This window comes from Sunxiuqinia dokdonensis, assembly GCF_001270965.1.
Classification (GTDB): domain Bacteria; phylum Bacteroidota; class Bacteroidia; order Bacteroidales; family Prolixibacteraceae; genus Sunxiuqinia; species Sunxiuqinia dokdonensis.
Genome location: NZ_LGIA01000205.1, coordinates 1 through 57,671, shown reverse-complemented (window position 1 = coordinate 57,671; position 57,671 = coordinate 1). Strand labels below are relative to the sequence as shown.

Below are 57,671 nucleotides of genomic sequence, written 5' to 3'. Positions count from 1 at the left end.
ATCTTGTCCTCGCATGCTACAAAAAGCAAGGAGAACAACCCAATGATAAATCCTATATTTTTTATTCTATTTTTCATACCTGTCAATTTATTAGTAACCATAATCGTTTGTCAATTGCCCGTTACTGGCATCCAGGAATACTTGCCAGATTGGCCAGTACTGATATTCGTTGGGGTTTCGTGCATAAATTGATTCAATTTTGGTGTCTTCCAGTTCAGCCGGTGCCACCCATGTTTCGTTAAACTCGTACTCTGCTGATTTATCTTCAGTTTCACCCCGGTTTAATCCGTAGATCACCAGCGATTCACCATCTTCAGCATAACTGTAATAAAGAGTTGTTGGGACATCGGCATAGTCTCCCGTCTGGGCACGCAGATCGTACATTTTGGCTTTTGATTCATCCAATTTGTCTTTCAGTAGATTCCAGCGAATCAAAGCTTCTTTGCGGAGCATTTCACCTGTAAACTCAAATTTGTGTTCCTCCACAATCGCGTCAAACATGGCTTCTTTGGTGGTCAAAGCATTGACATAAGCATCAACCTTGGTGGCCCACTCACTGGCAGGAAAGGCCCGCTGACGAATCATTTTTAGGTAGGGAGCTGCGGCTGTCGGCCCTTGCAATTCGTTGGCTGCTTCGGCTGCCATCAGGACAATCTCCGCATAGCGCATGTATAATTTATTGACACCGTCGTCGTTGGTTGAAGTCACATAACGATCCATCCATTCGTAACGATATTTACCAAACTGCCAGGTGTCTAACTCCAAAAGCTGCTGCTGGGCAAATCCATCCGTGTTGGCTGTTCCCCACTCATAAGGCACACACGTTACATCGCGGCGGGTATCAGCTAGATCATAGTCGTAAAACAAGTTCGGTACTGGTCCTGCCTGTCCCCCGCGGGCTTGTCCGGTGTGTTGATCAACACTACGATGGCGGATACCAAAGGTAAACACCACGCGGCCACGTCCGTCGGCAAAAGGAATTTCCCAAAGGGTTTCGCCACCAGCTGCAATAATATCCCGGTTATTCTTCTTAAATACTGTTTCAAACATCGGCTCCAGCCTGGCTGAGCCGCTGTTGATCACGTCAACACATTCCTGAAGAGCCAGAGCATACATTTCATTTGAAGCCAGATCCGGATCATTACTCTTCCGAATCCCGTCCGGACGCTGAGAAAATCCACCAGCAGCCAATGCAATGCGGGCACGCAAACCTTTTACAAAGGCTTTATTGACGCGTTCCACCGTACTGGTAGCATTGTTTGTGTTTGGCCAGGGCACCAAGGTAGCGGCTTCTTCCAAATCAACAAGCAGCTGCTTGTAAATCGTATCACGATCTGATTTGGGCAGGTAAAGTGTTTCGGTTGAAATTGGATCGAAGCGGGCAACCACGTCGCCCCATGCTTTGACCAGGTCGGAATAATAAACCGCCCGCAAAGTCAGGGCTTCACCCAGCAAATAACCCAGTTCCGTTCCGGGTTCCGGATTTCCATAGGTCCTTAAGCCACGAATACAGATGTTAGCCCGCTCGATGCCTTCGTACATTTTAGCCCAGGCATTGTTGGTACTGTTCATATTTGAGTTGCTTGGAGCAGCATTGTAGGTTACCAAATCAGCATTGGCTCCTGTATTCTCCGAAGAGTTGTACCATTCGGCATCGGTATTCATTCCGTACCATGGGATGAAACGCCCGCGGTAGGAGTTGGTTTCTGCGAAAGGAATTTTAATCCCGTCAACTGCACCTTTCGCCAAGTCAGGAGTCGAAAAAATGACAGACTCGTCGAGCGATGATTTGGTGGGGGCATCCAGGTAGTCGTCGCTGCATGACACCGTGAGTGCCGCAACAAAGATTCCGATGATATATACTATTTTTTTCATATTCAATTCAGTTTAAAAATTAAGGTTTAAGCCGAAAACAAGTTGTCTGCTTCGTGGATAGGCTGAATAATCAACCCCGGGAGTCAGCGCTGTTTTCCTCCTTGTTGAAACTTCGGGATCAAATCCAGAGTAGTTGGTAAGCAACCATACGTTGTAGCCTGTGACATAAAACCTCAGGTTCTGAATGTTCATTTTTTTAGTCAAGTCCGAAGGTAAGGTATACCCCAAGGTCAGGGTGCTCAAACGTAGGAATGAACCATCTTCAACCGCCCAGTCGCTAAATACATAACGATCCATATAGGGTGACCACATGGTGGTGTTGGCATTCATGCTGGCCAAAGTCGCCGGATCGGTAACCAGTTGACCGGTTGCCTCATCAATATTGGTCCAGCGATTGCCTTCCGCCATGATGTCAATCATGTTGCGATATTGGTAGCGTGCTGTTGACGAAGTATATTCTATTTTGTTGGCATTGTAGATATCATTGCCATAACTCCAGTTAAACACGGCGGCCATATCGAAGCCATAAACGCGCCCATTGAGCGTGAAACCCCCAGTATGCAGCGGGTTGGCATCGCCAATAATCGTCCTGTCGTCGATTGTCAACATTTCATCGTCACCGGTGATATTCTTCAGTTTCATCACACCCGGCGCTGGTGTTCCAACAATGTTATTCACATTGGCCACCCCATCCTTCAAAATCCAGGTTTCGCTGGTTTCGTCATATCCTTCAAAGTCGGAAACCTCATAACGTCCGTCAGACAGGTAACCATACATTTCGCCTACCGAACCTCCTTCGGAAATCCAGAAGTCATCGCCAATTTCGGTTGAAGCCCAGGTTGTTGTTTCGCCAAAGTCTTCCATAATACCCAGCGACTTGATCTCGTTTTTATTGAATCCAATATTGAAGTTGAAGCTTAAGCCATAATCTTTCTTATCAAGAACGATGTAGTTTAATGAAAGCTCAATCCCCTTGTTTTCGGTTTCACCCATATTCCGGAACTGCGTATCGTAACCGGTTCCTGCTACCGGAAATTCAATCAGCAGGTCTTTGGTATTGTTTAAATAGGCTTCGAAGTTTCCACTCAGGCGGCTGTTGAAGAGGGCAAAGTCGAGACCAACGTTCCGGGTATACGTTGTTTCCCATTTCAAATCGGGATTGGCCATGGTTTTTGACGCTGCCCAGTAGCTGTCGAATCCATTCATCCAAGAGCTGTTTCGCGATTCGAATGATTGTGTCATCTGTCCCGAAGGAATGTTGTTGTTACCGGCGGTACCATAGCTGACACGCAATTTCAGGTCGTCCAGCCAGTTGGAAGTTAATTCCATAAAATCTTCCGAAGAAACACGCCACGCCACCGCGGCTGATGGGAAATATCCCCAGCGGTTACCGTCCGAAAACTTGCTCGAACCGTCGGCGCGGAACGTTGCCGAAACCAGGTACTTACTTTTGTAGTCGTAACTTGCACGGGCAAAACCCGACAGCAATTTGTCATCCGGACTGTAATTGTTATCGGTTGATTGCGGTGTGCCCTGGGTGGTCAATTTCAAGGCCTGACCAAAGGTAAATAGCGTTGGGAAACCATGAATCACAGAAGTAAGCTGATTGGTTTTGGTTTCGATCAACTCCTGCCCGACCAGAAGATTCAGGCTGTGGTCGTCGTCAAATAAATCGTTGAAATCATACGAAAGGGTATTCGTATTGCGGAAACGCTCCTGCTTGCGGTCGCGCAGAATTACAGCTGGCATTCCTTGATTTTCAGCAGTCGGCGTGTTGGACACATAGTAAGTTGTCAACCCGTAAAAACGATTGTCATTGTAATTATAGTTATCCAGGCCAACTTCCGACTTAAAATTCAGGTTATCGATGATATCCCATGAAAAGCTGGCCGCCATGTTGTAGTTTTTGCGAAATTGCTCACGATCGTTATCGGCAGCAGCAATTATCGGATTCACCAGGTAACTGGCAATTGATTCATCGGTTTCGCCAGTCGTTAAGCCTCCCAATGGGATTGGTGAGTAGGTGACACTGTGCTTCAGGCGCGAGTCGGCCGAAGACACTTCATTCTGCTCGTTGGCTCCACCACCGTTGACCTTGGTGTCAGAGTAACGGAAGGAATAAGCCAGTTCAACTTTATCATTCGGCTTGTGGTTCATCTTCAACGAAAGGTTATTCCGCTTGTAGTCTGAACCAACCATGATTGCTTTTTCATCAATGTGGGCGTAGTTGAACGAATAGGTCATTTTATCGCTTCCACCGCGCACACTCAGGTCGTGATTAAACACTTCACCGGTACGACCGTACACCTGTTCCTGCCAGTTGTTTCCAACTTTACCGGCATACATGTCCTTGTCCTGCCAGGCGCCGTAATACCGTTCATACGACTCCAGCTCTTCAATTCCGTTATCCAAAACGGCATATTCATATTGCCAGTTCACGTAGTCTTCCACGTCCAGAACATCGAGTTTGTTGGCAATCCGTTTGAAACCATAGTAGGCATTGTATCCGACGGTCACTTTCCCGGCCTGGCCGCTTTTGGTGGTTACTATAATTACCCCATTGGCACCACGTGATCCATAAATAGCCGTTGATGACGCATCCTTCAAAACATCGATCGATTGAATATCGGAAGGTGCAATGTCGGAAATGCTGTTGACCGGAAATCCGTCAACAATAAATAAAGGAGAGTTGTCCTGTGTGATAGAACCTCCACCACGCACGCGGATTCGCATTTCAGCGTCGGGTGAACCTTCGGTAGATAACACCTGAACACCAGCCAGTTTACCGGTAATGGCTTCGGCTGCGCTGGCTACCGGAATGGTCTGAAGGTCGTCTCCGGAAACCGAAGCGACCGAACCCGTGATATCGCGCTTCTTAATGGTGCCATAGCCAATGGCCACGACTTCATCCAATTCTCTGGTGTCCGTTTCCAGCGACACGTTGATGGTTGTCCTTCCATTCACTGCGATTTCCTGTGGCGCATAGCCAATAAAGGAAATCTGCAGGGTGGCATCCGACGGAACTGAAAGCTGAAACTCTCCATCAAAATTGGTAATGGTTCCGTTTGTTGTTCCCTTCATCACCACATTGGCTCCGGGAACAGGTTCATTTGTACTGGCATCGATCACTGTTCCATTAACCGTAACCTGTTGGGCAAACAAGCTACTGGTCACCATAAAAAAGAGACCCAAGACAAGTACTCCTACGCGAAAAGTTTTCATGCGTAGACCTCTTTGCTTTTCTTTTTTAAAGTCTGTCATACTTTTAAGATTAGGTTTGATTTATTTATTTATTCATTTCCAAACTAGCCAGAATAAAAGGTCCAACACCTTTGGGATCATTATCCCTGACTGGCTCGCTGATGTAATATTCGTAGGATCCGTCGCGGTAGGGATCACCGCCCAGCCCGGCAACCGAGCACACATCGGTCAGACTAATGGTGCCGTTTTCATTTTCCTTGATGAAGTTCTTCAGCATACCATCGTATGCTCTCTCTGCTACTGCGCGATATTGCTGATCGATGTAATTCAAACGGGTGGCTTTCAACAAAGTGTAGGTAAACATGCTGGAAACCGACGATTCCAGGTAGTTCCCCTCGCGATCGCCCTGGTCCAGTACCTGGTACCACAGGCCGGTTTCTTCATCCTGAAATTTTTTGATTCCGGCGGCTACTTCTTTTAAAATATCCATGACATCTTCCCGTCCCGGATGGTCCGAAGGGATATAGTCCAACACATCAACCAGGGCCATGGCATACCAGCCCATCGCACGCCCCCAGAAGTGTGGCGACTGTCCGGTTTCGGGATCAGACCAGCGTTGCTCGCGGCTTTCGTCCCAGGCATGGTAATTCAAGCCGGTTTCGGGGTCGTAGGTATGTTTATGAACGGTAACAAACTGGTTAACCACATCATCGAAGGCGGAAGGCTCGCCGAATGTTTTGCCAAACTCGGCATAAAACGGTGCGCCCATGTAAAGGCCATCGAGCCACATTTGGTGCGGGTAGCGTTGCTTGTGCCAAAAGCCACCTTCCGAAGTGCGCGGATGGTCGTTCAGCTGGTCACGCAACTGAAAAATGGCTTTCTTATAGCGTTCATCGCCAGTCTTTTCATACAAATCGAAGAGGAATTTCCCCGAATTGATGTTGTCAATATTGAAGTCGCTTCGTTTGTACTGCGTAACAACGCCTTCTTCATTAATAAACTGGTCGGCGTAACCCTTTGCGTACTCATAATATTTATCATCCCCTGTCGCTGCATGGATTTCCATCATGGCCATGGACACCAAACCGGGCGTATAGCTCCATTTGCCTTCGGGATTAAAATCAACGGTTGAAGCTTTTGGGAAATGAACCATTTCCGAGTCGGCCATCCGTTTGGCCATTTCAAGTCCGCTGGGAGATTCTGCTGATTCCTCAGCTTTCTTTGACGCCGTGCATTGGCTAAATACCAAGCCGATGAGCACAAAAAACAGGTAAGTTCTTTTCAATTTCATTAAGTTCATAACACAATGTTTAAATTAGGAGGCATCAACTTGTTTCGGTCAAATCAAAACATGATATTAACCAGGACGATCAATGCGACAACTAATCCAATCACAACCATCGCGATAATCCAGGAAAGTCGTTTCAAGTCTTTATGCATTTTATCCATAAGTTTCTGCCCGTAGTTTTACACCTACTAAAATAGATTGAAAACGGGAAGACGCGCGTCAGATTATTCCCAAAGAGCATTGATGCGCGTCCCAGTGGCGGGATATATTTCCCAAAACAGGGGGCTATTTTTCCCAAAAAGAACCAAAGAAATGAAGCGCAGCAAAACCAACAAACTGACTAACAAAACATTAGACAGTATTCACCCAGTGCCGACACCCTCAATTTCCATAGCAACATTGGAGAGCATTTTTCGCTATTTCCCTCCCTTGTTTTTTCAAACGGCCCCCTGCAGGCAAGCCAAACCTCTCCACAGGCAGGTCGCTCCAGACTTACTTCTGAATCTGCCTCCTGTTTGTGACCGGTATTTCGAGCAGCCCGGGCGTCCAACTCAAGCGAAATCCTGACTGAACACCAGCCGGATCAAATCCATACTTTCTGTTAGGTTTCTGTTAGGTTTCTGTTAGCTCAATAGTAGAAAGCTAGTTTAAACAAAGGAGAAACCAAGTAAAAACAGCGAGGATAAACTCAGCCAACACCGGCTTGGAAGAATTGAAACCAAACAGGACACCGCCAACAGGACAAAACATGGAACAACGGCTCTGTTTATTATAAAAATCGTATCTTGCATAGCCTGAACAACCACTAATCTAATACGGAATGAGACCACTTCTTTCTATCTGGATTTCTCCACTTGCGACATTTGAGTATTTGGCAACAAAAGATGAATCAGAAAATCGATTCACAATGAACCTCCTTGTGGCTTTAATTACAATAGGTATGGGGATTTCCCATCTCAAAAAATACCTGGGATTATTTGACGATAGCAAACTTGCGGGACTGCTAGTCGGAGTCGTCACACTCGCGCTAGCTGGAATAATCGTCATTCGGTTTGTATTGCCACTGACTTATTGGGGGGTAGGCAAAATCTTTAAGGGAGAAGCAAACAAAACTCAAATTCAGCTGGTTGTCGCTTATTCATTGATTCCCTATCTGATCTACCTGGCTATCGGGCTGATTTTAATTATTCCAGCTGTAATCACCCAGAACCTCGATCTGCTGTTCTATAGTCATCCGGTCACGTATTTTGTTGTCTGGATTCTTGCCATCAGGAATTTGACTTATGGACTATCTTATTTTAACAAGTTTTCGTATGGTTATGCACTTTTGACGGTTCTTATTACGGCTGGAATTGCCGAACTGGTGCGAATGATTTTGCTCAGTTAAGGAAATAAGTGAATCATCGGTTTGAAGCAAGCACTAAATCTATCATGATAAAAAACAATCCACTTAATCGACGAAATTTTTTGAAACATGCAGGCGTAGCCACCTCCCTGGTGGGATTGGCTGGCGGCCCACTTTCGGCAGCCGGTATGTTGTTGCCCGCGCAAACCAAGTTGCCCCGGTGGCGGGGCTTCAACCTGCTCGACTTGTTTTCGCCGGAGCCCCGCCCCGGCAATCATCAAAACAAAACCACCGAAGATGATTTTCGCTGGATGCGAGACTGGGGGTTTGATTTTGTTCGCCTGCCCATGGCTTATCCGCGTTATCTCGATATTGATTACAGTCGAAAAATTACGCCCGATGAAGTGTACAAAATTGATGAAAAGAAAGTGGAAGAAGTGGACAGGCTGGTGATGCTCGCAAACAAGTATCATTTGCATATGAGCCTCAACCTCCATCGGGCACCAGGCTACTGTGTCAATTCCGGATTTCATGAGCCCTACAATTTATGGAAAGATCAGGACGCCCAGGATGCCTTCAATTTTCACTGGAACTTTTGGGGAAACCGTTACAAGGATTTGACCAATGAGCAGGTGAGCTTTGACCTGGTGAACGAGCCCGGCATGCGCGAAGATATGAACGACCAGCACTCGAAAAGAAGCTCAGTACCGGGTGACGTTTACCGAAAAGTCGCTCTCAATGCTTCAAAGGCCATTCGCAAGGCCAATCCAAATCACCTCGTCATTGCCGATGGCAACGATACCGGCAGCTCCGTGATCCCCGAAATTGCAGACCTGGATATTGCCCAGAGTTGCCGGGGCTATTTTCCGCACTACATTTCGCATTACAAAGCGCCCTGGGCATTCAAAGACCCCGACAACCTCCCCGATCCGAAGTGGCCCGGAATGATTGACGGCCGTTATTACAGCAAAAAAGATTTGGAAGACTTTTATCAACCTTGGATTGACCTGGCCAAACAGGGCGTGGGCGTTCATTGCGGCGAATGTGGTTGCTGGATCAAAACACCACACGATGTTTTCCTGGCTTGGTTTGGCGACGTGTTGAACATTCTGACAGAAAACAACATTGGCTGGGGCCTGTGGAATTTCAGGGGCGAGTTTGGCCTGCTCGATTCGAATCGCGAAGATGTGGCCTATGAAGACTGGCACGGACACCAACTCGACCGAAAACTGCTCACGCTCCTCCAAAAACATTAAGAGAAACTAGAATGAAAATTGAGATGATTATTCTCGGAGTGGCATTATGGGCTTGTCAGCCAGCCAACTCAACCAGCGAAAACATCAAGGGAAACACTGTCATTCAGGTTGAACCTAACTGCGAAGTTGCCATTCAGTTCATCAACAATTATGTCGTGTTTTGTAATGCCAAAAATCCGAACATCGGACTGTTGGATTGGGTCAACAGCCAATCCGTTGTGACAACCGGCTTCAAGTTGGAACTGGAAAACATGCTGGTTGCAGCTGAAAAAAATGATCCGCAACTCGGACTTGGATTTGATCCGATTTTTGATGCCCAGGATTATCCGGACAAAGGATTTGAAGTCGACAAGCAGGATTCAACTTACGTCCTTGTGAAAGGAGTTGACTGGCCGGACTTTAGGCTGAGCTTAAGGTTAACTCTTGAAGATGGCAGATGGCTGGTTGATGGCGCGGGTGTGATCAACATTCCGGCAAATAAACGAGCCAAACGATAGTATCAACTTTGCCCGACACAAAAAAAGCCGCTCTCTGTTCAGAAAGCGGCTCTTGTTATATCGGTTCGTCAAGAATTACTTCTTGTAAACTTTTTTGTATCCGTAGATGGCTGAAGCGCCCAATTGCTCTTCGATACGAAGCAGTTGGTTGTATTTTGCCATACGGTCGGAGCGGCTCAATGAACCGGTTTTGATTTGACCAGAGTTGGTAGCAACAGCAATGTCAGCAATGGTTGAATCTTCTGTTTCGCCTGAACGGTGAGACGTTACAGAAGTGTAACCTGCACGGTGTGCCATTTCAATGGCGTCCAAAGTTTCAGTCAAGGTACCAATTTGGTTTACTTTAATCAGGATGGAGTTGGCAGCACCCAGTTCGATACCTTTTTTCAGGTACTCTACGTTGGTTACGAACAAGTCGTCGCCAACCAACTGGCATTTGTCACCAATCGAAGCATTCAGTTTTACCCATCCGTCCCAGTCGCCTTCATCCATTCCATCTTCGATTGAATCGATCGGGAATTTAGCTACCAATTCGGCCAGGTAAGCCGCTTGCTCTTCCGAGTTGCGCTTAGCACCATTGGCGCCTTCAAATTTGCTGTAATCGTAAACACCGTCGCTGTAGAATTCAGAAGCGGCACAGTCTAACGCAATGGAAACATCGCCTCCATCTTCAGCGCGACCTGGCTTGTAGCCCGCGTTTTTAATCGCTTCGATAATTGAGTTCAATGCATCTTCGGTTCCATCCAGTGCAGGAGCAAAACCACCTTCGTCACCAACAGCGGTGCTCAGGTTACGTTTCGACAATACTTTTTTCAGGCTGTGGAAAACTTCAGCACCCATACGCAGACCTTCGCGGAACGAAGGCGCACCAATCGGGCGAATCATGAATTCCTGGAAAGCGATCGGCGCATCAGAGTGAGATCCACCATTGATGATATTCATCATCGGAACAGGTAAAGTTTTGGCATTGGCGCCACCAATGTAACGATACAAAGGTAGGTCAAGCGCATTGGCAGCTGCTTTGGCAACCGCTAAAGAAACACCCAACATGGCATTGGCACCCAATTTCGACTTTGTTTTGGTGCCGTCAAGTTCCAGCAATTTGCGGTCGATTCCAACCTGGTCTGAAGCATCCATGCCAATAATTTCTTTGGCAATGGCATTGTTTACGTTTTCAACAGCTTTTAAAACACCTTTTCCAAGGTAACGGCCTTTGTCGCCATCACGCAGTTCAAGCGCTTCGTTTTCACCTGTTGAAGCGCCTGACGGAACTGCAGCTAAACCAATAGCTCCGCATTCCAGCGTAATTTCAACTTCTACTGTAGGATTACCGCGAGAATCCAAAATTTCTCTACCAACGACGTTATTAATTAACATGATTTATGGTTTTGATATTAAACTTATTAATGATCTTAAATTTCGATTTAAAAAAACCGTTGCAAAGATAGAAAATCCAGTCGATATTTATGTATGATTGCCCCGATGAATAACCTAAATTTAACTCCTCCATACCTCAAAAGAGTCAAGATTCACTGTTCAGCTTTATTTGGTCAATCGAAATTTACCCGCCATGAAAACAAGCAGGGATTCGCCGGGGTCTAAATCGTGAACTTTCAGAACGATTTAAATTGATTATACTTATCGCCCGGCTTGTACTCCATCACCTCGACAGGCTGAATGGTGACCAATGCTCCTTTTTTCGATTGGTCAATCAGTTCGCTCACCCGGACTGCAAATTTTTTGATATTCGGCTCCGTATCCACAATTTCCACCACCACGGGTAGGTGACTCGAAAGTGCGAAAATCTTCATGGTGTGAATGGAATGACTTGCTCCGAACGACAGTATTCCGCGAAGGACAGTCGCTCCGCCCAATCCCTGGTTGCGTGCCTCGGCCACAATTTCCTCGTATAAGGGAGACGAACCGATTTTGTCCGATTCTGAAATATAAACTTTCAGCAAACTCGCTTTCCCTTTCATTACATTGTACTTTTAAGTTTTAATTGGCATTTGAAGGAAGCAGCACTCAAGAATCCTCCTTCATTTCAAAAGTTTACGTGCTCGCTTGTTGTGCTTCAGTGCTCTAAGTTATACTAACCGCAGCCGGAACATGTTACTTCAAACACCTGAAAATGTGGAATAAAAGGATCATTAACTAACAATTTACCCAACCGGCTTGTTACCAAGTAGAACCGTATAAGATTTAGGTTTTAGACGAACCCATTTACCAAACAGCAATCCGTGATGACAAACAGAGACGACAACCAAACGCCTGACCATTTGGCCTACAGCGTAAAAAAAATACAAGCATTTGCTCAAGGCGACCAGACCAGCTTGCGTTTAATTCTGGATTCGTTTATTCAGTCAACCCGGCAAAACCTGCAAGAATTCGAAAACTTGCTTAGCGAAAGGCATAGGAATGACCTGGCCGAACTGGCCCATAAAATGCGCTCCATGTTTTTGCAACTGGACGCCACCGGGCTTGCCCAACATCTATATGAACTGGAGGAAAACCGATTGAACGACAAGCAATGGCGGGAAACAGCAGAAGTAGCTTTACGCCAGGCGAAGGAACTGGTAAAAACAATTCAAGCGGACTATCAGCTGAACAACACCCCTTGAAATAAGGATCTCGGAATTTATCATTCGTCTGAATGGTTTAGAAACGACCAACAATGATTAAACCACCTGGAATAACAATCACCGGGCGCGCACTCAGCGCCCGGGAAGGCGAGCTTACTTGTCTCGCTCAGGCAGCTGAATCTTGTAAGTTTTCAGTTTGTTGTACAGGGTTTTCCGATCAATTTTCAACAGACGGGCTGCCTGACTCTTGTTATAATTGGTGGCTTCCAGCGCCTTCAAAATCGACTCATTTTCATCCTTCTCATTGTACAAGGCGAAATGGCTGGTTTGCGAACCGGAATAAATTTCAGCAGGAATTTCATTTAAGGTGATCCATTTGCCGTGCGCTAACAAGGTGGCCCGCTTGATGACGTTTTTCATTTCGCGCAGGTTGCCCGGCCAGGAGTAATTCATGAAGACCGGCTCCAGACTTTTATCAAATCCCTGAACCGACTTGTCAAGATAACGATTGGACTGCTCTAAAAAATAGTGCGCAAAATACATGATGTCTTGCTGGCGTGCCCGAAGTGGAGGGACGTTAATCTGAAACTCATTGAGCCGGTGGTAAAGATCTTCGCGAAACTCGCCCTTATCCTGGGCGGAGAGCAAATTTTCGTTGGTTGCTGCAATGATGCGCACATCGACGGTAATTTCCCTGTTGCTTCCCACAGGTTTAATCAGCCGCTCCTGAAGCACGCGTAACAACTGAATCTGGCTGTTGTATGGCAAATTGCCGACCTCATCCAAAAACAAGGTGCCACCATTGGCGGCCTCAAAATTACCGACCTTATCGGCTATAGCTCCTGTAAATGAACCTTTTACATGACCAAAAAACTCACTCGCTACCAATTCCTTTGGAATGGCGCCGCAATCAACCGCTACAAATGGCTTGCCTGCCCGTTTACTTTTTGCGTGAATCAACTTGGCCACATATTCTTTCCCGGTTCCGCTTTCGCCGACAATCAAAACTGAAATGGGCGTTGGAGCCACCAACTGGATGTGCTGACTCATTTTTCGGGACTGGCTGCTCACTCCTTCCTGATAATCAGACTGAAGAAGCTCAGCTTTTGAAATCTGCTCCTTGGAAGAATTGTCGCTCGATGCATCCAGCGCTTCTTTAACCACATTCAGCACTTCGTCCGGACTTAGTGGCTTGGGAATGTAGTTGAAAGCGCCTTTTTTGATTGATTCAATGGCTGTACCAATGTCGGCATAGCCGGTCATCATCACAATCTGCGTTTTAGGCGACTGCTTTTTCACCCAACGAATTAACTCCATCCCGCTGATTTCGGGCATACGTAAATCGGTAAGCACCACATCATAAGCCATGCTCTGAATTAATCGTTTCGCATCGACCGGTGAAAATGCAGTCGTTACCCTGTAACTATTTTTTTCAAGCAGGGTTTTCAGCATTAAACAAAAAGTAACATCATCATCTATTATCAGAATGCTAGCCATAAAATATCTCCATACACGTTGAATGTTCGGGAACTACAATTTTTAACGGGTAATCGTTACAATTAGTATAAGCTCATCCATCAACAAAATGTTTAATAAAAAACCCCTGTCAACTAGAATTTCTTCTTTTCGACAGGGGCCAAAGACACTTACTCTCAATTAGCATCCAAGTAACAGATGATTTCCTGCTATTTTATTCAACAGGTACTTCTTCGTCACCAGCTTGATCGTCTCCTTGTTCAATTTTCAGAAACTCTCCGCTGGCATTGAAAAACACCTTAACTTTTTCATCTCCTTTGGTCAACTTAACTTTGTAACTTCCGTCAGTTCCCATATACGCTTCCGAAAGGGTGTAGTCGGCGTAGCCTTCAGAAATGGCTTGGGTAACTGCTTCGGGCAGATCCTCAACATTCATTTTTTCGTACTGAACTTCCTGCTGGGCAACGACCACGTTTTGGTTGGTATTTTCTGCCATTACTCCGGATGGTAAACTAATTCCGAGAACAATTACTGCGGCTGTCATTATCATTCCTTTTTTCATAACTCTTTCAATTTTTTTGATTCAACATTTATATTTAAAATTCTACACCCTACCAATAAGGGATAAATGTGCCAAAAAAAGACACCCCAGTCGTTTAAAAGCAATAAACCACTGATTACAAAAATCTTAAAGGCAATAAAACACAAATAAAACAAGCACAAAACCCGCTATTTCGCATGGGGATTACCCGTGTAGATGTAGAAAGTTTCTACATTATTCATCGGGGCGAATAAACGAAATGAGTCAATCCGATCTTTATTTGCCCGGTAATTTCAAAAAACGAAAATCAGGCGTAGACTAATCGTACAGCAACAATTCCGAGGTAAACCGCAAAAATGCCGAGAACCACACTCAAGCCCACATTGCCGAACAGCTGGAACAGATTGTTTTCCGACAACATGGTCAGGTTGTTATACGCGAAGGATGAGAAGGTTGTAAATCCGCCACAAAATCCGACGGTAAAAAAAATTCGCCATTCCGGGGTGAGTAAATTTCCGCGTTCCGAAAAGGCGAACACCAGTCCGATGATAAAACATCCGGCCATGTTGGCCACAAAAGTTCCCCAAGGAAAAGCGCTGTGCAGCCATCGCTCAACTGCAATCTGTGTTAGGTAGCGGGCCACACTGCCCAAAAAACCGCCGGTGCCAACAATCAGGATGGTCTTCAACATGACTTCAAATTTTTTCTGTTGAAATGAATAAGTTCCCAGCAAATTTACAATTATTGGTGACTTTTCTCCGAACAAGACCTGCTAGCTGATCGAATATTTATATTTTCGTTTTCTCCATGGCACGGCGAAGAAACAATGGAATTAACAGACAAGCGCCGATAAGCCACGTGGGGTAAATCAAACGCTATGACAAATCGAAGCTTCATTCCCGCAATATTGTTCCTGTTCTGTATGGTTATGCCGGGCGCCGCGCAGCAAATCCACAAATCGCTCAAAAATAAGGTTGAAGCCTGGAAAAATAACCCCGCCCTGCAACACGCAGGCATTGGCGTTTTTTTGCAGGACACTGAAACCGGTGAAGTGCTGGCACAAACCGATCCTCAATTAAGCCTGGTGCCGGGATCTACGCTCAAACTGATTACCACAGCCACGGCTCTTGAAATACTGGGCCCCGACTTTCGGTTCGAAACCCAGCTGGCCTATTCGGGAGAAATAAAAAACGACACACTCTTTGGCGATTTGATTATTGTTGGAGGAGGCGATCCGACTTTGGGATCCGACTATTTCAAGGAACATTACCTCGACAACCACTTTCTAAACCACTGGTTGAAAGCCCTTCATGAGAAAAACATCGTTCACATTGCCGGAAACCTGGTAACCGATGCCACGATTTTCGAAGATCAAATGATTCCGAACACCTGGATTTGGGAAGACCTTGGCAACTACTACGGAGCCGGCGCCAGTGGCTTATCGGTGTACGACAACCTGTACAAAATTCACTTTGCGTCGCCACCACAGGCTGGCCAGCCCACCCGAATCAAACATACCAGTCCTTTTATTCCCGGCTTGGAACTAGAAAATCAAGTGAAGTCATCCAATATCAACCGCGATTTGGCTTATGTGTTTGGCGCGCCAAAGTCGGACAAGCACATCATTCGCGGAACAATTCCCAAAGGGCGGAACGACTTTGTTATCAAAGCCGCAGTTCCAAATCCGCCGTTATTACTGGCTTGGGAACTAAAAAACCGGCTAACAGAAACGGGCCTGAGCGTGGCGGGCTTCATTCATGAAAAAAAAGAGCCAGACAACTTGACACTTCATCCATTGGCCCATACGGTTTCACCTAAACTAATCGATATTATCCGGGTTACCAACCACGAAAGTGTTAATCTTTTTGCCGAACACCTGCTGAAATACCTGGCATGGTTAACTCACGGCGAAGGATCGACTAAAAAAGGGCTGGATGTCATTGCCGACTTTTGGGAAAAAAGAGGCATCTCACTGGACGGCTGTTTCCTGGCTGACGGAAGCGGCTTATCGCACTTCAACGCAATCACCACCAGACAGATGGTTGAAATCCTCTATTTTATGAAGAACAGAAGCTTGCACAGTGATCTGTTCTTCACCAGTCTGCCCTACGTTCCCAACGGAACGCTCTACTTTTTTAACCCGCTTAATTTTCCCGGACAAAGTTTACGTGCCAAAAGTGGAAGTATGACCCGGGTGCGCTGCTACGCCGGTGAAATAATCACCCAAAATAACCAAGCCATTTTATTTGCCATTTTTCTGAATAATTTTTCGTGCAGCCAGACCGAAGCCATTAAACTCGTGGAAGATTTGCTGGTTGAAATAGCGAAAAAATAGGGCCACAGCTTTATTAGAAACAGAAGACATGGAAATTCTTTTTCCGGCAACTCCCAACATTTTTGCTATTTTTGTTGTTAGCATTACGAACTTGAAACAAGTCTATGTTTGAGAAGCAAATATTTCTGGAAGGTGTTGATCCATTGGAGTTTTACGGTGTAAACAACACGAAAATTGACCTGATAAAAACATTTTTCCCAAAACTAAATATTGTAAGCCGCGGCAACCAGCTGATCATCCAGGGCGATGAAGTGGAAAGTGATGCTTTTGAAAAAAAGTTCCACTTGCTGCTCGATCATTACAACCAGTTTAATGTGTTGAGCGTCGACACAATTAAACAAGTGATGAATAATGATTTTTCGCAAATCGAATCTGAGATTGAAAACTCAAAAGAGGTTTTACTCCACGGAATTAATGGCAAGCCCATTCGCGCCAAAACGCCAAACCAGCGGGTTTTGGTAGAAAAAAGCCGGACCTCGGACCTGATTTTTGCGATTGGCCCGGCCGGAACCGGAAAAACCTACACGGCCATCGCGCTGGCAGTCCGGGCGTTGAAGAACCGCGAAATCAAGCGCATCATCTTAAGCCGCCCGGCCGTTGAGGCCGGCGAACGGCTTGGCTTTTTGCCCGGCGATTTGAAGGAAAAAATTGACCCGTACCTGCAGCCGCTCTACGATGCCCTGCAGGACATGATTCCGGCCAAAAAGCTGGAAGAATTTATGAAAGACGGCATCATTCAGATTGCCCCGCTGGCTTTTATGCGCGGACGAACCCTTAGCGATGCCTTTGTCATTCTGGACGAAGCTCAAAACACCACCCTCAACCAGCTGAAGATGTTCCTGACCCGTATGGGGATGAATGCCAAATTCATCATCACTGGCGATGAAACCCAGATTGACCTGCCGTCCGTCCATCAGTCCGGTCTGGTTCAGGCCAAAAAAATTCTGAAAAACATCAAGGACATTTCCTTTGTTTATTTCGATGCCAACGACATTGTTCGTCATCGACTGGTGCGTGATATTGTAAACGCCTACGACGCCTATTACAAAAAAGAATTAGCCAAAAAAGAAGCACTCAAAAAAGATAAAAACGACAGAAAATGACAAAAGCACTGACAAGAACCGATTTTAATTTTCCGAAGCAAAAAGATGTCTATCATGGAAAAGTGAGGGATGTTTACAACATTAACGATGAGTATTTAGTAATGGTCGTTTCTGACCGCATCTCCGCATTTGACGTGGTTCTGCCCGAGGGAATCCCTTACAAGGGACAAGTATTAAACCAGATTGCCGCTAAATTTTTAGACGCGACAGCTGACATTGTTCCCAACTGGAAAATTGCAACGCCTGACCCCAACGTCACGGTTGGTCACCATTGCGAGCCATTTAAAGTTGAAATGGTAATTCGTGGCTACCTGACCGGACATGCGTGGCGCGAGTACCGCGACGGAAAGCGCAGTATCTGTGGTGTTCCGATGCCCGACGGCATGGTGGAAAACCAAAAATTTGAGCAACCACTGTTGACACCAACCACCAAAGCCGACGAAGGCCACGACGAAGATATTTCGCGCGAAGCCATTATTGAACAGGGTTTGGTGAGCAAGGAAGAATACGAAATGCTCGAAGATTACACCCGTCGGCTGTTTCAGCGCGGATCGGAAATGGCTGCGGAAAAAGGCCTGATTCTGGTGGATACCAAATATGAATTTGGAAAGAAAGACGGCAAAATCTACCTGATTGATGAAATTCATACGCCCGATTCGTCGCGCTATTTTTATGCCGATGGTTACGAAGAGCGTCAGAAAAAAGGAGAAGGACAAAAACAGCTCTCGAAAGAGTTTGTGCGTCAATGGCTGATTGAAAACGGTTTCCAAGGAAAAGACGGGCAAAAAGTGCCTGCAATGGATGCCAATTTTGTGAGCTCGGTATCCGAACGCTACATCGAGTTGTTCGAGAACATCACAGGCGATTCGTTTGTGAAATCAGAAATTGAAGAAATTCAGAATCGGATTGAACAAAACGTAAACGCTTTTCTGGTTTCCCTGTAAACATTCAAACAAAATAATTGCACAGAACTTCCGGAGTGGTTCTCCGGAAGTTTTATTATGCCTTTTCGCAAATGATCGTTAAACTCAAAAAAATTCGGTAATGCAACTGAAAAGCCTAAATCTGTTATTCGTATTGTTCATGGTACTCGGCTCATCGCTTTTGGTTTTTGGCCAAACTGATGAAGAAAAGTCAACACTCGTGAAAGTTGGCCAGCAAGTACCTGCCTTTGAATTCTCCGACGCCAATGGGCAGCCAAAATCAGTGGCCGACCTCAAGGGTCAAGTCATTATGATCAATTTTTTTGCCACCTGGTGTGGCCCGTGCCTCAAAGAGCTGCCTCATGTGCAAACTGATATTTTTGAGCAATACAAAGACCACCCTGATTTCACATTGATGGTCATCGGCCGGGAACATACAGCCGAAGAGGTAGCCAAATTCAAACAAGACAAGGGTTACACATTTAACCTGATGGCCGACCCGACACGGGAGATTTATTCCAAATTTGCATCACAATTCATTCCACGCAATTTTTTGATCGACCGCGATGGAACCATCATTTACAGCTCCGTTGGCTTTCAAGAAAAGGAATTTGATGAATTAAAAAGCATTTTGAAGGCCCAGCTAAAAAAATGAGATCCTTCTTCTACCCCATCCTTCTGTTTTTTCTGATTCCGATCAATGGATTGGCCCAGACGGGTGACAGCCTATTGATTCAGGCGGAAAGCACCAATGATTTGGTGGCTATTGAAGCACTCAAGAAGCTGGGAGCAGGCGAAATTGATTCACTACCGGCACCCCGTTTGGATTATCTCCGGGAAGCAAACTTCCTGGCCCGGAAAATCAACAATGCTTTCGAAATTGCTGATAGTTGGTACCTCATGGCCAAACAATTTCACCAGGCCGGTCAACTCGATTCGGCACAAAATTATTTCGAGCGGTCACTCGCTAAACTACAAACGCTCGATCGGCCCGAACATCTTGCCAACTGTCTCAATGACATGGGCGTTGTATATAAAGTCAGCGGAAACTATGCCCGGGCCTTGGAATGTTATTTACAAGCACTCCCGATTCGCAAGGAGATCGGCAATCAACGGGAAATTTCAAAAACGTATAATAACCTGGGTAACATTTACGCCGCCATCAGCGACACCAGTAAAGCCATTGATGCTTATTCCACAGGCAAGGAAATCGCAAAAAACAGCAACGACACGCTCGCCTCAATCTACCTGGGACTAAACATCGCCCGGTTACTCGTTCTCAAGGGTCAATACCAGGAAAGTATTCCCGTTTTGAATGAAGCCAGAAACTACGCTAAGACAAAGGATTTTAAGATTGGCACATCAGCATCGGCCAACCTGCTGGCCTATATTGCGCAACAACAAAATGAGGATGAGAAAGCCCTAACACTAGCCAATGAAGCGCTGGAAATAGCGCTCGACGAAGGCCTGCTTGACCGGGCGGCTGACGCCTATGGTATCATTGGCGACTATTACAAGAAGAAGCAAGAATACGCAGAAGCACTCAAATTCAATTTAAAATCACTGGAAATTGCCACCGAACAGGAAATCGTTGAACTCGAGGAAGAACAACAGAAAAATATATCCGAGTTGTATGAACTACTCCATAAACCGGGAAAAGCACTGGAGCATTACAAAAAGCACATCGTACTAAGAGATAGCATTTTCAACTACGAAAATGATCTAAAACTGGCTTATGTAGAGCATCAACATGCGCTTGAAAATAAGGAAAAGGAGAATGTTCTTCTGGAGCAGGAAATTGCCAAACAAGAGCAACACCAGTCTTTCATTTACATTCTGGTTATCTTGCTGCTTCTCATCATCATTATGCTTATTAAGCTATGGTTCGAGCACGAGCAGGCACAGCAGTACTTAATGGAACTCAATGAGCAGAAAGACCGGATGTTTTCTTTGATCAGCCACGATTTAAAAGGGCCGATTGGTGGTGTTAAAAGTGTATTTGACTTGATCAAACAACAAGACATTCAAGACCCAAAAGAACTCAGGGCCATTATCGAAGAATCAGCCGACATTGTAGACAATTCGTATAATTTGCTCGAGAATCTGCTCAATTGGGTCCGTAGTCAAACCGGCCGACTTATTGTCAAACCAGAACCGGTATCTTTAGCTGAAGTCGTTGGCCACACACTCAAGCTGTTTGCAGCCCCCATCCGCGATAAAAATCTTCAAATAACCGTTCATATCGAAGAAGAACACTGCGTGTATGCTGATCGTGAAATGATTAAATCCGTGGTTCGTAATTTGCTCTCCAATGCGATCAAATTTACTTTTCCTGAAGGCAACATAAGCATAAAAACAACACAGCATGCCAATCTGGTAAGCCTAACTGTCGCGGATTCGGGCACGGGAATGAGTAAAGAAATCATCACACAAATTCTGGAGAATAAAAATACAATCAGTGCAGTTGGGACCCAAAACGAAAAAGGAACAGGAATTGGCCTGCGCCTGTGTTCTGATTTCATCGAGAAGAATAAGGGGCGTATGGAAATTAAAAGCAAGGAGGGTGAAGGCTCAACGTTCCGGGTGACTCTTCCTTCAAACCAATCATTTTAAACCTCCACCAACATTCGCTGCTGTTATCCGGGAATATAGAAATAGAAATCAGACCCTTTACCCGGACTCGATTTCACACCAATATCGCCTCCAAGGAGATGCACAATTTTTTGTGATATTGCCAGACCCAATCCGGTTCCGCCATACGTTTCCGATGCATGCGTCCGGGCCTGGGTAAATCGTTTGAAAATATCTTCAATGTCTTCACTGGCAATACCAATTCCTGTATCCACCACATTAAAATGCAACCACGAACCAAGCTTGGCAACCCGCAAAATAATGGTTCCGTCCGGTGTAAATTTAAAGGCATTCCCAATTAAGTTATCCAATACCTGCTTCAGTCTCAATTTATCAGTTCGCACTATATAATGATCCGGAAGTGTATTTTTCAATTCAAAATGAACCTTCTTATGAGCTTGACTTTTCATCATTTCGCCATACTGGATTTGAATTTCACTGAGCAGGTCGTTCAATAGAAAATCGTTTGGAATAATGGTCAGCTGATCGGACTCAATTTTCGAAATATCCATGATATCGTTGATCAACTGAAGCAAGAACTCGCCATTTTTTTGAATGAGCCTGAGGTACGTTTTTCGATCGTTTTCCGACAGCTCCTGCTCATTCAAAAGGCCGGAGAAGCCGAGGATGGCATTCATTGGCGTACGAATCTCATGCGACATATTGGCCAAAAAAGCTGTCTTCAACCGGTCCGACTCCTGGGCTTTTTCTTGCTCCAACACCAGTTGGCTGTGAATTTTTTTACGCTCAAGGATCATGTCGTTGGCCACCGCGCCCATCTCCTTAAACTCATCGAAATACAGGTTATCCATATCAATTGCCTGGTAACCCGACTTTCCGGCTTTAAAAAACCGGGTGAAGTTTTCGAAATCAGCCCTGAAATTTGAATTAAAACGATAAATAATCAACGACTCAATAGCAATCACCACCAACAAAATAATCAGAATAATGAGCAAGTTCTGAATCAAGTCTCTTTTCAATTGCTGCTGCTGCAGGGCTATTTCACTCCAAATATCGTCGAGGTAAAAACCGCCGCCAACCAACCAATTACATTCATAAACCGGCTTGACAAAAGAGACCTTGGGCACTTTCTCGGTTTCACCAATTTTATTCCATTCGTACGAAAAAAAGTCACCATCAGGCGAGTTGGCAATCGTTTCCAGCTCCAATTCAAATACAGCCATTTTTTCGGGATCGGTGCCATCCAGCAAGTTAAAATCCCCCTCATACGGAATTCCATCCATCACCACCGGATCGCCGTCCATCTCATTAATAAATACGTAGCCTCCATATCGAAAATGATCGGCACTCACCTTGCTGGCTATTTCATTTCTGAATTCATCGTAATAATCCTCAAGGTAGGTTTTCGAACCAAAATACCAGTTCAATTGCGGAAACTTCTTGACAAAAACGACCTTGTTTTCGGGCAGATCATCACCATCCGACAAATGGTTTCCATCAATATAGCGTACATAACCTTCGGCTGACTGTTCCAACAGATCAAGTTCGCGCTGAACAACCTGGTTGCCGTTCATATCTTTATGCATCAACAGGTCAACTCCCCGATAATCCGGATTTCCGGGGTAGAAAACGCCTTCCCCATTCAGGTCATTAACGAAGACCTGCATGTAGTCATTCGAAGTTTCGAGCACCGAAATGGCATCAATAATCAGCTGTTTCAACTCAGCATCGTTCAACTTAGTTCGATAATCGGTATGAATTTTTTCGGCCAGGTTGTAGGCGCTAAAAACGTTTTGCTTGACATTGTTCATGACGCGTTCGTCAAAAAAACGTTTTTGAGTGCGGATGTATTCAACTTCGATATTGATTAAATCGCGAACAAACTCCTTGTGTTCTTCCAAATGCAATTCCTCTTGCTGGCGGGCAATGTCACGAAAAATCAAAATTTCGTGAACACTGATGACCGTAGCGACAAACACCGTCATCAACAAAGTAGAACTGATCACAATTCTCTTAAAATAAACGGTTAGTCTCCTGGACGTATTCTGGTTTTTATTGATGTTCTGCCCCATTGAAAAAGAATTAGACTGCACAGCCGACCCTTGCACCAAAGTTAACGATATTAATGAAATAATGTCAGTTTTTTTGAAAACCAGCCGGACACTTCCTTACCATATTGTCATCCAACCAGATAGGCTTTAGCCCTCAAGACAATAAAAACGAAAAAGACTGACTTATTGCTACTTGCAATCCAAAATCGCTGTTAAAACTTGTTAAACAATTCAAATGAAACAAAAACCCAAAAACACTGGCACTCTTTATGCGTTAAATTAGCACGTTCAAAAAAAATAACTATTAATCTTTAAATACACAGAAGAAGATGAAAGATTATAAAAGAGTAGGACTCACATTTGCTGTGGCACTTTTCAGTGCATTTATAGCCATCTGGGCATATACCAGTTTTTTCAACGAACCGCAGGTTGTCACTATTCAGCAAGAACAGCCCATGCGATACGCCAGTTTACCCTCGGCTCCCCAGGGCGAAGCCCCCGACCTGACCTATGCGGCAGGCAGCTCGGTACACGCTGTAGTCCACGTAAAAGTATCGTCGAAGCAAGAGGCCCGTCAATACCACAGTAACCCATTTTACGAGTGGTTTTACGGCGACCGCTACCAGCAGCAACCGCCACAAATCAGGCAAGGTGCCGGATCAGGGGTCATTTTAAGTGAAGATGGATATATTGTGACCAACAACCATGTTATTGACGGTGCTGACGACATTCAGGTGGTGCTGAATGACAACCGGCAATACGAGGCCAAGTTGATTGGTGCCGATCCAACAACCGATTTAGCGGTTCTAAAGATTGACATTGACAATCTACCGCACCTTCAGTTTGGAAACTCTGATGCTTTAAAACTTGGCGAATGGGTGCTGGCCGTCGGTAACCCGTTTAACCTGACTTCAACCGTTACCGCAGGCATTGTAAGTGCCAAAAGTCGTAACATCGGCATCAATCGGGTTGATATGGGAATTGAATCATTCATTCAAACGGATGCGGCTGTAAACCCGGGAAACAGTGGTGGGGCCTTGGTCAACATGAATGGTGAACTTGTCGGGATCAATACCGCTATCGCATCCAGAACCGGTTCATACAGCGGATACTCATTTGCCGTTCCGGCTTCGATTGTAGAAAAAGTCTATACCGACTTGAAAGAGTTTGGACAAGTTCAGCGTGCATTACTCGGCGTAAACATCGGCGATGTCAACGCTGAAATCGCAAAAAAATACGATTTGGATAAGATTGAAGGTGTATTTGTTGCCAAGGTGAATGAAAATAGTGCAGCGGAAGAAGCAGGCATTCAGGATGAAGATGTTATCTTAAGTATCAATGGTGTGAACGTCAATTCCACCGCTCAACTTCAAGAACAAGTCAGTCAACACAGGCCAGGCGACAAGGTAAAAGTTTTGATAAAAAGAGATAACAAACCGAAACAATTCACGGTGACCCTCCGTAACATGCACGGAGATACAGAAATCGTCAAAGCGAGCGACAATAGTTTTCTTGGCGCTAAATTTGATGAACTGACAGAAAACGAGAAATACCAACTTCGCTTAAGCCATGGAATTAAAATCACCAACCTGGACAAAGGCAAACTAAAAGATGCTGGTTTAAAGGAAGGTTTTATTATAACCGATGTGAACAAGGAAGAGGTTAGCGCGGTTAATGATTTAAAACGCATTATAAACCAGGCTAAAGGAGGCGTATTGATCGAAGGATTGTATCCAAATGGAGAACCGGCATACTTTGTATTCGGCATGAATTAGTATTTCGATCGTTTACTTAGAATTAACAAAGCTCAATGCTTTAGCCAAAGCGGTTCATTAGTTTGAATTATTGACTTGAAAAGTCTATATTTGCACGATTTTTTTTAGAAGGGTATATGAGACAATTAAAGATTACAAAATCGATTACCAACCGTGAAAGTGCTTCTCTTGACAAGTATTTGCAGGAAATTGGCAAAGAGGATCTGATTACTGTTGAAGAGGAAGTTGAGTTGGCACAGCGGATTAAAAAAGGCGATCAGGCAGCATTGGAAAAACTGACCCGCGCGAACTTAAGGTTCGTCGTTTCGGTTGCCAAGCAGTACCAAAACCAAGGCTTAAGCCTTCCCGACTTGATTAACGAGGGAAATCTTGGACTGATAAAGGCAGCTGAAAAGTTTGACGAAACCCGCGGGTTCAAATTTATTTCCTATGCCGTGTGGTGGATTCGTCAGTCTATCCTTCAGGCTTTGGCTGAACAGTCGCGTATTGTTCGATTACCGCTTAACCAGGTAGGTTCGTTGAATAAAATCAACAAGGCATTTTCGAAATTCGAACAGGAAAACGAACGTAAACCATCACCTGAAGAATTGGCCGACTCGCTGGAATTGCCTCCCGAAAAAGTGGCCGACACCTTGCGGGTATCTGGTCGGCACATTTCTGTTGATGCGCCATTTGTTGAAGGAGAAGACAACAGCTTGCTGGATGTACTGATCAACAACGATTCGCCCAATGCCGACCGCAGCCTGATGATGGAGTCGCTTGCCCGCGAAATTGAGCGCGCACTGGCTACCCTTACCGAACGCGAAAGCGACATCATCCGGATGTTTTTCGGAATTGGCTGCCAGGAGATGACACTGGAGGAAATCGGAGAACGCTTCGGACTGACCAGAGAAAGGGTACGTCAAATTAAGGAAAAAGCTATCCGCCGGCTACGGCACACCTCGAGAAGTAAATTATTGAAAACTTATCTTGGATAAAAGATGCATACAGAACCGCCTAAAGAGGCGGTTTTTTTTTGCTTCAAAAACAAGCGGCCAAGTCCGTTTGTTTCCTTCAAAAAGCATCCGCATACCAATCACATTATGGGCAAAATAATCATGATCCTGTTGACCATCCTCATCGCGCTGGCCGTACTCGTTGTTCTTATTGTTCGTCTGAATCCATCGTTTGGCGCTTCGCCCACCGGTGAACGTATGCAACGCATTCAACAATCACCGAATTTCAAAGATGGCAAATTTCAGAATCCGGTAGCAACCGCTATGCAAACCGAAGATATGCCTTTCCTGAGAGTTATGAAGGAATTTTTATTCACCAAAGGCGACCGGGTACCCACTACAACCATCCAGACCATGCCCGTTGACCGGGCCGCTTTTCACCAGCAAACCGACGGCGTAAAAATCTGTTGGCTGGGGCATTCCACCGTCCTGATTGAGATGGACGGACAAGTTATTTTAACCGACCCGGTGTTCAGCCAACGTGTTTCACCCTTTTCGTTTGTCGGCACCAAAGCTTTCCCCTATTCCGAAAACTACCATTGGGAAAACCTGCCGAAAATTGACCTGGTGCTCCTGTCGCACGACCATTACGACCACCTGGATTATAAGACCATCCGAAGTTTAAAAGACCAGGATCTGCCATTCGTTACCGCGCTGGGCGTAGGCGCCCATTTGGAACGCTGGGGAATCGCGCCCGAACGAATCACCGAACTGGATTGGTGGGAAAGCTTTCAATTTACCGAGAACATTCGGCTAACCGCTACGCCGGCACGCCATTTCTCAGGTCGCGGGTTGACCAACCGCTTTTCAACCCTTTGGGCTTCGTGGGTCATTACAGGGCCTGAAAACCGTGTGTTCTTTGGAGCCGATTCGGGCTACTATCCGGGCTTTAAAACCATTGGCGAGCAATACGGCCCTTTCGACCTGGTGATGCTCGAATGTGGACAATACAGCCAATACTGGCCCTACATCCACATGCTGCCCGAAGAAGTGATCCGGGCGGCAAACGACCTCGGAGCTCAATCGCTCCTGCCCATTCACTGGGGAAAATACAAGCTGAGCATCCATCCGTGGACCGAACCGATTGAACGGCTTCTGCAGGCCGGTAATAACCGGAACCTGGCCATCGGCACCCCTCAGATTGGCGAGGTCTTTGACTTGGACAAGTCGCTGCCAACCCCCGAATGGTGGAAAGAATAATCCTTGGAATCTTTTTCAAGTAAGCGCCCGATGGACGCTGAGAGTTCAAAGAGTCGATCAGATTCGACCACTCGCTTTCCGGTTGATCTTTTTTATGTCCTGACGACATGAAATTTCCTTCCCGATAGCGTTCTATTTTCTTCCCGATGGAAATTTATTTTCTCCCCGATGGAATTTTATTTTCTTCCTGATGGAATTTTATTTTCTTCCTGATGGAATTAAAAGTCCTTCCTGATGAAAATAAGGTCACGGACCTATTTGATATTTTCGGTTTCACTTCGATCACAAATTGTTAAAGACTCGAAACAGGACACTAAATTATTCGCACTACTTAAATCATCGCCATGAGAAAAATTCCTCCGCATACAAACCGAGGATCAAACGTTTCCTTTCCATCATTTGCGCCGGTCCTTCGTTTCGCCTTTCATAAAAGCCATGGGATTATAAAAGATATGGTCGCGGAGGCGGGCCTGACGTGCCAGTCGCCAGTTTTCGACGTAGGTGAGCGCCTTACGGAGCAAGTCGAAGTACAGGGCCACCATCAGCAAAAAAGTCAACAGCCACATCACACCAATATTATAAAAGATGGTGTCAATCCTCCATTCACCCAACAATTTATAGCTGGCATAGAAATGCGCAGCTCCATTGGTTTGAGCGGGCGGCCTGTAGACAGGCTCGTCGCCCTGAAAAATCCGGTTATCAAATACGTATGTTTTGTGAACGCTATATTTGTCGCGCACCAGGCTTTCCATTTTCTTGTTGGTATGCTGTTGTTTAAACGCAAGCAGCTGTTCGTTGTCTCCTCCAAATCTGCCCAATAAATCCTCGTACTTTTGCTCCAACACACGCGAGGCTTCTCCATATCTTTGCTTGTAGCTTTCCTGCGAAAGACTCAGATAATCAGTCAACATTTTACCAAAATCCGGGTTGAAATTGCTCGTACCGATCGACTCGTAAGCCAGGTGAATAGAATCGTTAAACTGCCCCACGCCTTCAAACAAATCGGCAAAAGAATTTTTGAGCACGGGCGACAGTGTTTCTGCTTCCTTGAGCCGGTTATTCTGATTCAATAACTTGTACGAAATCAGATACTTCTCCACTTCCGGAATCCAGTAAAACGCTTGAAAACCCAAATCATTCTTTACTTGCTCCTCCTTGAAAATCATCTTCCGGTAGGCGTTGTTTTTGAAGTGGTTGACCGCCAACGCCTCGTACGACCAGCGCGAAACCATGACATCGCCAATCAGCGGTGTGCGGTTGTAGCTGCTTAACGACGGATGCATTTTATTAAAATCGATGATGACTCCGCTGAGCAGCAGTTGCGGAACCAGCATAAGCGGAATCAAAATGTAAATGGCCACAGCCGAATTTAAACCGGCAGACAGATTGAGGCCGAGCAAATTGGCAAAACAGGCCGTTGAAAACAGAATGGCCCAGGTTGAAAAGGTCAGCCCCTGGATTTCGAGCATATGATGGCCGATGAGCACAAAGGAAATCACCTGAACAGCCGAAATGAGAAAGAGCATCAATATTTTGGATGAAATGTAGGCTCCGCGACTTAAATCGAGGAACTCCTCGCGTTTGAGAATTTTGCGGTCTTTAAAAATTTCTTCGGCGCTAATACTAAGTCCGATAAACAAGGCAACGACGACGCTCATAAAAAGAAAAGCCGGTAAATTGTCGTTGTTAGCCAGCCAGTAAGTTCCATTGTCCGAGTATTTTGAGAAGAAGCCCAGAATCAAGGCCAGCAAAGGTGCCTCAAGCAGCGCAATGGCCAGATACTGCCGGTTTGAACGTTTGGTGGCAAAGTCGCGTTGAATAAACAACTTCAACTGCCGGAACCAGTCGGGCACCTTGAAGTACACATCCGGAAAGACCTCTTTCTCTGCCGGATTGGTGATCATGAAGTCGAGCACACGTGGCTCCACATGCTTCTTATAGCGTTCGTACCAATCTTCGGGCGAAATCTTCCGCCGTCGGATGCTTTTGCCAAACGGATTCACCATGCGGGTTTCAATAATCCGAAGCGGCTGTTCCGTCTTCACATTTCCACAGCTCAAACATTCGCTTTCGTCCGGATTGACGTAGTTTGCCTCATTCTTGAAGTACACAATGGCATCCATCGGGTTTCCAAAGAACACCACCCTACCCCCTTTGTCCATCACGATCATTCGGTCAAAGAGCTTGTAGATATCGCTGGATGGTTGGTGAATGTTGGCAAACACCAGCTTGCCCTTCAGGCATTGCTTTTTCAGCAGGTACATCACCTTTTCCGAATCGGCCGAGGACAAACCCGAGGTCGGCTCATCGACAAACAGAATGGAGGGTTCGCGCATCAGTTCCAAGGCAATGTTCAGGCGCTTTCGCTGGCCGCCGCTCAATATCTTTTTCAGCGGGCTTCCAACCACCAAATCACGGGCTTCAACCAAGTCAAAATCATTCAGCGCCTGATCGATCTTTGCTTCAATCTGCTCGTCGTTCATATCGCCAAAACAAAACCGGGCGTTGAATTCCAGGTTTTTGTACACGGTCAGCTCTTCCAGCAGCAGGTCGTCTTGGGGCACGTAACCAATGACACCTTTCAACAATTCCTCATTATCCGGATCATGCAGATCGTACCCGTTGATGGTAATGGTTCCGGCGTTGGGCTTCAGCTTCCCGTTGAGCACATTCAGCAGGGTTGTCTTTCCAACGCCACTGCCCCCCAAAATACCCACCAAATCGCCCGAGCGCTCCTGAAAACTGAAGGGATGCAGGCCGTAGTTTTTCCGGGTGAAACGGTATTCAATGTTTTCCACATTCAGCACGATACGCGGCTTGCCCTTTTCCTGGATGAAACGGGTCATGACGCTGCTGTAGTAGATGGGAATAATCCGTGAGGTTTTCAGAATGGCTCCCGGAGGAAAAACATACAAACGGTGCTGGGTTAAACGATGTCCGTTCATATACATGTTTCGCGGCCCCCAGTATTTAAAAAACAGCGTATTGATGCTGGCAATGCGTATCAATTCGAGCTCCACCTGCTGATTTTCGCGGTAAAGGTGCTTGATCTCCTTGTCGTGATAACTTTCGTTGCCATTCACCACAAACAGACTGGCCTTGTCTTTGACTTTTTGGATGGAATAAAGGTGAAACCGGTACAGGCTGTCGTATTCTTTCGAATTGATCTTCAAACCGCGCGCGACCAAGTTTACTGTTTTGAGGTCGTCGAGCTTAAAATCGCCCTCTTTTTTGATGAAGTTTAAAAGCTGAGCGACAATCATAAATCGTGTCCCCAGATCGAACTGCGCAACGATCTCGCCACAAATTTCATTCAGGTACGACTTGTTGATAAACTTCTGCCCGTTACCGTTCTGTTCATACAAAATATCACGGTTGGTAATGTGGTAATGCTCAACAAACTCGAGGTAATGCTGATGATATACATCCACCAGTTCACGGTTGAAGTTCTCATGCAAAAACGACTCCACCAGCTCCGAAGAAATCTTTTTGGAATCTTCATTGTGGTAGTCGGTAATGATGGCAAACAACCGGATCAACGTTTCGATGATACCTTCATACATAAGGCTGGGAGTTTAAGAAAAAACGGATTTCTGCATTCCTGATCTAAAAGCGGAACAACAAAAACCCGTTTTATATTTTAAAAGCATGGTGCTTTACTGAACAAACTTATTCCGAATAGATGCGATCAAATCAGTCAACTTAACAACTTGCTCTTTCGTCATGGACGTTGATCCTTCTTCCAAGGCGTAAACGGCATTGACACTGGCAATATCGGCATACAGATCACCAAGTATTTCGGTGTCTTTGTAGGGCTCCATCATTTCCTCCAGTTTCATCAGCGGCTCTTCCTGAAACAGAATCGCTTCAATCAACTTTGGATTTTGGAAGGTATTTTCCGACACGTTTGTTGTCAGATACAAGCCTTCAATCACACTCCCGGAGAGCACCAGATACGAAACTTCCGCCCGTCCCTGCTGATTGAGATAGGAGTAGGCGTTTTGAAACATGTTGGTAATAATTTCAACCAATTTTTCCTTGTTGTCCAGGTTCGCTTCAATCTGGTCTGGCAAATCTTCCTGAAATGCACCGGTTAAATCCAATTCACGAACCAATGTTTCGCTGGCTTTAAAGTAATTCTGCACGTCTGATTTTTGATTGTAGGTGGTTGCGTAAGCCAAGTCGGCAGTGTAAATTCCCAAATTCACTGCACGGTCTTTTTCTGAGAAATAAGCACCTGCTTTTTCAGGATCATTGGTCAATCCGACGATGTAGCTTGCCTCAATTTCGTTCAACATTTCAGTGACATCAAAGGCTGAAGCTATCGGATAGGAGTACTCCTTAATTTCTTCTTTTATTGTTTCCTCAACCACTTCAGGATCTGTCTTTTTTTCTTTTTTGCCCGTACACGAGCTAAATCCAAAGGCAAACAGCCCTGACAAGATCGCCAAAGAAACGAATTTGTATGTTCTTGTTCTTTTCATGTTTATGGTTTTTAATGATCGATTATTTTTTCTTTTAAATGTTAGTCTCTGCATCAGTGGCCAATACCCATTCCGGTATCTATCTGTAAAATTTTTAGCTAAAATAATATAAAATTGTTCGTACTCGTATGATTTGAAAGTGATTTTTCAGATAATATTCCGTTACCGTTTGCCTTGTCCAGCTCAATTGATCCGCATCTTGCTGGCTACTTTGGCCAAACGGATCACCAGCAATTTTTATTCAGAAACTACGAAAGCTTGGAGCTGATTAGTTTGATAAATTCTTCACGGGTGGCCACGCGCTGAAATGCCCCGGTAAAGTCAGAGGTTGTGGTAATGGAGTGCTGTTTCTGAATGCCCCGCATTTGCATGCACAGGTGCTGGGCTTCTATCACCACGGCTACCCCGAGCGGGTTCAGCGTGTTCTGAATACACTCCTTGATCTGCAAGGTGAGCCGTTCCTGAACCTGCAAGCGCCGCGAAAAAGCATCGACCACCCGCGCAATCTTACTCAAACCGGTAATATAACCATCGGGAATATAGCCCACGTGTGCCTTGCCGATAAATGGAAGCATGTGATGTTCGCACATCGAATAAATTTCAATGTCTTTCACAATCACCATCTGACGGTAGTCTTCTTTAAACATGGCCGAGCGCAACATGGCTTCGGGATCCTGCTCGTACCCTTGAAGCAAAAACTGCATGGCCTTGGCTACCCGCAGCGGTGTTTTCTGCAATCCTTCACGTGTCACATCTTCTCCAAGCAAATCAATAATTTCACGGTAATGCTCGCTGATCTTCTCAGTATGCAGGCGATCAAATTTTTCAATACGCCGATAGCCGCTTTTCTTCCCGTTAAATGAATCTTCCATATCCAATGTGTATGTGTTCAGTTAATTCTACCAACAAAAGTATAAACTTATCGTTATAATCTGATTTTACAAGAACAACAAAGGGTAAATCATTCTAAAACAGAACAATTCCGGCATAAGACACGAATCCGGTTTCAGGCGTGGGATAAATTTCTATTTTTGTACTGTCACAAAAGGCAAATTGGTGTTCGGCTTCTTTCGGAAATTATTTTTCAACGGGATAACAATATTTTAACATTTTTTAAGTTTGCCTTGTGTTGATCGCATAAAAGTAGAGAAGAAAATCAGTTGATATGATTGTTGTTACGGGAGCTGCAGGTTTTATTGGAAGCTACATGGCTGGTAAGTTAAACCAGGAAGGATACCATGACCTGATTTTGGTTGATCAATTCACCGATCCTTTGAAAATATCAAACTACATTTCAAAAAATTACAGCAAACTTATTGACCGGGACGAATTTTTCGAATGGCTCGATGATAATCACCGATTGGTTGAACTTGTGATTCATTTAGGTGCCCGGACCGACACGATCGGACAAGACCCGGACAGCTACAAAAAGCTCAACTTTGACTATTCGCAACGAATTTGGACCAGCTGTGTCGAATATGGCCTGCCTTTGATTTATGCATCATCGGCTTCAACCTACGGCGATGGCGAATTTGGCTTCGACGATGATCACCAATTGATTGACAATTTCAAACCCTTGAATTGTTACGCCCAGTCGAAGCATGATTTTGACCTTTGGGCATTAGCTCAGAAACAACAGCCACCTTTTTGGGCAGGATTGAAGTTTTTCAATGTTTTTGGGCCCAACGAATACCACAAAGGACGAATGGCATCGGTCGTTTATCAAGCGTTTAACCGAATCAGCGAAACCCAAAAGATGACACTTTTCCGCTCCCACCGTCCCGACTTTCGAGATGGTGAACAAGCCCGCGATTTTATCTATGTGGAAGATGTGGCCCAGGTGATGCTTCACTTCATGAACAATCAACAGATTTCGGGGATTTTTAATGTCGGAACCGGTGTGGCCCGCACTTATCTTGACCTCAGCCGGGCAGTTTTCAAGGCCATGAAAATTGAAGCGGACATCCGTTTTGTAGACACACCAAAAGATATTCGCAATAATTACCAGTATTACACCTGTGCCAAAATCGACAAGCTCAGGCAAGCCGGCTACAACCAACCGTTCATCAGCCTGGAAGATGCCATTCAGGATTACGTCGAGTCATACCTCGCTGCGGAATATTGCTTCTAGCGATATGACTTGATCCGTGATACTGGATTTTCAGATAACAGATACTTGATTTTTGACACACATACTCATCCTGTATTCCAACTCACCCGCCAGCTGCTTGATGAAACTTTAAACTCGAAACTCGAAACTTCCTCAATGATCGCGTGTAAAAACCCAATCTTTGCCTTTCGACAATTCATTATTGAAGTAATAGCCTTCTAGATCAAAAGCTTTCAGATCTTCCGGATCGGTCAGTTTGTTCTGCACAATAAACCGGCTCATCAAGCCACGGGCCTTTTTGGCATAAAACGAAATCATCTTGTATTGGCCATCTTTCAAATCTTTAAAGGCGGGTGAAATAATTTCGGCTTTTATTTTTTTCGAATCCACTGCCTTGAAATATTCATTTGAAGCGAGGTTAATCACCGGGCCACCCGCCTCCTTCAAATCTTTATTAATCGCTTTCGTCACTTTTTCCTTCCAAAAGCCATACAAGTTCTCCGCGCCTTCAACGCCAAATTTCGTTCCCATTTCCAACCGATAGGCCTGAATCAAATCCAGGGGTTTCAACACACCATACAATCCTGACAAAATCCGGATCGTTTGCTGGGCTACTTCAAAGTCATTTTCAGAGAAAGTCGCCGCGTCCATTCCCTGGTAAACATCGCCTGTAAAAGCCAAGATGGCCTGCTTGGCATTATCGGGTTTGAAAGGCGTTTTCCAGCTTTGGTTGCGCTCAAAGTTCAGTTCTCCCAACTTGGCCGAAATGCCCATCAATTTAGATAACTCTTTAGGTGAAAGCTTTTTCAGACTTTTATTGATGACTCGGGCTTCTTTAAGAAAGACAGCTTGCGAATAAGTCTCCGTAACCGGTTTCGATTCAAAATCCAACGATTTGGCTGGTGAAATAAGTACGAGCATAATTTCAGTTTTTTGTGAGTTTAAAACAAGCCGCCCATCAAAAAGTTTACCCTATCTGCGAACCAGCAGCACCACGTTTTCAACATGATGGGTGTGCGGAAACATATCGACCGGCTGAATCTGTTCCACCCGGTAATTTTCGTCCATCATGGCCAGGTCGCGAGCCTGCGATGCCGGGTTACAGCTCACGTAAACCACTTTTTGCGGCGCCACATTCAGAATGGTTTTGACGACATCTTCGTGCATTCCGGCACGCGGCGGATCCGTAATAATCACATCGGGCCGGCCATTCTCAGCAATAAACGCCTCGTTTAAAACGGCTTTCATATCGCCTGCAAAAAAATTGGTATTGGCTATCTGATTGATTTCGGAATTGATTTTGGCATCATCAATGGCTTCGGGAACATATTCAATGCCCACCACCTTTTTCGCTTTCGAAGCCACAAAGTTGGCGATGGTTCCGGTGCCGGTGTACAAATCGTAAACCACTTCATCGCCCGTTAGGCCAGCAAAATCGCGGGCAACTTTGTACAACTCATAAGCCTGCTCCGAGTTGGTTTGGTAAAAACTTTTCGGCCCAATCTTAAAACGCAGGCCTTCCATTTCCTCAAAAATATGATCACGTCCTTTGTACAAAATCACTTCCTGATCAGTAATGGTATCATTCCCCTTGCTGTTAATGACGTACATCAGTGAGGTCAAATTTGGAAATCGGCCAATAATCGCATCTAACAATCCTTCGCGCTTTTCAACATCTTCCTGAAAAAACGCAACAATCAACATGGTTTCTCCCGTTGAAGTCGTCCGAATAATCATGTTGCGCAAAAAGCCCTGCTGATTTTTGATATCAAAAAACTCCAGTTTATTTTCCTGCGCATAAGCCCGGATAAAATTTCGGATTTCGTTCGACGGATCCGGCTGCAGCCAGCACTTCTCAATATCGATAATTTTGTCGAACATCCGCGGAATGTGAAAGCCCAGCACATTCATGGTTTGCGGCACTTTATCCGAACCCAGTTCTTCGGAAGTCAGCCAGCGATTGTTTGAAAAGCTAAACTCCAGTTTGTTTCGGTAAAACGTGTCTTCTGCTGAGCCGAGGATGGGATTCAGTTCCGGCAATTCAATTTTTCCCAGTCGCTTGAGCTGATCGCCCACCTGTTTTTGCTTGTAGAACAACTGCTTTTCGTAGGGAAGAAACTGCCACTTGCAACCGCCGCAAACGCCGAAGTAGGCGCAAAAAGCAGCCACACGGTCGGCCGATTCCTGATGCACACGCACCACGCGGGCTTCCTCGTAACTTTTCCTTTTCTTGGTCACCTGCAAATCCACCACATCTCCGGGAATGGCATGCGTGGTAAACACCACTTTCTCATTCACCCGGGCAATGGCTTTTCCTTCGGCGCCAATATCGCTGATCGTTACTTGCTCATAAAAAGGTTTATTTCTCCGGCTGCGTCCCATAATCATCAAAATTTGGTGCAAAAATAGGAAAATGAACGACACGCCGCGGCTCTTTAAAGGCTTCATTTTTGACGATAGCCGGATTTGATGCAATCCCTCAGGATGCTTAATTTCTATTCGCCAAACTCCCAGAGAAAGCGGTGTATTTTGGACGAACGGAATAATCCGAGAATTTCTGTTGGATTGTCTTATCTTTGCACTTCATTTTTATAATTGTTATGATTTCAGTTGATCAGTTAGTCGTCAGTTTTGGTGGATTTGAGCTTTTAAAGAAGATTTCGTTTTTGATTACCCCGAAAGACCGTATTGGGTTGGCCGGAAAAAACGGCGCGGGAAAATCGACCCTGCTTAAAATTATTGCCGGGCAACAACCGCCCAGCGAAGGTTCAGTTGTCGTTCCGAAAGATATTCGTGTGGGCTATTTGCCGCAGCACATGCAGCTTGCCGACAACTATTCGGTGTTTGAAGAAACCAAAAAAGCTTTTGATGAGATTCTGCACATCAAAAAGAAAATTGACCACATCAACCACCAAATATCAACCCGTGAGGACTACGAATCAGACTATTACATGGACCTGATCACCCAGGTAACCGAACTGAACGACCGGTACCAAATGGTTGGCGGGAGTAATTTTGAAGCCGAAATTGAGCAAACACTCACGGGTCTGGGTTTTAAGCGAAGTGATTTTTCGCGTGCCACGTCCGAGTTTAGCGGTGGCTGGCGCATGCGTATCGAGCTGGCCAAAATCTTGCTGAAAAAACCAGATGTCTTTTTGCTCGATGAGCCCACCAACCACTTGGATATTGAATCGATTCAATGGCTCGAAGATTTTCTGAAGGGCTATGCCGGAGCCGTGGTGCTCGTGTCGCACGACCGGGCTTTTTTGGACGCGGTGACCAACCGAACCATCGAGATTTCGCTGGGCAAAATTTACGACTACAAAGCCAACTATTCCCGTTACCTTGTATTACGCGAGGAACACCGCGAAACCCAACTGGCATCTTTCAAGAATCAGCAAAAAATGATCGAAGATACCGAGAAATTCATTGAGCGTTTCCGGTACAAAGCAAGCAAGTCGGTGCAGGTGCAATCGCGTGCGAAAATGCTCGACAAGCTCGACCGGATCGAGATTGATGAGGAAGACAATTCGCGCCTGAATATTCGGTTTCAACCGCCGGAACGCTCGGGAACCATCGTTGCCGAATGCAAACACCTGACCAAAAAGTATGGTGATTTACTGGTGCTCGACGACATTCACCTGATGATTGAGCGCGGCGAAAAAGTGGCTTTTGTTGGGAAAAATGGCGAAGGAAAAACCACACTGGCCCGTATTATTCTGAATGAGCTGGAATACCAGGGAACAATGAAAATCGGGCACAATGTGAAGATTGGCTATTTTGCGCAAGACCAGGCCCAGCGCCTGGACGAAAACCTGTCGGTGCTCGAAACCATTGACCAGATTGCAGTTGGCGATGTACGCACGAAAATCCGCGATATTCTCGGGGCATTCATGTTTTCGGGCGACGATGTGGACAAAAAAGTAAAAGTACTGTCGGGTGGCGAACGTTCGCGCCTGGCCATGATCCGGCTGATGTTGGAACCGGTTAACTTTTTGGTGATGGACGAACCTACCAACCACCTGGACATGCGTTCGAAAGAAATCCTGAAACAAGCCCTGGCCAGCTACGAAGGAACAGTTTTGGTTGTGTCGCACGACCGCGAATTTTTAGATGGACTGGTGAACTGCATCTATGAGTTTAAAGATCGGAAGATCAAGCAACATTTGGGTGGCATTTACGACTTCCTGAAACGCAAGAAAATGGAGTCGATGAAAGAGCTGGAGATGAAAAGTAAACCCGACGCAGTTTCAGAAAAAAAGGAAAAACCACAGCAGCCCGAAACCAAGCTGAGCTACGAAGAACGCAAAGAAATAAACAAAAACATCAGCCGGCTTGAAAAGCAAATTGAACAAGCCGAAGAAGACATCACCGCACTGGAAAACCAGATTGAAGCGATGGACGAGAAAATGAGCAAACCCGAAACGGCAAGCGACCACGCCATTTTTGAACAATACGAACAACTCAAGACAAAACTGTCGGAGATTATGCAAGGCTGGGAAAAAAACCTGGAAGAATACGAATCATTAAAATCACAGAAAACCTGGTAGTATGTACAACAAAGCACAAAAAAATACGGACGACTTTATCTTCGGCATTCGCGCGGTTATTGAAGCCATCGATTCAGGAAAAGAAATTGATAAAATCTTGCTAAAGAAAGGGCCGGGAGGCGATCTTTTTAAGGAGTTGTTTGAAAAAATCCGGGAACATCAAATTCCGTTTCAATACGTTCCACAGGAAAAAATTAACCGGATTACCCGCAAAAACCACCAAGGCGTATTGGCTTTTATTTCGCCAGTTACCTTTTATGAATTGGAGAATTTTCTGCCCCAGGTATTCGAAGCCGGCAAAAACCCGTTGATTTTGGTTTTGGACCAGGTAACCGACGTTCGTAATTTTGGAGCCATCGTGCGTACCGCCGAATGTGCCGGGGTTGATGCCATCGTCATTCCGGAGCGAGGAGCTGCCCGAATCAATGCCGATGCCGTAAAAACCTCAGCCGGAGCTTTACACCTGGTTCCGGTTTGCCGCAGCAAAGACTTGAAAAAAAGCCTTGTCTTTTTAAAAGAATCAGGCTTAAAAATAGCCGCTGCCACTGAAAAATCGCCAGACAATTACACGCAGGCTGATTTCACGGGCCCATTAGCCATTGTTATGGGATCGGAGGAAAAAGGAATTGACCAGCAAATTTTAAAACTGGCAGATACACAACTGCAAATTCCTATTCTTGGCAAAATTGAATCGTTGAATGTTTCCGTTGCCGCCGGCTTGTTGGTGTATGAAGCCGTCAGACAACGGCTCGCTCACTCCTGAATTGGCACCTGGCGCTTAAAAGTTTCTTCCAGCGAGATAAAGGTCTCGGTACTGGATATTCCAGAAATTTTCTGAACTTTTTCGCTTAAAATTTCCTTTAAGTGCTCATTGTCGCGGGCATAAACTTTCACAAAAATAGCATACTGCCCGGTTGTGTAGTGACACTCCACAATCTCCTGAATATCTTGCAACTGTCGGGCTACATCCTCATAGTAACCACCTTTTTCAAGAAAAATTCCAACGTAGGTGCAGGTCTTAAAATCCACTTTCCGGGGATCGATGTGATAACCCGAACCAGTAATGACTTTCATATCAATCATTCGGTTCACGCGTTGGTGAACGGCGGCCCGTGAAATCCCAACTTCATTGGCAACATCTTTAAAAGGGATGCGGGCATTGTTTGTGATAATGTCCAGAATATGCAAATCAGTCTGGTCCAAGTTGTTTCTTAGTGTCATAGTTATTCTTCAGCCTTGAATTATAGCTCACAAAAATACGCAAATTTAAACAAATAGTTAAATTTCCAGCAGCGAATCTTGCTTGATGTAAAATCTGATGTAAGCGAGAGAACCGAACGAAAGTTCTCAAAAACAAACCGTTAACTTTTCAATCTTTATCCCCATTCAAAACAAAAGCAACACAACAGGTCGCAATACTGACATTTTGAAAGCATTATTTTTGTTTTTATTTATTTTTGCTATTTTTGACGCCGATTAAATATCATATCGATAAAGGCTGAAATTATTTTCTTCAACTTCGCATGTAATTGTAGGTAACTTAAATATTTTAACAGATGAAAAATGGTAAAAGTAGTTGGCTTTTTATTCTCTTGCTATTAATTATTACGGCCGTGATTGGCGTATTCTTCCCAAGCGGCTTTGGCGGCTTAGATGACCCCAACATTGACTCAGGCGATTCGGCCTGGATGTTGACAGCCACGGCCTTGGTTTTATTGATGACCCCCGGACTCGCTTTCTTCTACGGCGGTATGATCCAGTCCCGAAATATTCTATCGACGATGCTGCAAAGCTACATCGCCATGGGTTTAATCAGTGTGTTGTGGGTCATTCTCGGATTCAGCCTGGCTTTTGGCGACAGCGTTGGCCCTGACGGATTTGGCTTAGTTGGAAACCCCTGGACTTTTTTCATGTTTAGAGGCGTCAGTGGGGCCACGCATCCCGATTTGGCACCAACTTTTCCGCTGGCTTTGTTTGCGATGTTCCAATTGAAATTTGCGATTATCACACCCGCCCTGATTACCGGATCATTTGCGGGCCGCGTTCGCTTTCGGGCTTACATGTTATTCATGGTTCTATTTTCGCTGTTCATTTATGCGCCCCTGGCCCACTGGACCTGGCATCCAAACGGATTCCTGAGAAACTGGGGCGTACTTGACTTTGCCGGAGGAACAGTCGTCCACATGTCTGCTGGTTTTGCGGCTTTGGCGGGCGCCCTGTTTTTGGGCAAACGCAAAGATTTTGGAAAGGAATTCAAGCCGGCCAACATCCCATTCGTATTGCTTGGTGCCGGAATGCTTTGGTTTGGCTGGTTTGGGTTTAATGCGGGATCGGCTCTGGGAGCAAATTCAACGGCTGCCCTGGCGCTGATGAACACCAACACGGCCTCGGCTGCAGCCATGCTTGCTTACTTGCTTTACGATATGGCCAAAGGGAAAAAACCAACCGGTATGGGAGCATCCATCGGCTTGGTTGTTGGTTTGGTAGCCATTACTCCGGCGGCTGGATTTGTCAATGTTGGTGCCAGTATTTTTATTGGTGTCGTTGCCGCACTAATCAGCAACTATGCCATTGAACTTCGCTCCAAAACAAGGCTGGATGATACCTTGGATGTATTTCCTGCACACGGGATGGGTGGTATTGTTGGCATGCTGCTTACCGCCGTTTTTGCACAGGAAGTGGGTCTAATCCACGGTGAGCTCACCACCTTCCTTTATCATCTGCTGGCTTTGGTGATTGTTGGAATCTTCACGTTTGGTGGTTCATATCTGCTGTACAAAGTGACCGATATGATTGTTCCATTGCGTGTTTCGGCCCAATCAGAAAAAATTGGTCTGGACCTGAGTCAACACAATGAGTCGTATGATTTTGAATATAAAAGCGAAAAATAACTTTTGCAAACGTCACTTCCAGATACTGAAAAACTCCCCGGAATCCGGGGAGTTTTTTTCTATCCATGCGAAATTCGTAAAAAAAATGAGTTGAATTAAGGAACAGGAATCAATCGGACTATTTTCCCTGGATTTTCAATCGCAACATAAACATAGCCATCAGGACTCATTTCTACGTTGCGCACCCGGCCGATTCCTTCCAGCAATTTTTCCTGGTGCGTTACGGTATTTCCATCCAGCACCACCCGTTCAACATACATAAAACGGAGTGATCCAACCAAAATATTATTCTTCCAATTCTCGTAGCGATCACCTTTCACAAAAGTGGTTCCGCAAGGAGCAATCGACGGGTCCCAATAAATAATGGGTTGTTCCATACCTTCTTTCTCGGTGATATCGGTAAAGCTAGTGCCGTCGTAGTTGATGCCGTAGGAAATAACAGGCCAGCCGTAATTTAATCCCGGCTTAATCAGGTTCAGCTCATCGCCACCCCGCGGGCCGTGTTCTGTTTCCCAAATTTCGCCTGTCTCGGGATGCATGCAGGTTCCCTGCGGATTACGGTGTCCATAGGAATAGATGCTGGGTTGCGCATTGGGCGTGTCGATAAACGGATTATCTTCAGGGATGGATCCATCATCATAAATCCGGTGAATTTTACCTGAGTGATTCGTTAAGGTTTGCGGATTAACATCCCGGTTGCCGCGATCGCCGATTCCAAAGAAAAGATAACCATCTTTATCAAATTCAAGTTTGCAACCCCAGTGTTGTCCCCGGTTCGAATCGGGAAAACCGTTGAAAATCACTTCCTGGTCCACCAGTTGATTGCCATCGAGCCGGGCTCGCATCACATTGGTGCAACCTTCATCTTTATTATCATCGGCATAGCCGGAATACGACAAATACAGCCAGCCATTTTCTTCGTAGTTCGGGTGCAGTTCCAAATCCATCAGCCCCCCCTGCCCTTTCACCATAATCTCGGGCAGTCCGGTAATTTCCTGCAACTCATAATTGGTAAAACGGTACAATTTAGCGGAGCGCTCGGCAATGAGCAGATCGCCGTTGGGAAGGAACTCCAGTCCCCAAGGCACACCCAAGCCCGAAACCACCGTATCAACAATAAACTTCTGCTCTTCCGACTCCACCACCTGGTTTGCTGACAAGGCTGGCTTCAGGGATTCTTTGTCTTCGGGCAGGCCCTTTTTCACATAGTCGGCCAGGGCTGAAATCTCGTCTTCCGAAAAAGTGGCTTCGAAAGCAGGCATGCCCATTTCGTCCTGTCCATAGGTAATGCTGTGAATGATCGCGGCATTGTCATCGCCATACATCCATTCCTTGTCTTCAAATCTTTCGAGATTGTTGCCATGACATCCGGCGCAGAAATTCTGGTAGTTTTCAGCAGCTTGCTGCATTTGCTGCTCGCTATGTTGTCCGTTAGTTGTACAACTTCCGAATACAAAAAGCGAAACAAGCAGGGCAACCGACTGATTCATCATGTTTTGATTCATTGTATTTAAGCTTTAGATTATCTTTCACACCAACAAAAGCACGAATGAAAAGTTAAGGCTTTTTTGTTAATAATGCCAAATCAATTGAATAGAGAAATGGAGCAAAAGTGAATTTGAAATGAACGCCGGTCAACTTTTTCGCTCCGTCAATCTACCCCAAAGCGCCCCTTGCTTTCCCCAACAGGCTTCTTGCATTGGTATCCACAAGCTCCTTGTCCTCACTATTGAGCACCCATTACCGTCGGATGAGGGACAGGCCCATGCAAACGATTCGCAAGCTCCTGCGGACGATTCGCAAGCTCTGTCGGACGAGGCGCAAGCTCTGTCGGACGAGGCGCAAGCTCTGTCGGATGAGGTGCAAGCTCTGTCGGGCGAGGTGCAAGCTCTTTCGGGCGAGGCGCAAGCTCTGTCGGGCGAGGTGCAAGCTCTTTCGGGCGAGGCGCAAGCTCTGTCGGACCACAACCAAACTCTTGCGGATGACAACCAAGCTCCTGCGGATGACAACCAAGCGCTTGCAGATGATTCAGAAACTCATGCAAACAAGGCGCAAGCCCCTGCTGTTAGGGAATTGGGATCAGCGGCTAAGAAACTGAAGGCAAACCGGATTGGGAATGTCCACACTTTTGCCGGTATAGGACAGGGTTCCTGCCTGCGGATCAACGCGGAACACGGTCACGTTGTTGCTGTGCTGGTTGGCCACCAAAAGGAAGCTGCCATTGGGCGTCAGGGCGAAGTTGCGGGGCCATTCGCCCTCCACCGAAACGGTTTCAATCAGACGAATGCTGCCATCGGGCTCGCGGCCAAACACGGCGATGGAGTTGTGTCCCCGGTTCGAGCTGTACACAAAGCGGCCATCGGCACTCAAGTGAATATCCGCACCATAGCTGTCGCCCGCAAAGCCCGCAGGCAAGGCCGAAACGCTCTCCTGCAACTCAAAATGTTCGCCTTGCTTTTTCAGCACGCTCACCGTCGAATTCAGCTCATTCATCACATAAATAAACTGCCCGTCGGGCGAAAAGGTGAAGTGACGCGGTCCGGCGCCGGGCTCCATAGCAACGAAAGGTTTCTCCGCTTCCTGAAACTGAGCGGTAGCTTCGTTGTACTGGTAGAATTCGAGTTTATCGTTGCCCAAATCAGCCGAGACAAGCCATTCGCCCGAAGCGTCGAACAAAGCCGAATGCGCGTGGGGCTGCTTTTGACGGATGGTGTCTGGCCCCGTTCCTTCATGCTGGATCTGCTGAAAGGAATCGCTCAGCCCGCCATCTTGGTCCACCCGATAAAAACTAAGGGTGCCGCTGCTGTAATTTGAAGCAACCACAAAATTACCATCAGGCGACACCTCCACATGACAAGGATGATAGCCCTTTGTAGCCTTTTGGTTGATTTTTTCGAGGGCGCCCGAGGCCGTTATCCGGTAGGCCGTTACCGAGCCACTGTCCATGCCCGGGCTTTCAGTAACCTCCGACACCGCATACAGGTACTTACGATCGGGCGAAGTGGTGAGAAACGACGGATTTTCCTTATTTGGCGTTACCAGTTTCAAGGCCAGCTCGCCGGTTTCCTGGTCAAACTGGTAAGTGTAAATTCCTTCGCTTTCATTCTCGGTGTAGGTTCCAACATACAGTAAGGTTTCTTTTTTGGGACTGCACGAAACCAATAAAATGGTTATCAACGGAATGAACAGATCTGTTTTTTTCATATGTCAGATTTTCGGAACCAAACCAAAAGGTTAGTCTCTTGTTAAATGGATTAGAATGAAACCTAAAAATAAAGGAAATGAATCCAAAAAAAACATTTATCGCTGTATTTATTCTATTTTTTTCAATCAGCAGCTACAGTCAAAAACTGGTTGAAGTTTGGCGTACCGGACCAAACATGAAAACGCCCGAGTCAGTCTATTACGACGCCGACCTTGATGTGATCTTTGTGGCCAACATCAATGACAATCCTTCAGAAAAAGATGGCAATGGCTTTATCACCCTGCTGAACACCGACGGAACGGTGAAAGAGATGAAATGGGCAACGGGCCTGAGCGCTCCCAAAGGCATGGCTGTTTACGACGGCAAATTGTACGTATCGGATGTAGATGAGCTGGTTGAAATTAAGCTGAGCGATGGTCAAATCGCCAACCGCTACCCAGCGCCAGGCTCCATCTTTTTGAATGATGTGGCGGCCTGCAGCAACGGTACAATCTTCGTCACCGACAGCCGAACCAATAAGGTGCACGCCCTGACCAACGGAAAATTTGAAGTTTGGAAAGAAAGTGACCAGTTTCAAGGCATCAACGGACTGTATACCGAAAAAGGAAAACTCTACATTGGATCAGACAAAATTCATGTGGCCGATGTAAAAACAAAAGAAATGACCGAGATGCAAAGCGGCTGCCAAGGAATTGATGGCCTTGAAAAAGACAACGACGGCAACTTCGTGTTTTCGAACTGGGCCGGGCGAATTTTTTACCTCGAAGACGGTGAAATGACAAAAATGTGGGACTCGACCGAAGAAGAAATCAACACGGCCGATGTCTTCTTCGCCAAAGAACTCGACCTGCTCTTAGTTCCTACTTTCTTCGATAACCAGGTAGTTGCTTATCGAATTGAAAAGTGATAACTTGTCTGCGAACATTTCATTTCAGCAATAAATAATCGAAAAACCAAAAATGATGAAGAAAGGAAAAGTAGCAGAGAAAAGTCCATTGATGATGGAAATGCAGCCCGGCACCTACTTCTGGTGTGCTTGTGGCAGAAGCAACAACCAGCCATTTTGCGACGGATCGCACAAAGGCACCGAATTTACACCCAAAGAGGTGAAGATTGAAGAAGTGCAATCGGTATTTTGGTGCCGGTGCAAACAAACCGACAACCCGCCATTTTGTGACGGATCGCACAACAAACTTTAAGATCATCAAAACCAACAAGATAAAAGGAGGCCCGACAGCCTCCTTTCATTTTGCTCCCTCAATTCCATCCCGCTAAAATCTCCACTTCTCCCCCACTCACCAATCAACGAATTCAGAATATTCACAAATCAGACGAAATAGTCTCAATTTGAAAATTACGGATTCATATTGATAATCAAAATTGATCTGGCAACTCACCACCCGCCTGACAAACTGCATGTTGTAGAATCAAATACGTTTGGCACAGCCATTGCGTCTCCCCCTTTATCGATTCTTTAAAATCGAAAGATTTATTGAACATGTGAAAATTTTATTTGTTAGGGACACCTAAATCACCGGTTACACATGTGAAGTGAGAAAAATTACATGAAGAAACGAAAGTGTTAAACTCAATTCTAAAACTTAGAAAAGATGAAAACAAAAATTTCAATTTTACTCGTACTATTTATTTTCTCGATGGTTGCAATCAGTTGTTCGGATGATGATGATGTGGAAAAGCAGCATGGCGAACTCAATGTAAAAGTGACCGATGCACCTTCGGATGATGCCAATATTCAGGGAACATTCGTTACCATTTCCGAAGTAAAAATTGACGGGCAAGTGGTGGAAGGTTTCACCGCGCAAACCATAGAAATTTCGGCCTATCAAAATGGCAACACCAAACTTTTGGTGAACGAAACGCTCGAAGCAGAATCATACAACAGCGTGAGCCTGGTGCTCGACTACGAAAATGATGCCGAAGGAAATTCGCCCGGCTGCTACGTGCTGACCGACGATGATAATAAGCATGCCCTGGAGGCAGCAAGCAGCAGCACAACCGAAGTGACCTTCAACAAGCCATTTCAGGTGGAAGCCAATGGCATGACAGACCTGGTCATTGACTTTGACCTGCGCAAAGCCATCGTCCGCAATGAAGACGGCGGCGACAGTGAATACAAATTTGTAACCAGTGCCGAATTAACCAACTCGCTGCGCATCGTCCAGGAAGATGAGTGTGGTGCAATTAACGGCGAAATAAATAACCACACCGAAGCGGAAGGCGAACTGGTAATCTATGCCTACAAAAAAGGAAGTTTCGATGCAGAAACCGAAACGCAAGGACAAGGCAATAGCCAGGTGATGTTCGCCAATGCCGAAACAAGTGCCAAAGTTGCAACCGATGGCAGCTACAAGCTTTCCTTCCTTGAAGAAGGCGAATATGAAGTTCATGTCGCTTCGTACGAGGAAGATGCCAACGGGCAAATTGCTTTTACCGGCATGGTTCAGGCATCAAGCTCAATCAGTGGTTTGCTGCTCAACAACGTTAGTGTTGAAGCCAACAGTCAAGTTAATCTCAATATCGATCTTTCTATCTTAGCTGACTTATAAGTGCTTTATAACTAGATTCCTTTACAAAGGTTGAGGGAGGATCAGGTTACCGTGAAAGAGTCTGCTTTTTCTGATTATTCAGCAAAAGGGGGTGGTAGCTTGGACTCCCTCTTTTTTTGACCTTAAAAAAAGTCCGTCGGAACGAATGTTCAGCCATGAAATTTGACTAAATTGGACTCTGTTAAAAACCCACTTTTAAAAAACTACCATACAATGAAAAGCGAAGAAAATCTGATCCGTGTCTTTTCCGGAAGTGAAGTTTCGGTTATTTTACTAAAAGCCAAACTGGAAGAAACAGGCATTTCGGCCATTATTCAAAATGATTTTCAGTCGGGCATTGCAGCCGGATTTGCCGGCAGTACCCCAACCGGCGTTGACCTTTACATTCGCGAAGGAGACCTGAGTTTGGCCGAACCTGTTCTGAATGAGTTTCAGGAATAAATCTATTCCATCCTTTTCGCTTCCTCCCAATAACGATCCATTTCGGATAGGGGCATATTTTTCAGGTCTTTCCCTTTTTTTAGGGTTTGGCTTTCGAGGTAATTAAAACGTTTGATAAACTTCAGGTTGGTGCGTTCCAGTGCCGCTTCCGGATCGACTCCATATAACCGGGCGGCGTTGACCATCGCAAAAAACAAGTCGCCAAATTCAGCTTCAATTTTATCACGGTTGTTTTCCGTTAACTCGTGCTGCAACTCACTGACCTCTTCCTTCACTTTGTCCCACACCTGGTCCGGATGTTCCCAATCGAAACCCACACCGCTGGCTTTCTCCTGGATGCGGTTCGCCTTAACCAAAGCCGGCAATGAAGCAGGAACACCTTCCAGCACCGTTTTCTTTTTCCGGCCTTTTTCCTTCAGTTTCAAGGCTTCCCAGTTTTGCTCCACTTCGCGGGCATTGTTCACATCCACCTCGCCATAAATATGCGGATGCCGGTAAATCAGTTTTTCGTTCAAACTGTTGATCACATCCGTCATGTCGAAAGCCTTTTGTTCTGAACCAATCTTGGCATAAAACACAATGTGCAGCAGCAAATCGCCCAGCTCCTTTTTAATTTCCTGAAGATCGGCCTGCAAAATGGCATCGCCCAGTTCATAGGTTTCTTCGATGGTGAGCCTGCGCAACGACTCAAAAGTCTGCTCCCTGTCCCAGGGGCACTGCTCGCGTAGTTCATCCATAATTTGTAATAGTTTTCCAAAAGCTTCCAATTTATCTTTCATCAATACGGTGTTTTAGTTTGAATTGGGCAAAATTACAATCTTTCCTGAAAGCGAAGAGAAAAGCTCGTCAAAGAAAACCGCGGATCAACCTCCCGACCGCTTGGCCTTATAGCCTTCCGCTTGAAGAATCTGCATGACTTTATCGCGAAAATCGCCCTGAATCATCACTTCGCCATCTTTGGCAGATCCGCCTACCCCGCATTTCGACTTCAACAGTTTGCCCAGCGCTTTCAGGTTATCGTCTGTTCCAACAAAACCAGTCACCAGCGTCACGGCTTTCCCTTTCCGGTTCTTTTTGTCCAAACTCACGCGCAAATCCTGCTTGTTCGGCGGCAGGGTTTCCTGATCAGCAGCTTCGGCTTTCTCGTAACCAAAATCAGGATTAGTAGAATAAACCACGCCTAACCTTTCTTTCCAATCTTTTGCCATAATCGTTTCCTTTATCCGTTCAAACCCTCAAAAGTAACAAGAAAATTCAAGGAGGTACGGCCAGTCACCATTCTTTTGTTTGATGAATATCAGCAAAATTACCCCACGTCATTCAATTGTCACTAGAGATGATCTTTTAGTTGAATTAAGACGATCAATGACCAAAATGACAATGATCACAGCCAGAACAGAACAAATAGTTGCGTAAGTGGAAATCATTTTATATTGATTTTTTGAACCTTTAGCAGTTGCGTTGGTTGCAGTAAAAAACGAATTGGCAAGATAAAATGACACGACTGATTGAAGTAAATGAGCAGGAGGATATTTTACCTAAATATCGGAACACACCCATCGGTTTATTGCTGGAGTACCAGAATCTGAATAGGACATTTAGCACCCATGAAAATCCAAAAATGCTGATTGGCATGTGCATGGACAACCGGAAAAACCTGTGGGTGCCAGATAATTTTGCTTACATCATTCGTTCGGGAGGAGCCAACCTGTTTTATCACGAATTTCAGGTTTCTTACGCCATCGGGGTTGGTGGCGTGCAGCACATTGCGTTAATTGGCCACTCCAACTGCGAAATGGTTCAACTCGAAAACAGGAAGGAAAAATTTATCAGCGGAATGGCTGCCAATGCTGGATGGGAGGCCGAAACGGCTCAAATGCATTTTGAAAATCTTTCGCCATTTTTTGAGATCGGCGATGCGGTTGATTTTTTAGTGGCTGAAGCCGGCCGGCTGCGCAGGCGCTACCCCAAAGTAACGGTTGCCCCGCTTTTCTACAATGTTGCCAATAACAACCTTGCTCAAATTGAAGTTGAATAACCCCCGGAACCTGGAACGGCCCGGGGATTATCTGTCAATTTAAAACTTGAAATCAATTCCGACAAAGAAATGTGTTCCGGCCTGCGGATAATAGCCGTCCATTTTGTAACGGTCACCCCCCAACTGGTAGGAATACACCCAGGCGTTGCTTTCGTATTCCGCATCAAACAGGTTATTCACCATCACGTGCAGCTTCACCTCCTCAAATAAGGATATCTTCCAGCCGTACTCCACTTTCAGGTTGTTCACAAACCAGGCATCCAGCTTGCGATCGTCGCTCGACGTGTTGTCGATGTACTGATCGCCCACATAGCTGGACAACAAGCTGATGTTAATACCTTTGGCGGGAGCAAATTTCCATTGGCTGTTAACAATCACATTGGGCGAAAAAGCCAGATCGGTTTCACCCAATTCAAAGGCATCCTGTTCGCCGGTGTCCCAATTATCAACATACTCGGTAAAGTTTTTGATTTTATTTTGACTGAAGGTGGCATTGGCATCCCAGCTCAAACTACGTGTCAATTTCAAACCTCCAGTTAGTTCAATTCCAGCCCGGTAACTTTCATCCACGTTCATCATCAACGACGAACCAACATCATTCAACTCGCCGGTTTGAATCAGCTGATCTTTATAATCCATGTAATAGAGGTTTGCAGCCAGCAAAAAGTTGGATGTCCGGTAGGTATAACCTGCCTCAAAATCATTCAGGGTTTCGGATACCGGAATTCTATCTCCCGGATCAACATCCACAAAGTTGCTGCGATTGGGCTCGCGGTTGGCACGGGCAAAGCTCAGGTAAGCTTCCTGCGAATCGTTTGGTCGGTAAAAGATTCCAAATTTGGGGTTGAAAAAGTTGAACTGATGCGATTGCGTCAAATCACGTAAATCATCGTCAATGCCATCAATTGAATAATCGATGTTCCGGTACTGCAAATCGGCATACAAACTCACTGCTTCCGAAAGCTGGTAATTGTACTTTCCAAAAGCATTAAAATCTTTTTTCACACCAGTTCCGCGATACCACTCATGGTCTTTTTCGTTTTCGCCCATGTATTGCGCCCAAATCACTTGTCCAAAATGATCACCATCGTACGTGTTATAACCACCACCAAAGGTGAAAGTAGATCTGTTTTTATCGTAATTCAGCGAAAAAGTGGTTCCGTAAAAATCGTTGTCCAGCCATTTGCGAACCACCATGTCCGTTTCGTCCATCCCGTCAGGAGCAATCATCTGATAGTCGGCATACTCTTCGTCATACTTGTAATTTTCGTAGTAGCCACGACCATAAGTATAATGCAAGGCAGCATTCAAATTCAGATAATCACTAAACTGATGCGAGAAATGTAACTGGTAGTGATCTTGCTGGTAGTGGTCCACTTCGTTTTCGTAAGTGTAGAAGTTGTAGGTTCGCGAATCCGAATTGATTAATCCGTCATACCGAATTTCATTTTCACGAGCTGATCCTGACCACAGCCAATGGTCGAGGTAGCGTTGCATTCCTTCGGCGTCATTTTCCAACCGGACTGAGGGAACGCCATACCATGCCTGGTAGGTTTCTTCGAAACCCGAAAACACATTCACTTTCAGAATGGTGTTTTCAGAATAATAACCAGCCGAGGTAAAAAAGGATTTCAAATCGGCTGAAGCCCGATCGACAAAGCCATCGGAATTCACTTTCGACAATCGAACATCGAAGGTAAAGTGGTCGTTGATCAAGCCGGTGCCTGCCGCCACCGAATTTTTCAGCGTATTAAACGAACCAGCCGAAGTGCGGTACTCGGCGTAAGCCTCCGAATTAAGCGTCGACGTTTGCAGGTTGATGGTGGCTCCAAAAGCAGCGGCACCGTTGGTCGATGTCCCCACCCCGCGCTGCACCTGGATGTTCTCAACCGAGCCGGCCAAGTCGGGAATATCCACAAACCAGGTTCCGTGCGACTCCGCGTCGTTCATCGGGATTCCGTTCACCGTCACGTTGATCCGGTTCAGGTCCGTTCCGCGAATCCGGAAATTGGTGTATCCAATACCAGCCCCGGCATCCGACGTGGCCACATACGAGGGAGTCATGGTTAGCAGGTAGGGAATATCCTGCCCCATATTCCGGCTTTCAATGGTCGACCGGTCAACCGTTGTTTTGGCTACCGGCGTTTTGTCGCCTGCCCGTGTGGCTGAAACCAGCACTTCCTCGGCCATGATGTGCAGCGGTTTCAGCTCAATGCCCAACTCGGTATCGCCATCGACTTGCAGGTTCAAACTCCGACTCTCGAAACCCATGTAGGAAACTTTCAAAGTGTAATTTCCTGCTTTAACATGCCGAAACTGGAAAGCACCATTTTCGTTGGTCGACGTGCCCCGGTAGCTGCCCGACAAAACCAGGTTGGCACCAACCAATTCTTCACCCGATTCATCCGTCACTTTTCCGCTGACCGAAAACTGTGCGAATGAATACACAAACAAACACTGCATCAGCAGCATTAATCCTAAACGTTTCATTTTGTGATAATTTTGGTTAATAAAATAACCAATGAGGTAGGAATTGAATTCCTTTCGCCCTCCCTACGCCGGTACTAACCGGATCAGGTTCTTTGGGTATGATCTCAGTCCGTTTATTTTTGGACACCCCATTGCGTAAACAACGCTGCAAAGTTAGAAAAGAAAAGCACACCCTGCATTCTAAATTAGGGAACATCCATTCGAAAACATGAAAATATTTCAGCATCAACCAATTAAACAATGAAATTTTGACTTCAATCCAGTCAAATTGTCTCCTTATCTGGATTAAATTTCACTAGAATCGGCAAGGATTCGCCTTGGTACACGCTTTGATTATTCTCAGGTGTAGTCGTTAAAAGTTAAACAAAAGAATAGGAGGATTTAGCCATGTTACCATTAATGAGAAACAAACGAAATGTTCCGGGTTTATTCGATGATTTCTTTGGAAGAAACTTCTGGAATGATGTTTTTGAGAAGCCAGAATGGAGCTCCAATCCAGCCGTGAATGTTTACGAGAAAAAAGACCATTTTGAAATTGAAGTGGCCGCTCCGGGATTGGAAAAAAGCGATTTCCATGTCGACTTAAAAGACAATGTGCTAACCGTTTCTTCCGAAAAGAAAGAAACAAAAGAAGAAAAGGACGGAGAAAAAGTGGTGTTCAGCGAGTTTAATTACACATCGTTTAGCCGCTCATTCCGCCTCCCGGAAGGTGTTGATGCCAACGAGATTAAGGCAACGCATAAAAACGGTGTGCTGAAAATCTCACTTCCGAAGCTGGAAACATATAAGAAACAAGCTTCGCGAATGATTGAAATTTCATAAGTTTATTGGTTTAGGTTTTAGTTTAGTTAGCAGAAAGGCCTCGCAAATGCGGGGCTTTTTTATTGACTAAAGACCAAAGTTCTCCATTCAGAAGAAGATTAGGCCCGGTCAATTAAACAACAACCGCTGACTGCGTTACAACAACCGCTGACTGGGCTGCAACGACCACTGACTGGATTGCAACGACTGCTGACTGGACTGCAACGACTGATTACAGTGCTGCAACGACCTCTTACTGCACTACAACGACCACTTACAGCGCTGCAACGACCGCTGACAGGACTGCAACGACCACTTACAGTGCTGCAACGACCACTGACTGCGCTGCAACGACCGCTTAATGTGCTGCAATTTTTCTTGAATTCGACGAAATCGAATCAGCCTATAAAAACCTTTTTCTTTTAAACAGCCAAAACTGGAAGCCAACGATCAGTAGTAAAACCACAAAAAATGCGGCGAAGGCAAACGGACTCTCAGCTTTTGGGATGCCGGCCAGGTTTACCCCAAGCAGACCGGTGAAAAAACCAAGCGGCAAAAAGAAAGCAGCCACAATGGTTAGCACATACATGCGCTTGTTCATTTGTTCATTCTGACGGTTGTAAAGGGTTTCCTGGCTTACGGTTCCCATGTCGCGCGAGGCATCCAGCATTTCGAGGTAGCGTATGAGTTGATCAGTAATTTCGCGAAAGCGAAGCTGTTGTTTTACATTGATCCAAGTGGTTTTTTCGAGTTGAATCTTCAACATGGCATCCCGCTCCGGCACCAAAAATCGTTTCAATTGAATGATCTGCCGACGGAGGTTATGAATTTCATTCCGATAATCATGCTCTTCATCGTCCAACACCAGTTCTTCAATCTCGGCCGACCGGTCTTCAATGTCTTCCATCACATCGCTCATTCGGAAAACCAATCGCTCACAAAGAAAAACCAGGAAGTGTCCGGTTGATTTTGGCGGATTTCCTGCTTCAAGTTGCTGAATGACATCGTCGACTGACAAAACATTTCGTCGCTGGGTGCTGAAAATCCGGTTCTTTGTAATCAGCAAGCGGACCGAAACCATATCTTCCGGATCGGCTCCTTCGGCCAGGTTGACACCACGCAGGATCAACAGCATGTCGTCGTTTGAAATCGACATTCGCGGGCGGGTTTCCTCTTTCAGCAAAGCATCGGAAAATAATTCGTCGGCGCCTTCGAGCGAATGAATTAAGGCAGGCGTGCCCGGCGCATTTAAATCAAACTGCAACCATTGGTACGCGTGCTCCGGAATCGAATCGTTAATTTGGTCTTCTGTAAGCGGTTCAACTTTTTTTGATGCAGGATAAATGTTGTACGCGTGAATTAAAGCCATAGCGGGAACGAATTAATTTTGATCAAGATACAAAGGATTTATCACTTGAAGAAGATCAGCCAAACGGATTTCTACTGCTCAACTTCACGAAATGTTTTTTTGCCTTCGATGTAAAACTTCCAGATGATGCTTTTACACAGCACTTCATCGGGCCAAATTGGAGTCGCCATTTTTTTCAGTTCCTCGCGTTTGTGGCGAATTTGCCGGTGCAATCGGTAAAAAGCCCAATGCGCCCGAATGACGCTCGTGAAGCCGTCGGTGTTTCCTTCGCTCAGCAGCTTAAATGCGGCCACTCCGTCGAGCAGCATCCGTAGCACAATCACTTTGTAAAACTTGTGTCTCGGAAGATTTTTGTACAACAACCACAGGCTGTTTCGGAAATTCAGAAATAATTTCTTCGGATTATCATACGACAGCGATCCACCACCCAAATGGTAAACTTTGCTGAAAGGGGTGAACTGAATTTTGTAGCCTCTGTTTTTCAGGCGCCAGCACAAATCAATTTCTTCCATGTGTGCCCAAAAATCGGCATCAAAACCTCCCGCCTGGTGAAAACAATCGGCCCGAACGGCCATGCAAGCTCCGGTTGCCCAAAAAATATCTGTCACCTGGTCAAACTGCCCTTCGTCTTTCTCCAGCACATTAAAAATTCGTCCGCGACAAAACGGATAGCCCAGCTTGTCGATAAAACCTCCGGCTGCTCCGGCGTACTCAAACTCATCTTTCCGTTGCCAACTTAACACTTTGGGTTGAACTGCCGCCACGGTTTCATCCCGCTCCATCAAGTCAATCAGCGGAGCGATCCAGTTGGACGTTACCTCCACATCCGAATTCAGTAAAATATAATACTTCGCTTGTATTTGTTGAAGGGCCACGTTATAGCCCTTGGCAAACCCGTAGTTCTGATCGAGCTGTAAGATTTTTACCTGCGGAAAGTTTTCCCGGAGAAAGGAAACGGATTCGTCAGTGGACTGGTTGTCGGCAACAATCACCTCAACATCATCGCCCTGACTATGCTGAATGACTGAGGGGAGATACTGTTCGAGCAGCTTTCGGCCGTTCCAGTTGAGAATAACAATGGCAACACGGGATGAATTCATGCCGCAAAGATAGTCATGAAATCAGAATCCGGGAAAGAATGCTGATCAGGTTTTCCTTCTCCAAGCGGTTCAGCACTTCCTGCACTTTGGCCAGTTTGTTTTTCTTTCCTGAATCGATGATGGCTTTGATTTCCTTGAACTGCTTGCCGGTTAGTTCTTCCTCCATCAATTCCCACGCTTTTTCGGCCGAAGATTCCTGTTGCGGCAGCCCCAGGTTTTCGAGCTCCATAATCGCGGCCTCCAAAATTTCATCAGCCTGCATTTTCACGGGGTCATCGGTTTTTTCATTTCCCGTAGCGTCGCGTAAAGTCCAGCTCGAATAATCGTACTTCAAGTCGGCAATCATCTTCACAATGTTGTGGTCTGCACCAAAAATACGTTGAAGAAAAAGGGTGGTCTGGTTTTTCCAGGCTTCCAGATCGAAGCTTTTTTCAGTCAGCTTTTCTTGCTGTTTCTTGAGTAGGGCAATTTCTTTTTCAGCCATTGTTGCTTTTTTGTGCAATTTAGTCTATTGGCCGACTTTGTACAACATCCAACAGAAAAAAACTAGCCCAGGTGCTGATTTACTTTTTCAAAAAAGGCTGGGAAATAATTCTCGTTCGATGCGATAATTTCCTTTCCGTGCAAATAGTTGTCGCCTCCCTTAAAGTCACAAACCTTTCCGCCAGCTTCTTTCAGAATGATAATTCCGGCAGCCACGTCCCACGAATGCAGGGCATGCTCGAAAAAACCATCAAAACGTCCGCAAGCCACATAAACCATGTCCACCGCGGCCGATCCCATGCGGCGCATGCCGCGCGTTTCCATCATGAAAAACTCCAGCAAACGCAGGTAATCGTTCAGCATCTCAAAATTGTAGTACGGAAAACCCGTGGCCAGCAAAACATCTTCGTGGGTGCTGCTTTTCGAAACCGAAATAAGATTTCCGTTCAACCACGCGCCGCCACCTTTCCAGGCCGAAAAAAGTTCATCCTGCCCTATCTCGTACACCACACCGGCAACGGGTTCGTCACCATCAATCAAGCCAATGGAAACCGAATGTGGAAAAATTCCATGAATAAAGTTGGTTGTGCCGTCCAGCGGATCGATCACCCATTTCAGTTTTTCGCCATCTTCGGTAGCTGTTCCTTCTTCGGTAATAAATCCCGCTTCCGGAATTAATTTCTCCAATTCGGCCACAATCATCTTCTCCGCGTTTTTATCGACGTACGTGACCAGGCTGGCTTTTCCCTTCAGCTCAATATCATCGTTGGTAATTTTCAACCGCTCTTCGCGAATAAACTGTCCGGCCGATTTGGCGACCGCCTCCATTGTTTTGCAAATATGCTGTAGATCCATTGTTTAAATTTTTGTTCGAAATTCGCCTAAATCAACCCGACTTCAAAATTTCCGATGTTATTTATTTCTGAAAGCTACATGAAAAGAATGATCCGATGAATTGAGGTCATCGGATCAATAAACCAACAGCATCTTTTAAGGCGGCATCAACCTAGGCCGTCATCCCGATGAAGATCGGGATCTGTACGAAAAATAGGGATCAAGCTTCGTAGTCACCCAACGATATTTCAATTTCAAATCCAGCGGATTTATAGGTTTATAGAAAAGCTGCAAGGAAGCGAGCCGTTCGATCCCATCAGGGATCGCATCTCTCCCTGATTCTGTGTTCCTATAAACATCCGATGCCGCGGGCATCGAAAACGCGATCGGTTCAAAAAGCCGACATGTTTTTACTGATCAAATAAGTTCGAGGCATCCGATCAGTAGCCAGGCACCCATTTTTGAAGCGACTCCAGCGCAAGCCGTCATCCCGATGAAGATCGGGATCTGCCCTGAAAAGGAAAACCCGAAAAAACAAAAAAGAAATTGGTAAGTCCATAGCAAAGCTCCAGCGCTCCGGATTGTAGTTCAACCGGGGCTCAAAGCTGGGCACTTCGTGCCGCTTAAAGCCCTATTTATTGTAAGCAGTTTTTTCTTTAAAAATAATCTTCTCTTGCTATTGTCCACTTATTAAATGTTTTCTCAACAAATATGATTTTAGATGGATGCCCATGTCCTCCTGGGTCAATAATCTCATAAAAGAAGCAACCTGTTTCTTTATTTTCGCCAAAAACGACATTTGAAAGCCGTATCATTCCAACCTCGGAATACTGATTTTTATTGTCTTTGAAAAAGTCTCGCAAACCTAACTCTTTTCCGTGAGTAGCCTGATAGAGTTCATATCTTCCAATCACGGGCATCCTTTTTAGGTCAACTAGTTCTTTTTTTGAGTTTGCTCTAATAAGCTTATAAATTAAAATGCTATCCTTAGAAGAAACCTTATTAGCTAAGTCTCTTACTTTCTCCAAATCCCAAGCATGAAAATCTAAAGTGTCATAAATTGCCAGAAATAACCTTCGATTATTGACAGGTCTATTTTTAGCTTCAATAAAATCATTCCATATTTTTTTCTGAGTTATTGAGTCATAATCAAATATGGTTACAAAAGGCACATGATATCGTTCTGTTCCGATAACTTGTAATAATACATCATTATAAACATCATAAGAATCTACTTTCTCAGTACATCCATAGATTGGAATCGATAACAGTA

48 protein-coding genes and 1 riboswitch (1 of these 49 running past the window's edge) are annotated in these 57,671 nt (G+C 45.5%); of the genes, 22 read left to right on the top strand and 26 right to left on the bottom strand.

Annotated elements, in window-relative coordinates; genetic code table 11:
• The 4 genes in view from NC99_RS19410 to NC99_RS19395 are tightly spaced (at most 25 nt apart) and all read right to left on the bottom strand, a layout consistent with a single transcriptional unit that may run on beyond the window.
• Positions 1 to 77, bottom strand: the beginning of a protein-coding gene (locus NC99_RS19410; RefSeq protein WP_162231264.1) for a DUF5123 domain-containing protein. Its footprint begins 1,507 nt before the window's first position; only the first 77 of its 1,584 coding nucleotides appear in the window; it begins with the start codon at positions 75 to 77; the stop codon falls past the left edge of the window.
• A 13-nt stretch (positions 78 to 90) separates the two neighbouring features.
• Positions 91 to 1,875, bottom strand: coding sequence for a RagB/SusD family nutrient uptake outer membrane protein (locus NC99_RS19405; protein ID WP_053187885.1), 1,785 nt, complete (start codon positions 1,873 to 1,875; stop codon positions 91 to 93).
• 12 nt (positions 1,876 to 1,887) lie between these two features.
• Positions 1,888 to 5,136 carry a SusC/RagA family TonB-linked outer membrane protein gene (locus NC99_RS19400; protein WP_204375067.1) on the bottom strand — a complete coding sequence of 1,083 codons (3,249 nt, stop codon included), beginning with the start codon at positions 5,134 to 5,136 and terminating at the stop codon, positions 1,888 to 1,890.
• Between the two features lie 25 nt (positions 5,137 to 5,161).
• Positions 5,162 to 6,376 carry a glycoside hydrolase family 88/105 protein gene (locus NC99_RS19395; protein ID WP_204375066.1) on the bottom strand — a complete coding sequence of 405 codons (1,215 nt, stop codon included), beginning with the start codon at positions 6,374 to 6,376 and terminating at the stop codon, positions 5,162 to 5,164.
• An 808-nt stretch (positions 6,377 to 7,184) separates the two neighbouring features.
• On the opposite strand from NC99_RS19395, the gene NC99_RS19390 reads away from it, so the two are divergent.
• From NC99_RS19390 to NC99_RS19380, 3 genes are read left to right on the top strand one after another with little or no spacing between them, the layout of a single operon-like run.
• On the top strand, positions 7,185 to 7,751 hold the full coding sequence (locus NC99_RS19390; protein WP_082326589.1) for a YIP1 family protein: 567 nt from the start codon (positions 7,185 to 7,187) through the stop codon (positions 7,749 to 7,751).
• Between the two features lie 44 nt (positions 7,752 to 7,795).
• The gene (locus tag NC99_RS19385) at positions 7,796 to 8,965 is read left to right on the top strand and encodes a cellulase family glycosylhydrolase (RefSeq protein ID WP_053187874.1); all 1,170 of its coding nucleotides are present in this window, start codon (positions 7,796 to 7,798) and stop codon (positions 8,963 to 8,965) included.
• 11 nt (positions 8,966 to 8,976) lie between these two features.
• The gene (locus NC99_RS19380; RefSeq protein ID WP_053187871.1) at positions 8,977 to 9,462 is read left to right on the top strand and encodes a hypothetical protein; all 486 of its coding nucleotides are present in this window, start codon (positions 8,977 to 8,979) and stop codon (positions 9,460 to 9,462) included.
• A 75-nt stretch (positions 9,463 to 9,537) separates the two neighbouring features.
• Here the strand turns inward: NC99_RS19380 and eno are convergent, their stop codons facing one another.
• On the bottom strand, positions 9,538 to 10,839 hold the full coding sequence (gene eno / locus NC99_RS19375) for a phosphopyruvate hydratase (RefSeq protein WP_053187868.1): 1,302 nt from the start codon (positions 10,837 to 10,839) through the stop codon (positions 9,538 to 9,540).
• A 236-nt stretch (positions 10,840 to 11,075) separates the two neighbouring features.
• Entirely contained in the window at positions 11,076 to 11,441 is a 366-nt protein-coding gene (locus NC99_RS19370; RefSeq protein WP_053187865.1) for a DUF190 domain-containing protein, read from the bottom strand.
• A gap of 264 nt (positions 11,442 to 11,705) precedes the next feature.
• Between NC99_RS19370 and NC99_RS19365 the strand changes: the two genes are divergently transcribed.
• Positions 11,706 to 12,083, top strand: a complete 378-nt coding sequence (locus NC99_RS19365) for an Hpt domain-containing protein (protein WP_053187862.1) — start codon at positions 11,706 to 11,708, stop codon at positions 12,081 to 12,083.
• A gap of 114 nt (positions 12,084 to 12,197) precedes the next feature.
• Here the strand turns inward: NC99_RS19365 and NC99_RS19360 are convergent, their stop codons facing one another.
• The 3 genes from NC99_RS19360 to crcB form a co-directional block, all read right to left on the bottom strand.
• Positions 12,198 to 13,541 carry a sigma-54-dependent transcriptional regulator gene (locus tag NC99_RS19360; RefSeq protein ID WP_053187859.1) on the bottom strand — a complete coding sequence of 448 codons (1,344 nt, stop codon included), beginning with the start codon at positions 13,539 to 13,541 and terminating at the stop codon, positions 12,198 to 12,200.
• Between the two features lie 193 nt (positions 13,542 to 13,734).
• Positions 13,735 to 14,082, bottom strand: coding sequence for an MAM33 family protein (locus NC99_RS19355; RefSeq protein WP_157625081.1), 348 nt, complete (start codon positions 14,080 to 14,082; stop codon positions 13,735 to 13,737).
• Between the two features lie 286 nt (positions 14,083 to 14,368).
• The gene (crcB, locus tag NC99_RS19350; RefSeq protein WP_053187908.1) at positions 14,369 to 14,752 is read right to left on the bottom strand and encodes a fluoride efflux transporter CrcB; all 384 of its coding nucleotides are present in this window, start codon (positions 14,750 to 14,752) and stop codon (positions 14,369 to 14,371) included.
• Between the two features lie 186 nt (positions 14,753 to 14,938).
• On the opposite strand from crcB, the gene dacB reads away from it, so the two are divergent.
• The 5 genes from dacB (at position 14,939) to NC99_RS19325 (ending at position 21,035) form a co-directional block, all read left to right on the top strand.
• Entirely contained in the window at positions 14,939 to 16,396 is a 1,458-nt protein-coding gene (gene dacB, locus NC99_RS19345) for a D-alanyl-D-alanine carboxypeptidase/D-alanyl-D-alanine endopeptidase (RefSeq protein WP_082326588.1), read from the top strand.
• A gap of 104 nt (positions 16,397 to 16,500) precedes the next feature.
• Complete coding sequence (locus NC99_RS19340) at positions 16,501 to 17,499, top strand: PhoH family protein (protein WP_053187850.1); 999 nt, start codon at positions 16,501 to 16,503, stop codon at positions 17,497 to 17,499.
• Positions 17,496 to 18,443 carry a phosphoribosylaminoimidazolesuccinocarboxamide synthase gene (locus NC99_RS19335; protein ID WP_053187846.1) on the top strand — a complete coding sequence of 316 codons (948 nt, stop codon included), beginning with the start codon at positions 17,496 to 17,498 and terminating at the stop codon, positions 18,441 to 18,443. The genes NC99_RS19340 and NC99_RS19335 overlap by 4 nt, the downstream gene beginning before the upstream one ends.
• Positions 18,444 to 18,543: 100 nt before the next feature.
• The gene (locus NC99_RS19330; protein ID WP_053187844.1) at positions 18,544 to 19,077 is read left to right on the top strand and encodes a TlpA family protein disulfide reductase; all 534 of its coding nucleotides are present in this window, start codon (positions 18,544 to 18,546) and stop codon (positions 19,075 to 19,077) included.
• On the top strand, positions 19,074 to 21,035 hold the full coding sequence (locus NC99_RS19325; RefSeq protein WP_053187841.1) for a tetratricopeptide repeat-containing sensor histidine kinase: 1,962 nt from the start codon (positions 19,074 to 19,076) through the stop codon (positions 21,033 to 21,035). Before NC99_RS19330 ends, NC99_RS19325 begins: the two co-directional genes overlap by 4 nt.
• Positions 21,036 to 21,058: 23 nt before the next feature.
• Here the strand turns inward: NC99_RS19325 and NC99_RS19320 are convergent, their stop codons facing one another.
• Complete coding sequence (locus NC99_RS19320) at positions 21,059 to 23,086, bottom strand: cache domain-containing protein (RefSeq protein ID WP_082326587.1); 2,028 nt, start codon at positions 23,084 to 23,086, stop codon at positions 21,059 to 21,061.
• 308 nt (positions 23,087 to 23,394) lie between these two features.
• Here NC99_RS19320 and NC99_RS19315 point away from each other — a divergent pair, with 308 nt between their 5' ends.
• The 3 genes from NC99_RS19315 to NC99_RS19305 all read left to right on the top strand — a co-directional run bounded on the left by NC99_RS19315 (position 23,395) and on the right by NC99_RS19305 (position 27,035).
• Positions 23,395 to 24,840 carry a Do family serine endopeptidase gene (locus tag NC99_RS19315; protein WP_053187835.1) on the top strand — a complete coding sequence of 482 codons (1,446 nt, stop codon included), beginning with the start codon at positions 23,395 to 23,397 and terminating at the stop codon, positions 24,838 to 24,840.
• A gap of 116 nt (positions 24,841 to 24,956) precedes the next feature.
• A complete protein-coding gene (locus NC99_RS19310; protein WP_053187832.1) occupies positions 24,957 to 25,817 on the top strand; it encodes a sigma-70 family RNA polymerase sigma factor in 861 nt (286 codons plus the stop codon).
• A gap of 105 nt (positions 25,818 to 25,922) precedes the next feature.
• The gene (locus tag NC99_RS19305) at positions 25,923 to 27,035 is read left to right on the top strand and encodes an MBL fold metallo-hydrolase (protein WP_053187905.1); all 1,113 of its coding nucleotides are present in this window, start codon (positions 25,923 to 25,925) and stop codon (positions 27,033 to 27,035) included.
• Between the two features lie 395 nt (positions 27,036 to 27,430).
• Here the strand turns inward: NC99_RS19305 and NC99_RS19300 are convergent, their stop codons facing one another.
• The 3 genes from NC99_RS19300 to folE form a co-directional block, all read right to left on the bottom strand.
• Positions 27,431 to 30,598, bottom strand: a complete 3,168-nt coding sequence (locus NC99_RS19300; RefSeq protein ID WP_053187829.1) for an ATP-binding cassette domain-containing protein — start codon at positions 30,596 to 30,598, stop codon at positions 27,431 to 27,433.
• Positions 30,599 to 30,691: 93 nt separating this feature from the next.
• Positions 30,692 to 31,519, bottom strand: coding sequence for a hypothetical protein (locus tag NC99_RS19295; RefSeq protein ID WP_053187826.1), 828 nt, complete (start codon positions 31,517 to 31,519; stop codon positions 30,692 to 30,694).
• Between the two features lie 248 nt (positions 31,520 to 31,767).
• On the bottom strand, positions 31,768 to 32,391 hold the full coding sequence (folE, locus tag NC99_RS19290) for a GTP cyclohydrolase I FolE (protein ID WP_053187823.1): 624 nt from the start codon (positions 32,389 to 32,391) through the stop codon (positions 31,768 to 31,770).
• 293 nt (positions 32,392 to 32,684) lie between these two features.
• Here folE and rfaD point away from each other — a divergent pair, with 293 nt between their 5' ends.
• Positions 32,685 to 33,650 carry an ADP-glyceromanno-heptose 6-epimerase gene (gene rfaD / locus NC99_RS19285; RefSeq protein ID WP_053187820.1) on the top strand — a complete coding sequence of 322 codons (966 nt, stop codon included), beginning with the start codon at positions 32,685 to 32,687 and terminating at the stop codon, positions 33,648 to 33,650.
• A 132-nt stretch (positions 33,651 to 33,782) separates the two neighbouring features.
• Here rfaD and yaaA read toward each other — a convergent pair whose 3' ends face one another.
• Positions 33,783 to 34,550 (bottom strand): peroxide stress protein YaaA, encoded by a 768-nt coding sequence (gene yaaA, locus NC99_RS19280; RefSeq protein ID WP_053187817.1) that lies wholly within the window; start codon positions 34,548 to 34,550, stop codon positions 33,783 to 33,785.
• Positions 34,551 to 34,601: 51 nt separating this feature from the next.
• Complete coding sequence (gene rlmD / locus NC99_RS19275; protein WP_239684488.1) at positions 34,602 to 36,077, bottom strand: 23S rRNA (uracil(1939)-C(5))-methyltransferase RlmD; 1,476 nt, start codon at positions 36,075 to 36,077, stop codon at positions 34,602 to 34,604.
• Positions 36,078 to 36,229: 152 nt separating this feature from the next.
• Between rlmD and NC99_RS19270 the strand changes: the two genes are divergently transcribed.
• Together NC99_RS19270 and rlmB are read left to right on the top strand one after the other, a co-directional pair.
• Positions 36,230 to 38,179 carry an ABC-F family ATP-binding cassette domain-containing protein gene (locus NC99_RS19270; protein ID WP_053187814.1) on the top strand — a complete coding sequence of 650 codons (1,950 nt, stop codon included), beginning with the start codon at positions 36,230 to 36,232 and terminating at the stop codon, positions 38,177 to 38,179.
• A gap of 1 nt (position 38,180) precedes the next feature.
• Complete coding sequence (gene rlmB, locus NC99_RS19265) at positions 38,181 to 38,942, top strand: 23S rRNA (guanosine(2251)-2'-O)-methyltransferase RlmB (RefSeq protein WP_053187812.1); 762 nt, start codon at positions 38,181 to 38,183, stop codon at positions 38,940 to 38,942.
• On the opposite strand, the gene NC99_RS19260 is transcribed toward rlmB, so the two are convergent.
• On the bottom strand, positions 38,933 to 39,400 hold the full coding sequence (locus tag NC99_RS19260) for an Lrp/AsnC family transcriptional regulator (RefSeq protein ID WP_053187810.1): 468 nt from the start codon (positions 39,398 to 39,400) through the stop codon (positions 38,933 to 38,935). The two genes, rlmB and NC99_RS19260, sit on opposite strands and share 10 nt — an antisense overlap.
• A gap of 335 nt (positions 39,401 to 39,735) precedes the next feature.
• Between NC99_RS19260 and NC99_RS19255 the strand changes: the two genes are divergently transcribed.
• Positions 39,736 to 41,070 (top strand): ammonium transporter, encoded by a 1,335-nt coding sequence (locus tag NC99_RS19255; protein WP_053187807.1) that lies wholly within the window; start codon positions 39,736 to 39,738, stop codon positions 41,068 to 41,070.
• 95 nt (positions 41,071 to 41,165) lie between these two features.
• Here the strand turns inward: NC99_RS19255 and NC99_RS19250 are convergent, their stop codons facing one another.
• Positions 41,166 to 42,575 (bottom strand): PQQ-dependent sugar dehydrogenase, encoded by a 1,410-nt coding sequence (locus tag NC99_RS19250; RefSeq protein ID WP_053187804.1) that lies wholly within the window; start codon positions 42,573 to 42,575, stop codon positions 41,166 to 41,168.
• A gap of 574 nt (positions 42,576 to 43,149) precedes the next feature.
• The gene (locus tag NC99_RS19245; protein ID WP_053187801.1) at positions 43,150 to 44,274 is read right to left on the bottom strand and encodes a lactonase family protein; all 1,125 of its coding nucleotides are present in this window, start codon (positions 44,272 to 44,274) and stop codon (positions 43,150 to 43,152) included.
• A gap of 77 nt (positions 44,275 to 44,351) precedes the next feature.
• On the opposite strand from NC99_RS19245, the gene NC99_RS19240 reads away from it, so the two are divergent.
• From NC99_RS19240 to NC99_RS19225, 4 genes are all read left to right on the top strand, one after another.
• A complete protein-coding gene (locus tag NC99_RS19240; protein WP_053187798.1) occupies positions 44,352 to 45,182 on the top strand; it encodes an NHL repeat-containing protein in 831 nt (276 codons plus the stop codon).
• 52 nt (positions 45,183 to 45,234) lie between these two features.
• Positions 45,235 to 45,474, top strand: coding sequence for a CDGSH iron-sulfur domain-containing protein (locus tag NC99_RS19235; RefSeq protein WP_204375065.1), 240 nt, complete (start codon positions 45,235 to 45,237; stop codon positions 45,472 to 45,474).
• Positions 45,475 to 45,885: 411 nt separating this feature from the next.
• Positions 45,886 to 46,842, top strand: coding sequence for a DUF4382 domain-containing protein (locus NC99_RS19230; RefSeq protein WP_053187793.1), 957 nt, complete (start codon positions 45,886 to 45,888; stop codon positions 46,840 to 46,842).
• Between the two features lie 213 nt (positions 46,843 to 47,055).
• Entirely contained in the window at positions 47,056 to 47,283 is a 228-nt protein-coding gene (locus NC99_RS19225; RefSeq protein WP_053187790.1) for a putative signal transducing protein, read from the top strand.
• Positions 47,284 to 47,285: 2 nt separating this feature from the next.
• On the opposite strand, the gene mazG is transcribed toward NC99_RS19225, so the two are convergent.
• Positions 47,286 to 48,062 carry a nucleoside triphosphate pyrophosphohydrolase gene (mazG, locus tag NC99_RS19220; protein WP_053187787.1) on the bottom strand — a complete coding sequence of 259 codons (777 nt, stop codon included), beginning with the start codon at positions 48,060 to 48,062 and terminating at the stop codon, positions 47,286 to 47,288.
• Positions 48,063 to 48,146: 84 nt separating this feature from the next.
• Positions 48,147 to 48,491, bottom strand: a complete 345-nt coding sequence (locus tag NC99_RS19215; protein WP_053187783.1) for a translation initiation factor — start codon at positions 48,489 to 48,491, stop codon at positions 48,147 to 48,149.
• Between the two features lie 287 nt (positions 48,492 to 48,778).
• Between NC99_RS19215 and NC99_RS19210 the strand changes: the two genes are divergently transcribed.
• On the top strand, positions 48,779 to 49,321 hold the full coding sequence (locus NC99_RS19210) for a carbonic anhydrase (RefSeq protein ID WP_053187781.1): 543 nt from the start codon (positions 48,779 to 48,781) through the stop codon (positions 49,319 to 49,321).
• Between the two features lie 39 nt (positions 49,322 to 49,360).
• Here NC99_RS19210 and NC99_RS19205 read toward each other — a convergent pair whose 3' ends face one another.
• Positions 49,361 to 51,811, bottom strand: a complete 2,451-nt coding sequence (locus NC99_RS19205) for a TonB-dependent receptor (protein ID WP_053187778.1) — start codon at positions 51,809 to 51,811, stop codon at positions 49,361 to 49,363.
• A 43-nt stretch (positions 51,812 to 51,854) separates the two neighbouring features.
• Positions 51,855 to 51,952, bottom strand: a riboswitch (TPP riboswitch).
• Positions 51,953 to 52,210: 258 nt separating this feature from the next.
• On the opposite strand from NC99_RS19205, the gene NC99_RS19200 reads away from it, so the two are divergent.
• Entirely contained in the window at positions 52,211 to 52,633 is a 423-nt protein-coding gene (locus NC99_RS19200) for an Hsp20/alpha crystallin family protein (RefSeq protein WP_204375064.1), read from the top strand.
• Positions 52,634 to 53,015: 382 nt separating this feature from the next.
• Here the strand turns inward: NC99_RS19200 and NC99_RS19195 are convergent, their stop codons facing one another.
• The 5 genes from NC99_RS19195 to NC99_RS22195 form a co-directional block, all read right to left on the bottom strand.
• Positions 53,016 to 53,981: a zinc transporter ZntB gene (locus NC99_RS19195; protein WP_053187772.1), complete on the bottom strand. Its 966-nt coding sequence runs from the start codon at positions 53,979 to 53,981 to the stop codon at positions 53,016 to 53,018.
• Between the two features lie 71 nt (positions 53,982 to 54,052).
• Positions 54,053 to 55,081: a glycosyltransferase family 2 protein gene (locus NC99_RS19190; protein WP_053187770.1), complete on the bottom strand. Its 1,029-nt coding sequence runs from the start codon at positions 55,079 to 55,081 to the stop codon at positions 54,053 to 54,055.
• A 13-nt stretch (positions 55,082 to 55,094) separates the two neighbouring features.
• Positions 55,095 to 55,565: a hypothetical protein gene (locus NC99_RS19185; RefSeq protein WP_053187767.1), complete on the bottom strand. Its 471-nt coding sequence runs from the start codon at positions 55,563 to 55,565 to the stop codon at positions 55,095 to 55,097.
• 62 nt (positions 55,566 to 55,627) lie between these two features.
• Positions 55,628 to 56,419 (bottom strand): inositol monophosphatase family protein, encoded by a 792-nt coding sequence (locus NC99_RS19180; protein WP_053187763.1) that lies wholly within the window; start codon positions 56,417 to 56,419, stop codon positions 55,628 to 55,630.
• Between the two features lie 635 nt (positions 56,420 to 57,054).
• Positions 57,055 to 57,671 (bottom strand): hypothetical protein (locus NC99_RS22195; RefSeq protein WP_162231263.1); only part of this gene is annotated, 617 nt, incomplete at its 5' end.

Coding starts and splice junctions, on each gene's coding strand:
- NC99_RS19405 (WP_053187885.1), bottom strand. CDS start 1,875: ATGAAAAAAATAGTATATATCATCGGAATCTTTGTTGCGGCACTCACG.
- NC99_RS19400 (WP_204375067.1), bottom strand. CDS start 5,136: ATGACAGACTTTAAAAAAGAAAAGCAAAGAGGTCTACGCATGAAAACT.
- NC99_RS19395 (WP_204375066.1), bottom strand. CDS start 6,376: ATGAACTTAATGAAATTGAAAAGAACTTACCTGTTTTTTGTGCTCATC.
- NC99_RS19390 (WP_082326589.1), top strand. CDS start 7,185: ATGAGACCACTTCTTTCTATCTGGATTTCTCCACTTGCGACATTTGAG.
- NC99_RS19385 (WP_053187874.1), top strand. CDS start 7,796: ATGATAAAAAACAATCCACTTAATCGACGAAATTTTTTGAAACATGCA.
- NC99_RS19380 (WP_053187871.1), top strand. CDS start 8,977: ATGAAAATTGAGATGATTATTCTCGGAGTGGCATTATGGGCTTGTCAG.
- eno (WP_053187868.1), bottom strand. CDS start 10,839: ATGTTAATTAATAACGTCGTTGGTAGAGAAATTTTGGATTCTCGCGGT.
- NC99_RS19370 (WP_053187865.1), bottom strand. CDS start 11,441: ATGAAAGGGAAAGCGAGTTTGCTGAAAGTTTATATTTCAGAATCGGAC.
- NC99_RS19365 (WP_053187862.1), top strand. CDS start 11,706: ATGACAAACAGAGACGACAACCAAACGCCTGACCATTTGGCCTACAGC.
- NC99_RS19360 (WP_053187859.1), bottom strand. CDS start 13,541: ATGGCTAGCATTCTGATAATAGATGATGATGTTACTTTTTGTTTAATG.
- NC99_RS19355 (WP_157625081.1), bottom strand. CDS start 14,082: ATGAAAAAAGGAATGATAATGACAGCCGCAGTAATTGTTCTCGGAATT.
- crcB (WP_053187908.1), bottom strand. CDS start 14,752: ATGTTGAAGACCATCCTGATTGTTGGCACCGGCGGTTTTTTGGGCAGT.
- dacB (WP_082326588.1), top strand. CDS start 14,939: ATGACAAATCGAAGCTTCATTCCCGCAATATTGTTCCTGTTCTGTATG.
- NC99_RS19340 (WP_053187850.1), top strand. CDS start 16,501: ATGTTTGAGAAGCAAATATTTCTGGAAGGTGTTGATCCATTGGAGTTT.
- NC99_RS19335 (WP_053187846.1), top strand. CDS start 17,496: ATGACAAAAGCACTGACAAGAACCGATTTTAATTTTCCGAAGCAAAAA.
- NC99_RS19330 (WP_053187844.1), top strand. CDS start 18,544: ATGCAACTGAAAAGCCTAAATCTGTTATTCGTATTGTTCATGGTACTC.
- NC99_RS19325 (WP_053187841.1), top strand. CDS start 19,074: ATGAGATCCTTCTTCTACCCCATCCTTCTGTTTTTTCTGATTCCGATC.
- NC99_RS19320 (WP_082326587.1), bottom strand. CDS start 23,086: ATGGGGCAGAACATCAATAAAAACCAGAATACGTCCAGGAGACTAACC.
- NC99_RS19315 (WP_053187835.1), top strand. CDS start 23,395: ATGAAAGATTATAAAAGAGTAGGACTCACATTTGCTGTGGCACTTTTC.
- NC99_RS19310 (WP_053187832.1), top strand. CDS start 24,957: ATGAGACAATTAAAGATTACAAAATCGATTACCAACCGTGAAAGTGCT.
- NC99_RS19305 (WP_053187905.1), top strand. CDS start 25,923: ATGGGCAAAATAATCATGATCCTGTTGACCATCCTCATCGCGCTGGCC.
- NC99_RS19300 (WP_053187829.1), bottom strand. CDS start 30,598: ATGTATGAAGGTATCATCGAAACGTTGATCCGGTTGTTTGCCATCATT.
- NC99_RS19295 (WP_053187826.1), bottom strand. CDS start 31,519: ATGAAAAGAACAAGAACATACAAATTCGTTTCTTTGGCGATCTTGTCA.
- folE (WP_053187823.1), bottom strand. CDS start 32,391: ATGGAAGATTCATTTAACGGGAAGAAAAGCGGCTATCGGCGTATTGAA.
- rfaD (WP_053187820.1), top strand. CDS start 32,685: ATGATTGTTGTTACGGGAGCTGCAGGTTTTATTGGAAGCTACATGGCT.
- yaaA (WP_053187817.1), bottom strand. CDS start 34,550: ATGCTCGTACTTATTTCACCAGCCAAATCGTTGGATTTTGAATCGAAA.
- rlmD (WP_239684488.1), bottom strand. CDS start 36,077: ATGAAGCCTTTAAAGAGCCGCGGCGTGTCGTTCATTTTCCTATTTTTG.
- NC99_RS19270 (WP_053187814.1), top strand. CDS start 36,230: ATGATTTCAGTTGATCAGTTAGTCGTCAGTTTTGGTGGATTTGAGCTT.
- rlmB (WP_053187812.1), top strand. CDS start 38,181: ATGTACAACAAAGCACAAAAAAATACGGACGACTTTATCTTCGGCATT.
- NC99_RS19260 (WP_053187810.1), bottom strand. CDS start 39,400: ATGACACTAAGAAACAACTTGGACCAGACTGATTTGCATATTCTGGAC.
- NC99_RS19255 (WP_053187807.1), top strand. CDS start 39,736: ATGAAAAATGGTAAAAGTAGTTGGCTTTTTATTCTCTTGCTATTAATT.
- NC99_RS19250 (WP_053187804.1), bottom strand. CDS start 42,575: ATGAATCAAAACATGATGAATCAGTCGGTTGCCCTGCTTGTTTCGCTT.
- NC99_RS19245 (WP_053187801.1), bottom strand. CDS start 44,274: ATGAAAAAAACAGATCTGTTCATTCCGTTGATAACCATTTTATTGGTT.
- NC99_RS19240 (WP_053187798.1), top strand. CDS start 44,352: ATGAATCCAAAAAAAACATTTATCGCTGTATTTATTCTATTTTTTTCA.
- NC99_RS19235 (WP_204375065.1), top strand. CDS start 45,235: ATGATGAAGAAAGGAAAAGTAGCAGAGAAAAGTCCATTGATGATGGAA.
- NC99_RS19230 (WP_053187793.1), top strand. CDS start 45,886: ATGAAAACAAAAATTTCAATTTTACTCGTACTATTTATTTTCTCGATG.
- NC99_RS19225 (WP_053187790.1), top strand. CDS start 47,056: ATGAAAAGCGAAGAAAATCTGATCCGTGTCTTTTCCGGAAGTGAAGTT.
- mazG (WP_053187787.1), bottom strand. CDS start 48,062: ATGAAAGATAAATTGGAAGCTTTTGGAAAACTATTACAAATTATGGAT.
- NC99_RS19215 (WP_053187783.1), bottom strand. CDS start 48,491: ATGGCAAAAGATTGGAAAGAAAGGTTAGGCGTGGTTTATTCTACTAAT.
- NC99_RS19210 (WP_053187781.1), top strand. CDS start 48,779: ATGACACGACTGATTGAAGTAAATGAGCAGGAGGATATTTTACCTAAA.
- NC99_RS19205 (WP_053187778.1), bottom strand. CDS start 51,811: ATGAAACGTTTAGGATTAATGCTGCTGATGCAGTGTTTGTTTGTGTAT.
- NC99_RS19200 (WP_204375064.1), top strand. CDS start 52,211: ATGAGAAACAAACGAAATGTTCCGGGTTTATTCGATGATTTCTTTGGA.
- NC99_RS19195 (WP_053187772.1), bottom strand. CDS start 53,981: ATGGCTTTAATTCACGCGTACAACATTTATCCTGCATCAAAAAAAGTT.
- NC99_RS19190 (WP_053187770.1), bottom strand. CDS start 55,081: ATGAATTCATCCCGTGTTGCCATTGTTATTCTCAACTGGAACGGCCGA.
- NC99_RS19185 (WP_053187767.1), bottom strand. CDS start 55,565: ATGGCTGAAAAAGAAATTGCCCTACTCAAGAAACAGCAAGAAAAGCTG.
- NC99_RS19180 (WP_053187763.1), bottom strand. CDS start 56,419: ATGGATCTACAGCATATTTGCAAAACAATGGAGGCGGTCGCCAAATCG.